Genomic DNA, 55289 nt, shown 5'->3' with positions numbered 1-55289 from the left:
GGCCTCGCGTTCGCCCTGTCGGCCGGGATCGGCCTGCTCGCCGGTCTGCTGTTCTGGCTGGCCGGACAGGCAAGTCAGCCGGTCCTGCTCGGCATCATCTTGATGTCCACATCCGCGGGGCTCCTGCTGCCGCTGCTGAAGGACGCCGGGGAGGCGGGCACCGGGTTCGGCCAGCTGATCATGACGGCATCCGCGCTCGCCGAGATCGTCCCCATCATGCTGCTTTCCCTGTTGTTTTCTGCCGCCGCGAAAACCCCAGGCGACCAGCTCGTGTCACTGGCGATCTTCCTGTCGTTGCTGATCCTGATCGGCCTTGCCGTGTCCCGGGTGCGCCGTCTGCAACGGCTCGACCGGATGCTCGACCATCTGGAGAAGCGGAGCGGCCAGCTGCGGGTGCGCGCAACGCTGACGCTGGCACTCGCCTGCGGCGTGCTGGCCTACCGATTCGGTTTCGCGTCGATTCTCGGCGCATTCGCCGCCGGCTTGCTCGTGCGGATTGTCGAGGTCTCCGGCCGAGAGCCGAACCGGGACTTCCTGAACAAGCTTGAGGGCATTGGCTTCGGCTTCCTGATCCCAGTTTTCTTCATAAGCACCGGTGTCGCCTTCCAGCTCAAGGGCCTGCTTGCTCATCCTGCCGCCCTAGCTCTTGTGCCGTTCTTCCTGCTCGCCCTGCTGGTCGTCAGGGGAGTGCCCGCGCTGCTTTACGTCCGCGCCGTGGGGCGCCGCCGCGCGGCGGCGGGAGGCCTGCTCCAGGCCACCACGCTGACGTTCGTCATCGTGGCGACGGAGATCGGGGTCGAGGACGGAAAGCTCACGCCGGCCACCGCCGCCGCCCTGGTTGCCGCTGGCCTGCTGTCCGCCGCCCTGTTCCCCGCCGCGGCGGCCCGGCTGCTCTCCCGCGGCAGGCGCGGCGGGCGTCGAGCGGAGCCCGTCCCCGTCACCGCGGCCGCCCCCGCCGGAGGGCCAGCGGCCGAGCCGGCACCCGCCGGTGAAGGCAGGGATGTCGTGCCACGGCAACGGGGATCCTCGGTGAGATCTGGCGATGCGACCGCTGGCCTGCGGCAAGACGAGGCGGGACGCAGGGAAGTGCGAGACTGAAATCGGGAGCTGCCATGTCCTTCGCTGAACCCGCAGGCGGCGCACGGCCGGCCGTCAGCGAGGAGGTGCTGGCGCGGGCCGGCTCGATCCAGCTGGCCGGCGACCTGACCGTCCCGGAGAACGCCTCCTCGATCGTGGTCTTCGCGCATGGCAGCGGCAGCAGCAGGCTCAGTTCGCGTAACAGGCACGTCGCCCGCGTGCTGAACGACGCCGGCCATGGCACCCTCCTGTTCGACCTGCTCACCCCCGAGGAGGAAGGCGACAGGGGCAACGTGTTCGACATCGGCCTGCTCGGCGGGCGCCTGGCCGACGTGACCCGGTGGCTGCGCGCCCACCCGCGTGCGGCCGGGGCCGCCATCGGCTACTTCGGTGCGAGCACCGGCGCCGGGGCTTCGCTGTGGGCAGCGGCGGAACCCGGCGCCGGCATCGCCGCCGTGGTGTCCAGGGGCGGCCGCCCGGACCTTGCCGGGGCCAGGCTTGCCGCGGTGACCGCGCCCACCCTGCTCATCGTCGGCGGCGACGACGCGGTGGTGCTGGACCTGAACAGGCACGCACGGGCCGCGCTGCGCTGCGAGAGCGACCTGGCGGTAGTGCCGGGCGCCACGCACCTGTTCGAGGAGCTTGGCACCCTCGACGCCGCCGCCCGGCTGGCCAGGGACTGGTTCACCAGGCATCTCGGCTAGGCCGGCGCGCCGCGACCGAGCATTTACTCAACAGATGCTCAATCCGCGCTCAACATCGTGATAGGAGGATCTCTAGCATCGGCGCGCGCCACTGGATGCCGGCAGTCCGCCCGGCATCCCCGAGGAGACGGCGGTGCCTGACGACCACGCTCAAGGGGGAGTTACCTATGCCTACACGCATTGCCGGGCTGCGCGGCCGGCTGCCCAAGAAGCCGCCGGCTGAGCGGTTCAACATCCAGTACCTGTCCTCGTACCTGACCACGCCGCTGCCCGCGCCGGTTTACCCGGTCGACGTCACCTCCGGAATCACCGACTGGCAGATGCTCGGCAACGGCCCCGACCCCACGTGCACCTCGCACCCGAACGGGGTGGGGGACTGCACGTTCGCCGGATGCCAGCACTACCGGATGGCGAAGGCGGCCGCGGAGAAGGAGACCGAGACCTGGGAGTCGTCGAACGACCTGGTCAAGGAGTACCTCAAGTACGACCACGGTAAGGACGAGGGTGCGAACATCGCCGACTTGCTCCTGTACTGGTACCAGGCAGGCAAGATCCTCGCGTTCGCCCCGGTCGACCACACCAACGCCGCCGAGGTGGACTCGGCGATGGCCGCATTCACCGGCGCCTACGTCGGCGTGAACCTGACCGACGACGCCGACCAGCTCTTCGGCCAGGGGCAGCCGTGGACCGTCGCGAACGGCCAGCAGCCCGACCCGAACGAGGGGCACTGCATCGTCAAGGTGAAGGCCGACGGCAGCCAGCTCGACGGCTGGGTGACCTGGGGCGCCGTCCAGGAGTCCACCCTGGACTGGACGAAGGCCTGCCTGGACGAGGCCTGGGTGATCATCACCCAGGAGGACGCCGCGGCGGCCAACGTGGACATCGCGGCGCTGCGCGCCGATATCGACGCGCTGCACGGCCAGGGCGGCGGCCCAGCTAGCTGACAAACCGACGGCTGACAAGTCGCGGCCGCAACGCGGGGAACCACCATCCGTTCAGCAGATCAACATCGAGATCCCGAACGGGTGGTGGTTTCACCATCCACCCCCGCAATCTCCGCCCGTCACCGGCCGTTGGGCGCCTCTTCGAAGATGAGCACCGTCTGGGTCGCGCGCACCTCGGGGATCTCCTGCAGCCGGGTCAGCACCACGTCGCGCAGCTCCACCGCGTCCCTGGCGCGGGCGCGCACCAGGATGTCGTGCTCGCCGGAGACCAGCGCGACATGGTCCACCTCGGGCATGCTCAGCAGCTGGGCGCGCACTGACTTCCACGACCGCTGGGTGATGTCCAGGTAGACGTAGGCGGACAGCGCGTACCCGTAGCGCACCGGGTCGATGATCGCGGCGTACCCGGTGATGACGCCCTCGCGCTCTAGCCGGGCCACCCGGGCGTAGGCGCTCGCCCGCGAGATGTGGATCTGGTCGGCGAGCGCGCGCATGGACATCCGGCCGTCGGCGCGCAGCGCCTCGACAATCTGCCGGTCGGTCTCATCTATGGCTGCCATATGTCCAGCGGGGGGATTCGCGGGGACGTCGTTGGTAGGCATATGGTAAGAATAACCGCACAAAGCAGAAAACTTGTCTCATATTGGCCGTTGCACCTGGAAAATCTGCTCCCTAAGTGGGCATTCTCTGGAAGAGAAGCACACGAGAGGGAGTGGTGTCATGGCGACGCTCACGAGGCCAGCCAGGACGGCCAGGACAGGCAGGACCGGCAAGGCAGGCGCGAGCAAGGCGGGCAAGGCGGCGGGCAGCAGCTTGCTGCCGAGCGCCGCGCCGCTCCAGCTCATCGACGCCGACGGCCAGCCGGGGCGCGATCCGGGCGGCCTGACGCTGCCCGATCCCGCGGTGCTGCGCGAACTGCATCGCCGCATGGTGCTCGGCCGTCGCTTCGACACGCAGGCCACCGCGCTGACCAAGCAGGGCAGGCTCGCGGTGTACCCGTCTTCCCGCGGCCAGGACGCCTGCCAGGTGGGATCCGCGCTCGCGCTGCGCGACCAGGACTGGCTGTTCCCCACCTACCGCGACTCGGTGGCCGTGCTCACCCGCGGTGTCCCCGCCGACCAGACGCTGTCCCTGTTGCGCGGTGACTGGCACTGCGGCTACGACCCCTACGAATACCGGGTGGGACCGCAGTGCACCCCGCTGGCCACCAACACGCTGCACGCGGTGGGGCTCGGGTACGCGGCGAAGCTCCAGAACAAGGATCAGGTCGCGCTCGTGCTGCTCGGCGACGGCGCGACGAGCGAGGGCGACACCCACGAGGCGCTCAACTTCGCCGCGGTGTGGCAGGCGCCGGTTGTCTTCCTCGTGCAGAACAACGGCTACGCGATCAGCGTCCCGCTCGCCAAGCAGACCGCCGCGCCGACGCTCGCCGCGAAGGGCATCGGTTACGGCGTCCCCTCGCTGCTTATTGACGGCAACGACGCGGCCGCCGTGTACGCGGCGGTCAGCGAGGGCGTCGAGCGGGCCGCGAGCGGCGGCGGCCCGACCCTGATCGAGGCGATCACCTACCGGATCGAGGCGCACACCAACGCCGACGACGCGACCAGGTACCGGGCGAGCGACGAGGTGCAGGGCTGGCTCGCCCGCGACCCGATCGCCAGGCTCGACGCCTACCTCAGGGCACAGGGCCTGCTCGACGACGCGGCCGCGGAACTGCTCACGGCCGAGGCGGAGCGCCTCGCCAAGCACGTTCGCGACCGCCTGAACGCCGATGTCCCCGTTGACCCGGCCGAGCTATTCGAGCACGTGTACGCCCAGCCCACGGCCGCGCTCGAGCGGCAGCGGGCGGCTCTGCTCGCCGAGATCGCGGAGTACGCCGCGGCGGGGGAACCGGGACGGTGACCAAAGCGATGCCAGCCACCGCAAGCAGGGCAACCGCCAGCAAGACCCCGCCCGGCCAGGCCGCGAAAGGCCAGCCTGCGAAGGGCCAGGCCGGGGAGGGCCACGGCTCCGCAAGCCACGCTGCCGCCAGGCCGGCTCCCGTCACGATGGCGGCCGCACTCAACCAGGCGCTCGCCGACAGCCTGACGGCCGACGAGCGGGTGGTCGTCTTCGGCGAGGACGTCGGCACGCTCGGCGGCGTCTTCCGCATCACCGACGGCCTTGCCAAGCGCTTCGGCGACAACCGGGTGTTCGACACGCCGCTCGCCGAGTCGGGCATCGTCGGCACTGCCATCGGCATGGCGATGAACGGCCTGGTCCCGGTCGTCGAGATGCAGTTCGACGCGTTCGCCTACCCCGCGTTCGAGCAGGTCACCAGCCACCTCGCCAAGCTGCGCAACCGGACGAGAGGCCGCGTCTCGCTGCCGGTGGTCATCCGCGTGCCGTTCGGCGGCGGCATTGGCGGCGTGGAGCATCACAGCGACTCCTCCGAGGCGTATTACACGCACACCCCCGGGCTGCGCGTGGTGTCGCCTGGCACGCCGGAAGACGCCTACCGCCTGCTGCGGCAGGCGATCGGCTGCCCCGATCCCGTCGTCTTCCTCGAGCCCAAGCGCCGCTACTGGTCAAAGGAAACGGCGGTGCTGACGACCGACGGCCCGCCGATCGACAAGGCGGTGATCCGCCGGCCGGGCCGCGACGTCACCCTCATCGCCTACGGCGGGATGGTGGCGACCGCCATGGAGGCCGCCGAGGCCGCCGTCGACGAGGACTGGGATGTCGAGGTCGTCGACCTGCGCTCGCTGTCGCCGTTCGACGACCAGACGCTGACCGAGTCGGTGCGCCGCACCGGCCGCGCCGTCGTGGTGCACGAGGCAGCAGGCTTCGCCGGCTTCGGCGCGGAGATCGCCGCCCGGCTGACCGAACAGTGCTTCCACCACCTGGAAGCCCCCATCCTGCGCGTCACCGGCCTGGACATCCCGTATCCGCCGCCGCACCTGGAGCGGTACCACCTGCCGAACACCGACCGCATACTCGACGCGATCGCCCGCCTGCAATGGGAGGACGATGACGATGCCTGACTTCCTGCTGCCCGACCTAGGCGAGGGCCTGGACGACGCCGAAGTCATCGCCTGGCGCATCGCCGTCGGCGACCACGTGACCATCGACCAGGTGATCGCGGAAGTGGAGACCGCCAAGGCGGTGGTCGAGGTCCCCGTCCCGTACACGGGCATCATCACGAAGCTGCACGCGGAGCCGGGCGAGACCCTCTCGGTCGGTCAGCCGCTTGTCACCGTCACCACCGCCGCCGACGAGCCGGCCGGCTTCCGCGAGCCCGGTGTCGTCACTCCCGCGCGAATCCCGGCCACGGTCAGCGCAAACGCGGGCGAGAGCGGCGGCGAGGCCGGCGGCGAAGAGACAAGCGGCAGCGTGCTGATCGGCTACGGCACCACCGCCGCCCCGCCGAGAAGGCGCCGCGGCACCAGGCGCCCCGCCACCGCCAGCTCACCGGCCATGACCGCGCCGGTAGCCGGCGCCCCCCAGGCCCGGGCGGCGGCGGCAGCCTCACCAGCCTTGCCGGCTCCGTCGGCCCTGCAGGCTCCGTCCGTCCCGCCGGCCACGCCCCAGGGCCCCGCGCGGCCGGGCCGTGTCGCGGTGATCTCGCCGCTGGTCCGCAAGATCGCCAAGGACGCCGGCCTGGACCTGGCGAGCATCCAGCCGACCGGCCCCGAGGGCCTGGTCAGCCGCAGGGATGTGCGCCTCGCCATCGCCGGGCGCACCGCACCGATGGAGACAGCACCGCCGGAGACAGCGGAGCCAGCCACGGTGCAGCCGGCGGCCGCCGGCCTGCCCGCTCCCGGCGAGCGCCGCATTCCGCTGCGCGGCGCGCGCCGCGCCGCGGCCGACAAGTTCGCCCGCTCCCGCCGGGAGATCCCCGAGGCCACCGTCTGGGTCGACGTCGACGCCACGGAGCTTGTCGAGACGCGGCGCATGCTGAACGCGCGCGACCCGCAGCGGCCGGTCAGCCTGCTCGCGCTGCTCGCCCGCTTCTCGATCGCCGGGCTGCGCAAGTACCCGGAACTGAACGCCCGGGTCGAGCCGGAAGAGATCGTGATCTCGGACCGGGTCAACCTCGGCTTCGCCGCGCAGACCGAGCACGGCCTCGTCGTGCCGGTCGTCCCCGACGCGCACTTGCTGTCCACCAGGGACCTGTCCGCGCGGCTCGCCGAGCGCACGGCGGCCGCCCGCGAGCGCCGCCTCGCCCCGGCGGACATGGCGGGCGGCACGTTCACGGTGAACAACTACGGCGTGTTCGGCGTCGACGGGTCCGCCGCGATCATCAATCACCCAGAGGTCGCGATCCTCGGCGTGGGCCGGGTCATCGACCGCCCCTGGGTCACCGACGGCCAGCTCGCGGTCCGCAAGGTCACCGAGCTCACGCTGTCGTTCGACCACCGCGCCTGCGACGGCGGCACGGCCGGCGGCTTCCTCCGCTTTGTCGCCGACTGCATCGAGTCGCCCGCCACCGCCCTCGGCGACATGTAACAGGAACGCCTCGGCTAACCCGCACTCTGCTTAACCGGCGACCATTTTTCTCCACTCTGCTTAACCGGCGACCACTTTCCCGCCCGGTTTGCGGCAAATGTCGCACCGGCGGCTAAGCAATGTCCCAAATGTCCCGTCACCGGCTAAGCAAAGAACAGCCGATCCGGCCCGTCGACGAGGATGGTGCGCCGGTCCGCGGCGTCCGGCGCCCAGTCGGCGAGCAGGTTGAGGATCTGGCCGGTGTCCCGCTGCCCGTCGGGCAGGTGCGGCCAGTCAGAGCCCCAGATCAGACGGTCCGGCCGGGCGGCGACGAGCGCGCGCCCCAGTGGCGCGACCGCGCTGAGCGGCCGGTACTTCGCGACCCGGTAGGCGCCGGACAGCTTGATCCAGCTGTTGCCCTGCCGCAGCAGCGCGAGCAGCCGTTCCTCGAACTCCGGGTCGTCCTCGGTCATGTAGCCCATGTGGTCGATGACGAAGGTGTCTTCGAGGTCGGCGAGGAACGGCAGCAGGTCGCGCACGACCGCGCCTGGCGTGTAGAACTGCAGGTGCCAGCCGCGCGGCGTGGCGCGCGCGGCCATCCGGCGGATATAGCCGATGATCTCCTCGACCGGCCAGGACGCGCGGGCGAACAGGTCGAGCCGGATCGCGCGGACGCCGATCGCGTCGAACTCATCGAGCTCCGCGTCGCTGGTGTCCTCCGCGATGCGGACCACGCCCGCGCAGCACGCGCCGAGCCGCCTGAGCGTGTGCACGAGCAGGCTGTTGTCGGTGCCGTAGAACGTCGGCTGCACGAGCACCATCCGTTCGATGCCGAGCGTCTCGGTCATCGCGAGGTACTGGTCGATCGTCCCGTCGGGAAACGTGTACAGCGGGTCAGGCACGTGCGGGTAGCCCGGCTCGAACACGTGGAAGTGGCTGTCGCACGCGCCCGCCGGCAATGACGAAGGCCGGGCGCGTGTTGCTCCCGGCCGGCCGCATCGGGGTGCACTGCAGGATGTCTGTCACGCGAGGAACCTTTCCGCGCGGGCGGCCGCGCCGGCGTAGAGCATGTCGGTGTCTGTCCCGGTCAGCCGCAGCGGGCACACGCCGGCCGCGTCAAGCTCGCGCAGCAGCGCCGGGTCGCCGATGCCGCCCGCCATGAGCAGCTTCCCGTGCCGCCGGCACGCGTCGCCAAGTGCGGCGACCGCGGCGCTGACCCGCGGGTCGTCGTAGCGTCCCGGCACGCCGAGCTCAGCGGTGAAGTCGTTCGCGCCGAACGCCAGCATGTCCACGCCATCCACCGCCGCGATCTCGTCCGCGCTTGCCACGCCGGCCGGGGTCTCGATGAGAATCTGCACGATGGTCGCGTCGTCGAGGGCCGGGTTCAGTTCCGCGGCCGGCACCGGCCGCATGCCGAACCGCGGCACTCCTGCGAGCTGCGATCGCTGGCCGCGGGGCGCGAACCGGCAGGCCCGCGTGACCGTCGCCGCCTCGGCGCCGGTCTCCACCCGGGGCGCGATGATGCCGACGGCGCCCCCGTCGAGCAGCCTGCCGATCGCGCCGTACTCGCGTTCCGGCACCCGGACGAACGGCGTCAGCCCGATATCGCTCGCCGTCTGGCACAGGCTTGCCGCGACGTCCAGCGGCATCGTGGAGTGCTCAAGGTCGACCATGACCGCGTGGTGCCCGCTGGCGCGGGCGACGCGGACGACGTCGGCGGTCCGGCCGCTGCGGATCGCGAGCATCAGCGTGGTCTCGCCGTCGCGCAGCCGTCGCAGGAACGCGTTCAACGGCCGGCTCCCGCGTGCGCCGCGTCGCCGAAGAACAGGTCCATCAGCCGCGGGTGGCAGGCGATGTCGCTTGCCGTCCCGTGCAGCGCGACCGTTCCCGCCGTCAGCACGGTCGCGTGGCTGGCCAGCGAGAGACCGAACCGGACGTTCTGCTCGACCATGAGGATCGTGGTGCCCGCGGCGTGCATCGCGCGGACGCTGTCGCCGATGACGGCCAGGCTGGCCGGGTCGAGCCCGAGTGTCGGCTCGTCGAGCAGCACGACCTTGGGCTCGAGCATGAGCGCGCGGGCGAACTCGACCATCCGCCGCTGCCCGCCGGACAGCGTGCCGGCGAGCGCGCCGGCCCGCGAGGCGAGGATCGGGAATGTCTGCGCGAGTTCCTCGTAGCGGGCATCAAGGTGCCCGCGCCGCTTCCTGATCACGTAGCCGCCCATCAGCACGTTCTGCCGCACGGTCAGCCGGGTGAACAGCCCGTTCCGCTGCGGGACCTGGGCGATGCCCGCCCGCAGGATCGCCTCGGGTTCGCGCCCGGTCAGGTCGGTTCCGTCGATGGTCACCGAGCCCGCGCGTGGCCGCAGCACGCCGCTCACCGCCTTGAGCACCGTGGACTTGCCCGCACCGTTCGGACCCACGATGCAGGTGATGCCGCCGCGGGGGACGCTCAGGTCCACACCGCGCAGGATGTCGAGGCCGCCGTAGCCGGCGACCAGTCCGTTGATCTCGATCATGACGCCTCCGCCTTGCTAGCCCCCGCCTGCTGCGACACCGCCTGGTGGGCCAGCGCCACCTGGTCGCCCAGGTACGCGTCGACCACCGCCGGATCCGCGCTGACCTCGGCCACCGTGCCGCTGGCGATGATCGCCCCGTTTGCCATCACGTGCACCCGGTCCGCCAGGCTGGCGAGGAACGCGACGTCGTGCTCGACGAGCAGCACTCCGACGCCGTCCGCGCGCAGCCGCCTGATGATCGCGGCGAGCCGCTGCGCCAGCGCGGGACTGATCCCCGCGGCCGGCTCGTCGAGCAGCACGAGCACCGGGTCGAGCCACAGCACCTGGGCCAGTTCGATCAGCTTGCGCTGCCCGTAGCTCAGCGTCCCCGGGCTGACGTCCGCGTAGCCCGCCAGTCCAAGCCCGGCAAGCACCGCCATTGCCCGGTCGCGCTCCGCGGCGGTCACCCGCGGCAGCGCGAGCCGTGGCGGCGAAAGCCGTCGCTCGGCGATGACCACGTTCTCCAGCACCGTCAGGCTGGGAAACAGCCGGGGGAGCTGGTAGGTCCTGGCGAGCCCGGCGTGCGACCTGGCCGGCCGGCTCGCTCGCTCCGCGCGGCGTCCGGCCAGGGTCAGCCGGCCGGACGACGGCCAGACAGTGCCGTCGATCAGGTTGAACAGCGTCGTCTTGCCGGAACCGTTCGGCCCGAGCAGTCCGGTGACGCTCGCCGGTGCGATGTCCAGGTCCACCCCGTAGACCGCCCGAAGCCCGCCGAACGACCTGGACAGGCCGCGCATCGCGAGCACCGGAACGCCACCGTCGCGGACGCCCGCCTCGGCGGCCGAGCCCTGGCCATAACCGGCGCGACCCGCTGCCCGGGGCCGGAGCGCGCTCCGGTCGCTGTCTTCGCCGGCCGGCCCCGCCCCGTCGGCCTGCCCCGCCCCGGCGGTGCCGCCGGTTGCGGCCGCAGGTGCCGCCAACCGTTCGGGATGGTCGTGTTTGCGGTCTTTCCAGTCGGCCAGGGTGGGCAGGATGCCGCGCGGCAGGAACAGCACCACGCCGCCGAGCAGGCCGCCGAACAGCAGCAGCCGGATCGCGCCGGCGTCGGCGCCGCCCAGGCTGGTGCTGGTGAAGTTGGCGAGCGGCTCGATGATGAACGCGCCGAGCACCGGGCCCCAGAGGGTGCCGCGGCCGCCGAGCAGCGCGGCGAGCACGATCAGCATGCTTGTCACGATGTCGAAGACCGCGCTGACGTTGAGGAACGTGACGTAGTAGGCGTAGAGGCCGCCCGCGATGCCGAGGAACGTCCCGCCGAGCACGAACGCGACGGCCTTGTAGGCGCCGGTCGCGATGCCGAGGCCGGCCGCCTTTTCCTCGTCGTCCTGGATCGCGAACAGGCCGAGGCCGAGCTTGCTCCGCCTGACCCAGGCGGATGCCGCGACGGCCAGCACAAGCAGGCCGAGCAGCGGGTAGTAGAACGGCCAGTTCTGGTAGCTCAGCGACCAGGCCGGGATCGGCAGCGCGAGGCCCTGGCTGCCGCCGGTGAGGCCGGACCAGATGGTCGCCACGATGCCGAGCAGTTCGAGCGCGGCGAACGTGACGATGATGAAGTACATGCCGCGGGTCCTGCGGGTCACCAGGGACAGCACCGCGGCCGCGACCGCCGCGACCAGGCCGCCGGCCAGGCAGCCGAGGAACGGCGAGACGTTCTGCTTCGCGGCGAGGATGCCGGTGGCGTACGCGCCGAGGCCGACGAACGCGCTGTTGCCGAGCGAGATGTAGCCGGCGTAGCCGCCCATGATGTTCCAGCCGGTCGCGCCGATCGCCAGCAGGAACGTCATGATCAGCATCGCCTGGTAGTACAGATCGTCGGAGACCAGCGGGAACACCGCGAGCGCGATCAAGGCGACGGCGATGAGCGCACGGCGGATTCTTGCCTGGGTCAAGCCCTTGCCGTTCATGCCGGGGCGTCCTGCCTGGCCGCCAGCGTGAACAGGCCCTGCGGCCGGATGAGAAGGACGAGCAGGATCAGGATCGTCGGCACCGCTTCGGCCCAGCGGACCGAGATGTAGGTCGAGGTGAGGGCCTCGGCGAGGCCGAGCAACAGCCCGGCGGCGAACGCGCCGGTGACGCTGCCGAGCCCGCCGAGTATCACCACGCTGAGCGTCACGCCGATCCACGTGTCCTGCGAGTCGGGGGTGAACTGGTACAGGAAGCTTAGCGCCGCGCCGCCGAAGGCGGTGGTCGCGGTCGCGATGGCGAAGATCCAGGTGCCGATCCGCACGGGCTCGACGCCGACCAGGCGCGCGCCCTCCGGGTTCTCCGCGGCGGCGGTGATCGCGTGGCCGAGCCAGGTGCGCTTCAGTCCCGCCTGCAGCAGTGCTGTGACGCCGATCGCGAGCAGGCAGGCGTACAGCTGCGCCCTGGGGATCTCCACCCCGCCGATGCGGAACGCCTGGTTGAAGTAGGCCGGGGTGGTGGCGACCGGGTTCGGTCCCCAGGCCAGCGCGATGATGGCCTCGGCGACCAGGGCGACCGCGAAGGTCACCACGATGGTCAGGCCGTGGTCGGTACGCTGCACCCGCTGCACGATGAGCCGGTAGACGGCGACGCCGAGCGCGCCGAGCGGCAGCGTCACGATGAGCCCGCCGAGCAGCGGATCGATGCCCAGGTGCGCCCACAGCGAGTAGCAGAGGTAGGCGGACAGGATGAGGAACGCGCCCTGGGCCAGGTTCACGATCTTCATCACGCCGAACGTGAGGGTCAGCCCCGTGGCCATCAGCGCGTAGACGCCGCCGGTCAGCACGCCGAAGATCAGCGCCTGGATCAGTTCGGTCATCCGTTGCCCCAGGCGGGCTTCGTAAGCAGCACGGTCTTGGTGGTGGCGGCCGACGAGGGCGCGACGATCTGCAGCGTGCCCTGCTGCCACTGGGAAAGCAGCAGGCTGCCCTCCGGGTCGCCGGCCTTGTCCCACTTGAGCGGGCCGACGATGGTGCTGACCGTGTGCGAGTGCAGCCACGTGGCGAGCGCCTTCTGGTCGAGGCTGCCGACGGCCTTGACGGCGGCCGCGAGGACCTGGCCCGCGGTGTAGGAGTTGGCGGCGTCCTCGGTGGGCGGCGCGCCGAACTTCTTGGTGTACGCCGAGACGAAGGCCGCGTTGCCCGGGTAGGCGGCGGTCGGGCTCCACGACTGGGCGGTGAAGACGCCGTTGGCGTTGTCCGCGCCGCCGATGGCGCTCGGGTAGGCCTCGTCGGTGGGTGCGTTGGTCTGGAAGAGGATCTTCGGGTTGTAGGCGAGCTTCTGCAGCGACCTGACGAACTGCGCGCCGTCGTCGGCGACCGCGCCCTGGATGATCATCTGCGGCTGCGCGTGCGCGATGGCCGAGGTGATGGAGTCGAAGTTCGACGTGTTCGGGTCGTACACCTGGTAGTAGACGGTCTTCACGCCGAGCGCCTGCAGCCTGCTGCGGAACACCGCGACCGCCGGGCTGGCGCTCGGGTCGTCCTGGGTGACGTAGGCGGCGGTGGCCGGGCGCTGGCTTGCGGGCAGGCCGGCGATCCAGGCGACGAACCGGTCGGGCAGGCTGGTCGTGGTGCCTGGCTGCGCGAAGAACAGGTCGGTGAAGCCGCGGGTGAACAGCGTGGCGGCGCCGCCCGACGGCTCCACGTAGAGCATGCCCTGCCGCGCCGCGATCGCCGAGGCGGGCGCGTTGAGCAGGCTGGAGAACGTGCCGAGCAGCAGGTTGACGTGGTCCTGGCTGATCAGCCTGGTGTAGTCGGCCGCGGTCTGGTTGGGGTCGAAGCCGTCGTCGAGCATGTCGAGCCTGAGCTGACGGCCGAGCAGGCCGCCGTCCGCGTTGACCTGGTCTGCCCACAGCTCGTAGCCCTGATAGCCGGACTTGGATACGTCGGCGACCGGACCGGTCATCGGCAGCGACATGCCGATCGTGATCGGGCCCTGCGCTGCCGAGACTGAGGACCCTGACGAGCCGCAGGCGGTGAGCGCCGCGAGGGCGAGGGCGGTGCCGGCCGCGATCGCGGTGCCGGCGGCAAGCCTGGGAAGGGTGCGCTGACGTCGTTGTCTGTTCATAATTAACTGCCTTCTGGGGTGAGATGCGGATAGGGCTCGCCGTCGAGGCCGGGAACGGTGACGCGGAACGGGTTGTTGCCGTGCCTGACAAGCTCGCTGCTCACGTAATCGGTGACAGCGCCAGACAGGAGCTGCCTTGGGTCCTCCATCACCACGCGCAGCCGCGTGACGAGGGCGAACCAGTCATCGGGGCCCTTCAGGGCCGGCTTGACCGCGACGCTGGCGGTGCCGGGGCCGATCACCGGCCGCTCGGCGGACGGGGCGGCGAAGCGCGGGTAGCCACGGAACATGCCGTCGGCCAGTTCGGACGTGGCGCGCAGACCCGCCCACAGCCGGCGGTAGTAGTCCTCCATGGCCGCGGCCACGGCTCGGTCGCCACCTTTTTCCGCGCCGCCTGCCGGGTGGTACGGCGGGAAGACGGAGGCGTGCGGCGCGATGAACAGCCGCTCGGGCGCGAGCCGGCCGCGAGAAACGGCGCGGACGACCCCGGCGATGCTGTGCGACTCCTCGGTGACGCCGGAGGTGGGCCGCCCCGCCTGGCCCGCGAAGATCACCATCGCTCTCGTCCAGTCGATGCCCGCGGCGTCCAGCCAGGTGATGAGCCGGTGCGCGATGTCCATGCCGGTCAGGTAGAACGTGGCGATCATGACCCGGTTGAACGGGACGGGCAGGCTGCCGCCGGCCGCCGGTCCCTCGAGGAAGTCCCGGCGCACCGCCGCCATGGTGAGATAGGCCGGGTCGTCGAGGGCTCGTTCGAGGAACCGTTCGGCCAGGCGGCAAGAGTAATCGACCATGGCGGCGACGCGCTCCTCCCGTCCGGCGAACGCGCGGACCGCGATCTGATCGCGCCACAGTTGTGCCGAGCTGGCGGCACGGGCGGCCTTGGCCGCCTTGTGCAGGCGGGTGGCGTCAGCGCGCCAGCCGTTGTTGCCGTCTTCCAGCTCGCGCAGCCTGGCAAGCGTGGCGAGCGCCGGGCCGAAATGGGAGATGGCCGCGAGTTCCTTGAACCCCCGGCTGGCGAACCGGTAGGGCTCGATGACCGGAGTGGCGCCGCCGCCCGGGTAGAGGGCGATGTCGGTGCCGGTGACGACGAGCAGCGGGTCACGCGCCGCGTCACTCGCCGCGGCCCGCGCCAGGTGCGCGCCGATGCTGTCCGGGCTCGCGGTGTAGGTGGTGAACAGCTCGACGAGTTCGGGGCTCTCGAAGGGTGCCTGTGACATCAGCGGGCTCCGGCGGAAAGCTCGTAGCGCACGGTTTCGGCGGAAAAGCGCAGCTCCGGCGTGAGCGAGTTGGTGACGACGAGCTCAACGGTGTCCGGCTCGCTGCCGCCAAGCACCGCGACGTCGGTGCCGCCGCAGGTCGGGAACGTGGCGACCTCATGCAGCTTGCCGCCGTCCCACTCGTAGACCTGCGAGTCCAGTTCCGGCTGCGGATCGGCCGGCGTGCCGAGGATGAAGTTGATCCGCACCAGCAGCGTCCGCCCGCCGCAGCGGACCACCGCAAGTTCCCGCGCGCCGAGCCCGTCGAGCACCTGGGCCTCGGCGAACCGTGCGCCGTCCCAGCGCAGCAACCGCGTCGGCGCGGCGATGCAGGCGGCCGCGAGGTAGCTCTCGCCGTTGTCGGCAAAGCTGGCGAACGCCCGGCCGGACTGCTCGGCAAGCACCTGATAGGGCTGGAGCAGCGCGCCGTCCCAGCGGTACAGCACGCTCGGCCCGGCATGCTCGGCGTGCGCGACGAAGAACTCACCGCCGGCCTCGAAGGCGTGCCAGTTGTAGGCCCAGCGCGACGGGATGTGCTGGAACTCGGCGAACGTCGAGCCGTCCCACTCGTACACGACTGAGTCCCGGTTTTCGTCCTGCTGGTGCCCGGCTTGGCCTCCGGCGTGCCCTCCGGCTTGGCCTCCGGCGTGGCCGGGCGGGAGGGCGACGCCCTGGGCGAGCCCGAGGAAGTGCCGGCCGCCGATCCGCCAGTGCCGCCACTGCTTGGCCGCGTACGTCGGCACCTCCTGGAACGGCACGAAGCGGTCGTATCGCCACTCGAAGATCGTGGAGGTCGTGGCGAACTCATAGGGGCCCGCGCCGGTCCTGATGCTGGCGACCGCGAGGAACGAACGGCTCCCGATGGTGAAGAACTCGGCGTCCTCGCCGCCAGGCGCGGGCAGCGTGGCCGACGGGTCGAAGCGGCCGCCGCTGCGGTGCAGCAGGAGCAGTTCGGTGTCGCTGTCGCCGCCGTTCATCCCCGGGGGTCCGTCAGGTACGTCCTTGGCGAGCTGCGGGATGGCGAGCAGGTCGCGGCCTCCCACCCGGACGGGCTCGACGGCTCGAGCGCCCGAGGCGGGAATCCGCTGGACCTCGGTGAGGGTCACTGGCATGGCATCACTACAGCAACGGCCGATCGGCCAGACAAGTAATCTGGAGTTACTATCGGCGACATGCTCCGTTAATGGATGTGACGTTTCGCATGCTGGATGTCCGGAAGCTGATCATGCTCCAGGCGGTGATGGCCGAGGGATCCATCGCCGCCGCGGCCCGCCGCCTGCAGTACACGAGGTCGGCCGTGTCGCAGCAGTTGTCCGCGCTCGAGGCCGAGGCGGGCACCGCGCTCATCGACCGGACGAACAACCACATCACGCTCACCCCGGCGGGCCGCGCCCTGGTGGAGCACGCCGAGCGCATCCTGGTTGAGCTGCGCTCGGCGGAGGCGGTGCTGGCCGGCGCCGGCACCCAGATCTCCGGGCTGCTGCGGGTGGGCATCCCGTTCCGCGAGGGCCCGCACATCATGAGCCGCGGGCTCACCGAGGTGCGCAGGCGGTTTCCCGACATGGAGATCAGGCTCGCCGCGATCAGCGACGACGAGGGCGCCGACGCGGTCCACCGCGACCAGCTGGACCTGGTCATCGTGTCGCGCTTCGGCAATGCGCGCGAGCCCGCCAGGGCGGGGCTGCGCGAGTGGGTGCTCGGACATGACCCGCTCCGGCTCTGCGTCCCGCCGGATCATCCGCTTGCGGGTGCTCAGTCCTGCGACATGGCGCGGCTGGCAGGCGAGCCCTGGGTCATGTGCCCGCGCACCGCGCTCGGCCGCCTGGTGCGAAGCATGTGCATCACCGCGGGCTTCCAGCCGAGGGTCGCCGCGACCGTGCACGACGTCGGCACCGCCATCAGCCTGGTCGGTATCGGCTGGGGCATCACGGTCGCACCCGAGCTCACCCCGGCGGCGACGCCGGCGCCCGTCGTCCGGCTGCCGATCGAGGGTGTGGACACCAACCGGTATTCGGTGCTGATCGTCCGCGACGGCGAGCACCTGTCACCGCGGATGGCGGCGACCATCTCCGCTGTCCGTTCGGTCAGCGCCGAGCTGCGCGCAAGCGCCACGGGCGCCGCAGGCGATTGAGGCCCGCAACGAGAAATTCGTCCTGGAATTGCGCGCAGCCCAAGCAAGACGCGTCCGTTCCGGAAATAACGGCGCGCTTCAAGAACCAAAAACTCGGTTGTGAATTGTCAGGCCGGCTGGCTAGCCTGGGTGGCCGCTGGCGCCCCTGACCATGGCGGCCGCGGCGGACTCCATGGTCCAGTTACGGCCCGCGAAGACCGACCTTCAAGGCGTTTCGCCCCCAGGGCAGGGTTTGAGCTTGGGCGGGAGCCTGCAAGTCGCTGGTGTACCCGCTCTCATGCCACGAAACACGCGGAATTCACCATCCGTTTAGTGTGAACGTGAAGCCGTCATAATCAGAATTTCCGCGATCATCGGCCGATCACCGGCGGCGCGAGGAAACGCGAAGCGCCCTTCTCACGCCTCGCCGAAGTCCGGGTCGCGCTTCTCGAACCGGGCTGTCACGGCCTCCACCTGGTTCGGGCTGCCGATCAGCGCACGGATCTCCACCTGTTCCGCCGCGAACCCGGACGCCAGGTCGGTCCGCCCGGCCAGGTCGAGCAGCCGCTTGGCCGCACGGATCGCGTGCGGGCTGCGCCCGGCGATCTCCCTCGCCATCGCGAGGGCGGCAGCGAGCGGATCGGGGTCGGTACGGGTCGCGAGCCCGATCCGCACCGCTTCCTCGCCGCTGACGATCCGCGCGGTGTAGGTCAGCTCCTTCGCGACGTCGCGCCCGACAAGCTCGGGCAGCAGCTGGGTGCCGGTCATGTCGGGGATGAGTCCCCAGTTCACCTCGAACACCGATAGCCGTGCGTCGGGCGTGACGATCCTGATGTCGGCGCCGAGCGAGATCTGCAGGCCGCCGCCCAGCGCGTTGCCGCGCACCGCCGCGATGACCGGGACGGGAATCTCGGCCCACACGTAGGCGGCCCGCTGGCCGGCCGCCCTGGCCGGGCCGGCTGAGGGCGGAAGCTCGGCGGTGGCGGAGACCCGCTCGCCTGACTGCATCGCCTGGAACGAGCCGAAGTCGAGTCCGGCGCAGAAGTCGGGTCCCTCGCCGGACAGTACGACTGCCCGCAGTCCCTGCTGGGTCTTCAGCCGCTCCCCGGTAGCGACCAGCGCCGCGAACATCGCGGGGTCGATCGCGTTCCGCTTCTCCGGCCGGTTCAGCCGGACATCGGCCACCCCGCCGTCAAGCCTGACGGTCACCCGCTCCGCGGCATCCGCCGTCGTATCGCTCATCGGCCCTGTCCTCCGTCCGGCGCACCCTGGTACCGAATCCCGGTACCGCGAGCGGCGGCTAGCCAACGACGAGCCGCCGCTTGCCGACGCTACCGGACGGTAAGCCAGTCAGGACCACGGCCCCTCAGCTCAGCGACCGATCAGACCCGCGGCCCGGCGCCGCCGCCCGCCGCTCGCCCGCCGGCCAGCGGGCGGCGCCAGGGTCCGCAGCCGCAGCTGGACCTGCGCGCCGCCGAGCGCGGAGGTGCCGATCTTCAGGCCGCCGCCGGTGGACTCGGCGACGCGGCGGGCGATGTCCAGCCCGAGTCCGGTGGAGCCCGCCCCGCTGCTGCCGCGCCGCAGCGCCGCGTCCGCGTCGGCGATTCCCGGCCCCGCGTCCGCGATGAGCACGAGCACGGCGCCTTCGCCGCGGTGCACCGTGACAGCGAATCCCGTGCCCTCGGGCGTGTGCTTGAAGATGTTTCCGATCAGCGAGTCTGTCGCGGCCGCGAGATCAGACCTGGGCAGAGGAACGGTTGCGGTTTCCTCCGTCCCGCTAAGCAGACACGGCCGTGCCTGGTCCTCGGCGAGCGCGGACCAGAAGCCGAAGCGCTCCGCGATCACCTCGGCGGCGTCGCAACGGGACGGCTCGTCGGGCGCCGGCCGCCTCGCGGCCCTGATGACCAGGTCGACCTCCCGCTCAAGCCGGTCGATGGCGAGCCGGGTGTCGTCGGCGGCGCGGCCGGGCCCGAGGGCGGCCGCGTTCATCCGCAACGCGGTCAGCGGGGTACGCAGCCGGTGCGGCAGGTCGGCAGCCATCGCCCGCTCCGCGGCGATCAGCCTGCTCAGCCGCTCGGCCATGGCGTTGAACGCGTGCCCGGCGGCGGCGAGTTCGGCGGGACCGCGTCCCGTGCTCCGCGCGTTCAGGTCGCCGTCGCCGAGCGCGACGGCGGCCAGCGCGAGCTCGCGGGCGGGCCGCGTGACGCGGGTGGCCAGGCGGTCGGCGACGACGACGGAGACACCGATGAGGACCACCGCGATGGCGGTCATGACAGCCCAGGACGCGGCCACGCCACGGGACACTTCGGCGGCGGGCACGTACACCTCGGTGACCGCCATCCTGCCGCCGTCAAGCGCCACCGGCTGCAGCACGGCGTAACCGCCGGGAACCGGCGTGATGAAGGACCGCGCCGCCGCGGCGGCCGTCCGCAAGTCTGACGTGGTCGCCCGCCGCGGCCCCCCGACTAGCGTCCCCTTCCCGGCCGGCGACGTGCCGGTGAGGTACACCGCGAGCTGCCCGGCCGCGCCCGCCGGGGTGCTCGCGATGGCGCGGTCCAGGGTCGTCCGGTCGGTGCTGACCGCGAGCACCGGCTCGATCGCCGCCCCGGCCAGCTGGGCTGAGGTGAACGCCCGGTCCCGTGCCACGTCTTTGACGATGATCGCGAGCGGGATGAGGAACGCGATCGCGACCATCGACGTGACCGCCGCCGACACCAGGGCAAGCGTCGTCCTGACCGACGCCCGCCCGGGACTAGCGGCGCTCCTCATCGAGGTTCGTCGAGCATCACGCCGACGCCGCGCACCGTGTGCAGGTAGCGCGGCTGGGCGGCGGTCTCGCCGAGCTTGCGCCGCAGCCAGGAGACGTGCACGTCGATCGTCTGGTCGTCGCCGTAGGCCTGCTGCCACACCTCGGTGAGCAGCTCCCTGCGGGAGACCACCGCGCCGGGCCGGGCGGCGAGATAGGCGAGCAGGTCGAACTCGCGCCTGCTCAGCTCAAGCAGGCGTCCGTCGAGCAGCGCCTCCCGCCTGGACAGGTCGATGCGCAGGCCGGCCACGGCGATGCAGGGCGCGGACACGGTCGCCTGTCCGGCCCGGCGCAGCAACGCGGTGACCCTGGCCGCCAGATGCTCGCCGGAGAAGGGCTTGACCACGTAGTCGTCGGCGCCGTCGTTGAGCAGCCGGATGATGTCCGACTCGTCGTCGCGGGCGGTCGCGACGATGACGGGTGCCGCGCTGATCGCGCGAATCATCTTCAGCGCCTGACCGCCGTCCAGGTCGGGCAGCCCGAGATCGAGCACGATCACGTCGGGCGCATCGTGGCTGACCTCCCTGATTCCGTCGAGCGCCGTTCCCGCGGTGCGCACCGCATGCGACCGTTTCGTGAGTTCGGCTGCCATCGCCGAGCGGACGTATGGGTCATCCTCGACAATTAGCACTCGGGCCATGTTCCGAACCGTACGGATTCGTCGGGTCGAGTGCTGCATTATTGCCGACATGGTGCGGATCATGGCGGCCTTCGCGGCCTGGGCGGCGGGAACCGCCGTCGCGGTGTCCGTCACCTGGTTCGGCGCGAACGTGGTGATCAGGAACGCGGGGGTGGGACCCGGCATGCCCGTGATCAACGCGGCAGTCCTGCCGACGCCCGCCGTTCCGTCCGCACCGCCGGGCCCGCCGCCGGTGACCGTCCGCGCAGCTGCCTCGGCGGCGACATCACCGGCGGTGACTGCCCAGGCCCGGACCGGCCGCGCGACCGCGACCGCGCCCGCAAGCCCGGCGTCCCCGTCCCGCTCCCCGTCCCCGTCCGCCTCCGCGTCCCCGTCCGCCTCTCAGACGCCGGCCGGAGGCGTGCGTGCCTACACGCTGGCCGGCGGTCGCGTCACGCTCGCGGTGACACCGACCTCGGTGCAACTGGTGACGGCGGTGCCAGGCGACGGCTACGCGGTGCAGACCTGGTCCGGCACGGGCTGGCTGCGCGTCGACTTCAGCTCGGGCCCGCTGGTGTCGTCGCTGATCGCCAGCTGGTACGAGCACACGCCGACGATCACCGTCGAGAACTGACCGCCTGTGACCGCGCACATTTCCGCTAAGCCCAGACAGCTGGGGCCAGCCCGGCCGCGGCTCGGCCGGGCGCCCGGCTCGCGGCTTGCCGCGGTGGCTGTACTGGTTGCCGCCGGCGGTTTCTGCGCACTCGTTCAGGGTCCCCAGTGGCGTTCGTCCGCCGCGCTCGCCACGGTCAACCTCGCGGTGTCCCTGCTCTTCGTCTTCACCGGCCTGATGCTCCGCAAGGAGCACGGCCAGCAGGGCACGGCGTGGGCGCTGATGCTCGCCGGCTTGTTCCGCTCGGTGGACTTCATCGACGCCTGGCACGGGCCGTGGTCGCCGTACACGCTGGTATTCGGCGGCGTGGACCGCATTTTCGGCGCCTGGGCGCTGCTGCGGTACCCGAATCCCGCGCTGTCCCCGCTGCACCGGCGGTACCTCGTCGCGTTCGCCGGGTGGATGCTCGCCGGCCGCACGCTGCTCGCGGTGACCTCGACGGCGCGGTGGGACGGCGCGCCGACCGCCTCCTGGTGGCCCACGCTGTTCCCCGACGAGCAGCTTTCCGAGGTGCTCAACTACGTGGCGCACGGCGGTGAGGCGGTCGGCGGGATCACGCTGCTCGCACTGCTGATGATCCGGCTGAAGAGAACACGGGGCCTTGACCGCATCGTCATTACCCCGATCATTGTGGCCGGCATCGCCGCGGTGGTCGCCGGAATGGCGTCCGCCGCCATGATGATGCTGAGCCTGTCCGGCACACCCAACGGCGCGTACCTGACGGAAGGCGTGGTGGACTTCGCGATTCCCGTCGCGTTCCTGATCGCCGTGCTGCAGCGGATGCTGCTCGTCAGGAACGTGACGGAGCTAACCGCCCAGATCGCGGCGGGCGGCGACCTCGGCGCGGTGCGCCGCGCGCTGCGCAGCATCCTGCACGACCCCACCCTGGACGTACTCGACGCGTCCGAGCCGAGCCTGCTGGCGCTGGACAGCGGTCCGCCGGGACGGCTTGTCTCCTACATCCGCGCCGGCCACGGCGCGCCCATCGCGGTCGTCGTCGCGGACCCGGTCCTGGTCAGGTACCGCGAGCTGTTCGACGCGGCCACCGCGGCGAGCGGACTCGCGCTGCACAACGCGCAGCTGCAGGCGAGGGCGGCGCAGGCGCAGCTCGAGCAGGTCAAGGCATCCCGCGCCCGGATCGTCGAGGCCGAGCTCGCGGAGCGGCGGCGCCTGGAACGCGACCTGCACGACGGCGTGCAGCAGCATCTGCTCGCCATCACCGCGTCGCTGACCGCCGCGATGGCCAACACCGTCGACGAGGAGGCGAGCGCCGCCTTCCGCGAGGCCAGGGAGGGCCTGCGGGCGGTGCTCGCCGAGCTGCGCGACCTGGCGCACGGCATTCATCCCGCTGTGCTGTCCCAGAGCGGTCTCGGCGCCGCGCTCGAGGGCATAGCGGAGCGCCTGCCGCTTCCGGTAAGTGTGGACGTGCCGCCGGGCAGGCTCGACGCCGCCGTGGAGGCGACCCTGTACTTCATCGCCTGCGAGGCGCTCGCCAACGTGGTGAAGCATGCGGGCGCGGACAGCGTGCATGTCACCGTGCGGGCCGGGCAGTCCAGGCTGGTGATGGAGATCGAGGACGACGGCATCGGCGGCGTCGCGGCCGGCGCCTGTCACGAGGAGAGCAGTCACGGCCTGGCCAACATCGCCGACCGGGTCGGCGCGCTCGACGGCGACGTCGTCATCGACAGCCCGCCCGGCCAGGGAACCCGCCTGGCGGTGATGATCCCGTGCGCATAGCGATCGCCGAAGACTCCGGGCTGTTCCGCAGCAGCCTGGTCCTGCTGCTGCGCTCCATGGGCGCCGAGGTGACCGCGAGCGTCGCCTCCGGCGAAGAACTGCTCGCGGCCATCGGGGCCGGCCTGCCGGATGCGGTCATCCTCGACATCCGCATGCCGCCGTCGTTTACCGACGAGGGCATCCGCGCCGCGCATGAGATACGCGCCAGGCATCCAGACACCGGCATCCTGCTGCTGTCGACCTACGCGGAGACCAGCTACGCGAGCCAGCTGCTCGAGACGGTGCCGTCCGGGGTCGGATACCTGCTGAAGGACAACGTGACCGACGCCGACGCGCTCATGGAGAGCCTCGCGCGAGTGGCCGCGGGCGAGACCGTCGTCGACCCGGCCATCGTGCGCCAGCTGCTGGGCAGAAACCGAAAACCGAGCGCGCTTGACGCGCTGAACGAACGCGAACTAGCGGTGCTCAGCCGCATGGCCGAGGGACGGTCCAACCTCGGCATAGCCAAGGAGCTCTACCTGAGCGCGCGCACCGTCGAGACGCACGTCACCAGCGTCTTCACCAAACTCGGCCTAACCCCGAGCGACACGGAGAACAACCGTGTCCGCGCGGTCCTCACGTTCCTCCGCACGGCCGGCTCACCGCGGTAAGAGTTCCGCCGGGCGGAGGCGAAGCCACGATCCCGTTTTGTCCCCCCTCGTGTCCTCAGCCTCCGCCGCAGCAGGCCACCAGTCTGACACCCCGGGGCCAGGCTCCTCATCGTGGAAACCACGCCCAAGATCGCGGGTTTCCCCTCTTGACTCCCTTTTCCGCATCTGGCCCACGATGATGCCCAATCCCGGATTTCTTGGGCTAGCCGGACGAGAGCCGGCCGGCCGCCTGGATGGCGAGCCAGACGTTGGCCGGGGTCAGCGGCATGTCCGCGTGCGTCACGCCGAACGGCGCGAGCGCGTCCACCACCGAGTTGACCACCGCGGGCGGCGAACCGACGGTGGCCGACTCGCCGATGCCCTTGGCGCCGACGGGATGATGCGGCGACGGCGTGACGGTCGCGCCGAGTTCGGGTGAGGGGCACTCGAGCGACGTGGGCAGCAGGTAGTCCATGAAGGAACCGCTCAGGCAGTTGCCGATCTCGTCGAACGAGATGGCCTGCATCAGCGCGATGCCGATGCCGTCGGCGAGGCCGCGGTGCACCTGCCCCTCGACGATCATCGGGTTGATCCGGACGCCGCAGTCGTCGACCGCGATGAAGCGGCGGACCTTGACCTCGCCGGTGCCCGGGTCCACGTCGGTGACGCAGATGTAGGCGCCGAAGGGGAACGTCAGGTTCGGCGGGTTGTAGACGGCGGACGCGTCCAGGTGGCCCTCGATCCCCGTCGGCAGCTCGATCGTCGAGTGCGCCGCCATCGCGATCTCGGCGATGCCGAGCGCCTGGTCCGGGTCGCCGCGCACCCGCCATTTCCCGTCCAGCCATTCCAGGTCATCGGGGGAAGCCTCGAACATGGCCGCCGCCACGAGGCGGGCTCGCTCGCGGACCTTCCGCGCGGCGACGACCGCCGCGGCGCCGGACACCGGCGTGGACCGCGATCCGTAGGTGCCGAGGCCGAACGGGGTGCGGTCGGTGTCGCCGTGCACCACGTCCACGTCGTCTGGCGACAGGCCGAGTTCCTCCGCCACCAGCTGCGCGAACGTGGTCTCGTGCCCCTGGCCCTGTGTTTGCACGGAGACGGCGAGCACCGCCTTGCCGGTGGGGTGCACCCGCAGGTCGGCGCCGTCGGACATGGCCAGGCCCATGATGTCCATGTGCGAGCGCGGTCCCGCGCCCACGCCCTCGGTGAAGAAGCTGAGCCCGATGCCCATGTACTCACCGCGGGCCCGCCGCTCCGCCTGCTCCCTGCGTAGCTCGTCGTAGCCCGCCATGTCCAGGGCCAGCCGGAGCGCGCGCGGGTAGTCGCCGGAGTCGTACTGCCAGCCGGTCGGGCCCGTGTAGGGGAATTGCTCGGGGCGCAGCAGGTTGCGCATCCGCAGCTCCGCCGGGTCCATCCCGAGCCGGCGCGCGAGCATGTCGGTGAGCCGCTCGACCAGGTACACCGCCTCGGTGATGCGGAACGAGCAGGAGTAGGCCACCCCGCCCGGCGCCTTGTTGGTGAACACGCCGGTGACCTCGCAGTACGCCGCTCGCGTCCGGTAGGAGCCGGTGAAGATGTGAAAGAAGCCCGCGGGGAACTTCGACGGCTGCGCGGCGGCGTTGAATGCGCCGTGGTCGGCGAGCACCCGGGCGCGCAGCCCGAGGATCTCGCCATCGGCGGTCGCGGCGATCTCGCCGTGCATGTGGTAGTCACGCGCGAACGCGGTGGACATCAGGCTCTCCGACCGGTCTTCAACCCACTTCACCGGCCGCCCGGTGGCCTGCGACGCGGCGACCGCGCACAGGTAGCCGGGGTAGATGGGAACCTTCGCGCCGAAGCCGCCGCCCAGGTCGGGCGACACGATGCGGATCTTGTGCTCGGGAATCCCGGTCAGCGCCGCGTACATCACCCGGTGGGCGTGCGGCGCCTGGCTTGTTGACCAGAGGGTCAGCCTGCCGTTCACCGCGTCGTAGTCGGCAATCGCGCCGCAGGTCTCGAGCGGCGCCGGGTGCGAGCGCGGGTAGATCATGTCGCAGCCGACCACCACGTCCGCCGCGGCGAACGCCGCGTCGGTGGCCGGCTTGTCGCCGGCCGTCCAGTCGAAGACGCGGTTGCCGTCGGGCAGGTCCTCGCGGATTACCGGCGCACCGGGGTCGAGCGCGGTCAGCGGGTCGATCAGCGGCGGCAGCGGCTCGTAGTCGACCACGATCAGCTCAAGGGCGTCCCGTGCCGCGTACCGGTCCGTCGCCACCACGAACGCGACCTCCTGGCCCTGGAAGCGCACCTTGTCGGTGGCGAGCACCGCCTGGACGTCGCCGAAGACCGTCGGCATCCAGGCCATGCCGCGTTCTGCCAGGTCCTCGCCGGTGAGCACGGCCACCACGCTCGGGTGGGCGAGGGCGGCGTTGGCGTCGACAGCGACGATCCTGGCATGCGCGAGCGGGCTGCGCAGGATCGCGCCGTGCAGCATGCCGGGCAGCTTGATGTCGTCGACGTACGTCCCCTGGCCCCTGATGAACCGCGCGTCCTCCTTGCGGGGCACCGGCCCGTAAGCGTGGCTCATGGTCACCAGCCTCGCCGGAAGCCTTGGCGGCCTGGAGGATGGACCGGACGATGTTCTCGTACCCGGTGCAGCGGCAGACCTGGCCGGATATCGCCTCCCTGACGTCCGCCTCGGTCGGTTCCGGGTTGTTGTCGAGCAGCCAGCGGGCGGTCATCATCATGCCCGGTGTGCAGAAGCCGCACTGCAGTCCGTGACACGCCGCGAAAGCCTCCTGGACCGGGTCGAGCCGCCGGGCGGTCGCCAGGCCCTCCACGGTGGTGATCCGGCGCCCGTCGGCCATCACGGCGAGCACCGTGCAGGACTTGACCGGCGTCTCGTCAAGCCAGACCACGCAGGCGCCGCAGTTGGAGGTGTCGCAGCCCCAGTGCGAGCCGGTCAGCCCGAGATCGTCGCGGAGGAAGTGGATGAGCAGCAGGCGCGGCTCGACCTCTCGCGTGTGGTCGGCCGCGTTGACGGTGACAGTGATCTTCACGACGCCGGCTCCATAGAGCCAAGCCCAAGAGCACGCCGCACGGCGAGCCGCAGCACCCGAACGGTCAGCTCGCCGACTAGGTGCCGCTTGTACTCGACGGGACCGCGCTGATCGGCGACGGGGTTGCAGTGCGCCGCGGCGATCTCGCCCGCCCGGGCAAACGCCTCCTCGCCGGCCGGCTGGCCGCGGAGGAACTCCTCCGCCTCGGCCGCGACGAAGTGCGCCGCACCGACCGCCGTGAGCCCGATGCCGACGTCGGCGATCCGCCCGTCCGCCAGCCAGATCGCCGCCCCGGCCGCGCCGATCGGCCAGTCGCCCGCCCTGCGGCACACCTTCAGGTACGCGCTGCCGGTGTCCCGCCTGACCGGCAGCCTGATCTCGGTCAGCATCTCGGCGGGTCCGACCACCGTCTCATAGGGGCCGGTGTGGAAGGCCCTGGCCGGCACCTCCCTGCTGCCCCCGGGACCGTGGATGATCATGGAGCCCTTCAGCGCGGCGAACGCGGCGGACAGGTCTTCCGACGGGTCGGCCTGGCACAGCGACCCGCCGATGGTGCCCCACTGCCTGACGACCGGGTCGGCGATCACCCGCTCCGCGTCGTGCAAGATCGTGAAGTGCTGGCCGGCTAGCTCGGAAGACAGCAGGTCAGCGTGCCTGGCGAGCGCGCCGATCCGCAGTTCGTGCCCTGACCGGGAGATGTAGCGCAGGCCGGCGATGCCGTTGATGTCGATGAGCACCTCGGGCTGCGCGAGCCGCAGCTTCATCATCGGGATCAGGCTGTGCCCGCCGGCCAGGATCCGTCCGGCTGGCGCGTACCTGGCCAGCAGGCTAAGCGCCTGCCCGACGCTCGTCGCCTTCTCGTATTCGACCTGCGCGGGAACCTGCACTCCCACCTCCACGGCCGCAAGGGCCTCATCTGTTCTATTCGAGCCCCCAATTGATGCCGTACGTTCTGACTGTAGGGAGATGCTATGGATCTCTCTACGGCGATGCTGCCCACGCTGGAGTGTGCGATGACCCTGACGCAGCTGAACGCGTTCGTCCTGGTGGCCAGGCTCGGGTCGGTCCGGGCCGCCGCCAGCGCGCTCGGCGTCAGCGAGTCGGCGGTCTCGCAGGCGCTCACCGCCCTCCGCCAGGACCTCGGCGACCAGCTGATCACCCGCAGCCAGGCGGGCATGACGCTGACGCCTGGCGGCACCCGGCTGCTCGGTACCGCGTCCCAGATCGTGGTGCTCGGCGCCGAGGCGCACGCCGCGGTCCGGGCCGCGCAGGGCGCGCCCGAGCAGCTGCGCATCGTCGCCACCTCGACCTTCGCCGAGTTCGTGGCCGCGCCGCTGCTCGAGGCGTTCCGCCGCCGGTTCGCCGGGGCGGTAGAGATCACCACCGGGGTAGCCGCGGCGGGCGAGCTGCCGGTGCTCATCGCCAACCGGCTCGCGGACGTCGCGATCGGGCCGGGCGCGGTGAGCGACCACGAGCTGCCGATCGTCAGCGAGCCGATCTTCAAGTTCCGGCTCGTCGTGGTCGGGTCCGGAACTGGCGGGGCGGGCGGGGGAAGCACAGCGCGGCCGCGCGGTTTGGCCAGGCAGTGGCGCTGGCTGGTTGACCCCTCCGGCACCGACCCGGACAGCGAGGCGGCCAGGCTGCTGCGCCGTCTCGGCGTCGCCGACAGCAATATCGGCGTCTTCCAGAGCCAGACTGCCGCCTGGGCGGCCGCCGCCGACGGCTCGGGTGTCGCCCCGGCGATCGAGCACCTGGTGTCGCACCAGATCAGACGGGGCGAGCTGTCCCTCATCGACCTGCCGGGCGTCCCGGTGGAGGAGCGCTGGTACGTGACGCTGCTCGAGCGGGAGCGGCGCAGCACTGCCGCGAGCGCGCTGCGCAGGTTCCTCGGCACGCCCGAGGCGATGCAGCTGATGCGCTCGCCCGCGGCCGGCGTGCCGCCGTCGCGCTTCAAGCCCCCCGTCTACGTGACGATCTGGAGCTGAGATCTCCCGTTTGCCCGACATGTCCGCCTGATGCCTCGACGCGGAACCCCAATTAAGGATCAGCTTATTTGGCCGTTGCGGCCGTGTTAAGAGCGCGCCACGATACCCCTACCTTTCGTGACCACTGGTCCTGACGACGGGAGATCGTGGCGTGCCTATCGAGTCCGACGGACACAGCAAGGACAATCCGCGCCTTTACGAGCTGATCGAGAACGCGCCGAAGACCGGGAAGAGTCCGACGGTGTGGGCGTGGCCGCAGCTCATCGACTACCTCAAGATCGCGGGACAGCCCGTCTCCGGGCCGTGGCCGCCGCATCAGGAGCCGCGTCCCGACCCTGATTACGAATCAGGCCCGCAGGCTGTGCCCGACCCTAATCCCGGGAGGAATTGAATGTTCCCATCGCGGTTCCGCTACGAGGCGCCGCACTCCCTTGACGAGGCGATCGCCCTGCTACGCGACGGCGGCGACGACGTGAAGGTGCTGGCAGGCGGGCAGAGCCTGGTGCCGATGATGAAGCTGCGCTTCGCCTCGCCGGAGATGCTCGTCGACATCAACAACCTGCCGGGACTGGCCTACCACCGGGCGGAGTCCGACGGCACGCTGCGCATCGGCGCGCTGTGCAGGCACTCCGACCTGGAGTTCTCCGGCCTGCTCAAGGGCACGCAGCCGACGATGGCCGCGGCCGCGCCGCTGGTCGCCGACCCGCTGGTGCGCAACCGCGGCACGCTCGTCGGCTCGCTGTGCCACGCCGACCCGCAGGGCGACTGGGCTTCGGTGATGCTCGCGCTCGGCGGCTCGGTGATAGCGCAGGGTCCGAACGGCAGGCGCTCCATCCCGCTGGCGGACTTCGTCACCGGCCCGTTCCAGAACACCCTCGCGCACGACGAGATCGCCGTCGAGGCGGTCGTGCCCAAAGCCCAGGGGGAACGAAAGGGCGGCTACCTCAAGCTGGAGCGCCGCGTCGGCGACTTCGCGACCGTCGGCACCGCGGTGGCCATCGAGACCTCGGGTGACCGGGTGGTCCGCGCGGGCATCGCGCTCACCGGCGTCGGCGGGTCCACCATTGGGGCCACCGAGGCGGCCGCCGTGCTTACCGGCAAGCCGCTCACCGCCGAGACCATCGCCGAGGCCGCGGAACTGGCGGCGCGGGCGGCGCAGCCGAGGACCGACCACCGCGGCAGTGCGGAGTACAAGCGCCAGATGGTGCGGGTCTTCGTCAAGCGCATACTCGGCGGAACCCTGACAGCGACCGCGGAGAGGGCGGCCTGACCATGACCATGGTGTATGACGACCTCGGCGACGAGGCAGCGGAAGAGGTCCCGGTCCGCAAGATCAAGTTCACCATCAACGGCAAGAAGAAGATCGCGGAGATCGAGCCCCGGCTGCTGCTCGCCGACCTGATCCGGCGCGGCGTCGGGCTGACCGGCACCCACCGGGGCTGCGACACGACCAACTGCGGCGCCTGCACGGTGCTCGTCGACGGCGCCGCGATCAAGTCGTGCACCATGCTCGCGGTGCAGGTGGACGGCCGCGAGGTGACGACCGTGGAGGGCATGGCGACGGCCAGCGAGCTGCACCCGCTCCAGGAGGGGTTCAAGCAGGAGCATGGCCTGCAGTGCGGGTTCTGCACGCCGGGCATGATGCTGGCTGCCAAGGCCCTGCTCGAGCGCAACCCCGACCCGACGGAGGACGAGGTGCGCTGGGCGCTTTCCGGCAACCTGTGCCGCTGCACCGGCTACCAGAACATCGTGAAGTCGGTCCTCTGGGCGGCCGAGAAGCTCAGGGTGGAGGGGTAACGCGTGACAACGCAGGCACTCGACGAGATCAAGATCGGCGGGCTCGGCTCTAGCCGCAAGCGCGTCGAGGACGACCGCTTCATCAGGGGCAAGGGCAACTACACCGACGACGTGGTCCTTCCCGGCATGCTGCACATGGAGATCCTGCGCAGCCCGCTGCCGCACGCCCGCATCAAGTCGATCGATACCAGCAAGGCCTGGGCGGTACCCGGCGTCCACCTGGTGCTGACCGGCGAGATGATGGCGACGCGCAACCTCGCCTGGATGCCCACGCTTTCCTACGACACCCAGGCGGTGCTCGCCACCGACAAGGTGCGCTTCCAGGGCCAGGAGGTGGCCTGCGTCATCGCGGACGACCCGTACATCGCCAAGGACGCGTGCGAGCTTATCGAGGTCGACTACGAGGCGCTGCCGCCCATCGTGAACCCGTGGCAGGGGCTCGAGCCGGACGCGCCGGTGATCCGCGACGACAAGGTTGGCCAGGACGGCAACGTCATCTACAACTGGGAGGTCGGCGACAAGGCGGGCACCGACCGGGCCTTCGAGCAGGCGGACCTGGTCTCCAAGCTCGAGCTGCACTACCCGCGCAGCCACCCGTCGCCGATAGAGTGCTGCGGCTCGGTCGCGGATTTCAACCGGGCCACCCAGAAGCTCACCGTCTACATGACCACCCAGGCGCCGCACATCATCCGCGCCGCGGTCGCCATGGTGGCCGAGCTGCCCGAGCAGATGATCCGGATCATCTCGCCGGACATCGGCGGCGGCTTCGGTAACAAGGTGCCTGTCTACCCGGGCTACGTCTGCTCGATCCTGGCCTCGATCCTGCTCGAGCGCCCGGTGAAGTGGATCGAGGACAAGACGGGCAACCTCATCTCCACCGGTTTCGCGCGCGACATCTACCTCAAGGGCGAGATGGCGCTGCGCAAGGACGGCAAGATCCTCGGCGTCCGGATGCACACCGACGCCGACCACGGCGCGTTCTTCTCCGACGCGCAGCCGAGCAAGTTCAAGATCGGCCTGATGCACTCCGCGTTCGCCGCCTACGACATCCCGGCCGCGCACCTGACGGCGCGCGGCGTGTACACCAACAAGGCGCCGGGCGGCGTGGCTTACCGGTGCTCGTTCCGCGTCACCGAGGCCATGTTCTTCCAGGAGCGCATGGTGCAGGCGGCCGCCGCCGACCTGGGCATTGACCAGGCCGAGTTCCGCCGGATGAACTTCGTCAGGGACGACGACTTCCCGCACCGCACGCCGTTCGGCTTCCTGACCGACTCCGGCCAGTACGCCAAGTGCCTGGACGTCGGCCTGAAGGCGATCGACTACGAGAACTTCCGCAAGGAGCAGGCCGAGGCGAGAAAACAGGGGCGCCTCCTCGGCCTTGGCATCTCGACGATGACTGAGCCGCTCGGCGCGGGCAATAGCCGGGAGTACGACATCCTCGGCATCAAGATGTTCGACTCCGCCGAGCTCAAGATCCACATGACCGGCAAGGCGATCCTGCGCACCGGCGCGAAGAGCCAGGGCCAGGGACACGAGACTACGTGGGCGCAGATCGTCGCGCACGAGCTCGGCATCCCCGCCGATGACATCACGGTGGAGGAGGGCGACACCGACACCGCGCCGTTCGGCATGGGTACCTACGCGTCGCGGTCCACGCCGGTCGCCGGCGCCGCCGTCGCCATGGTCAGCCGCAAGATCCGCGCCAAGGCCCGCAAGCTCGCGGCGCACCTGCTCGAGGTGTCCGAGGAGGACGTCGAGTGGGAGCTCGGCCGGTTCTACGTGCGCAGCGCGCCGCAGCGCGGCGTGTCCATCCAGGAATGCGCGATGGCGGCCTACAGCAACATGCCCGACGGCATGGAGCCCGGCCTCGAGAACACCGCGTACTACGACCCGCCGAACCTGACCTGGCCGTTCGCCGTGTACATCGTCACCGTTGAGGTCGATCGGGAGACCGGCGTCTGGGACGTGCTGCGGATGGTCGCGGTCGACGACTGCGGTGTCCGCATCAACCCGATGATCGTCGAGGGCCAGATCATGGGCGGGCTCACCGAGGCGTACGCGATGGCAAGCATGCAGTTCATCACCTTCGACGCCGACGGCAACTGCGTCGGCTCGAACTACATGGACTACCTGCTGCCGAGCGCCTGGGAGACCCCCGGCTACGAGCTGCACAGCGAGGTCGTGACCCCGTGCCCGCACCACCCGATCGGCGCCAAGGGCATCGGCGAGTGCGCGGCGGTCGGCGGCCCGGCCGCGTTTGTCAACGCTGTCATGGACGCGCTGGAGGAGACGGGCGTACGGAACATCGACATGCCGGTGTTGCCGGACCGGGTCTGGGAAGCGATCACCTATCGCCGGGATGTGTCCGGCGCACCGCCCATCCGCCAGGACTAGGACATTTCCGGGAGGAAGCGATGAACGGTCTGGGCGTGCTCGAGCGAATGAACGAGCTGGCCCGCAGCGGTCAGGCGTTCGCGCTCGCCACGGTGGTCTGGCGGCAGGGACCCTCGTCAAGCAAGCAAGGGTCACGTGCCATCATCACCGCCGACGGCGAGCTCGACGGCTGGATCGGCGGCGCCTGCGCGGAGCCGACGGTGATCCGCGAGGCGCAGCAAGTCATCGCCGACGGCCAGGCACGGCTGCTGCTGCTCGGCAGCCCGGACCAGTTCGGCACGGCCGTCCCCGAGGGGATGACCGTGGTGCCGATCTCCTGCCAGAGCGAGGGCGCGCTGGAGATCTACATCGAGCCGGTGCTCCCGGTGCCCCACCTGGTGATCGTCGGCACCTCGCCGATGACGCACACGCTCGCCAAACTGGCAAAAGCCCTGGACTGGCTGACCGACCTGATCAGCCCGGCGGACTTCGCCACGGACAGTGCTGGCAAACAATGGGCGAACGAGCGCTCGATGGTCATCGTCGCCACCCAGGGGCATGGCGACGAGGCCATGATCGAGCGCGCGGTCGCCGCCCGCCCGGCCTACCTGGGCCTCGTCGCGTCCCGCAAGCGCGGCGAGGTTGTGCTCGGCTACCTTGCCGAGCGGGGAGTGCCCAAGGACCAGCTCGATCGGGTGCACGCGCCGGCCGGCCTCGACCTGGGCAGGACCACCCACGAGGAGATGGCCGTCGCGATCCTCGCCGAGCTCGTCAAGCTCCGCGCGGCGGGCGCGCTCACCGAGCGGCCAAAACCGCCCAGGAAACCGAAAGCCCAGCTCAGGCTGGCCGAGGCCGTCGACCCGGTGTGCGGCATGACCGTGATGCCGAACGCGTCAGCCATCAAGGCCGACCACGACGGGATCACCTATTACTTCTGCTGCGCCGGCTGCCGCCAGGCGTTCAGCGAGAACCCAGATGCCTACGTTAAGGCGGTGCTGCGTTGATAATCACCAGCGACTTCGAGGTCGCGCAACCGGTCGACAAGGTGTGGCGGTTCTTCGATGACATCCCGCAGGTGGCCTCCTGCCTGCCAGGCGCGGAGCTGACGAAGGACCTCGGCGACGACAAGTACGAGGGCAAGGTCGCCATCCGGATGGGCCCGGTCCGGCTGCAGTTCAACGGCACCGCCGACATCACCGAGCGCGACGAGGCAGCCAAGCGCATCATGGTGCACGCGGTCGGCGCCGACGAGCGGGGCCGCGGCCAGGCCGCGATGGTGGTGGGCGCCACCCTGTCGCCGAAGGGCCGCGGCACCAAGGTCGCCGTCACTCAGGACCTGCAGCTGTCCGGCGCGGCAGCCCAGTACGGCCGGGGGATGATCTCCGACGTCTCGGCGATCCTGATGCGCGACTTCTCCGCATCCATGCAGGACAGGATCGAGCGCCTGGACCGCGGCGAGTCCGCCGAACAGATCGCGGCCGCCGGCGGCCAGCGGTCCGCCCAGGGCTTCACGATCGCGATGCGCGCCGCGCGGATGGCGCTGGCCCGTGTGTTCCGCCGGTTCTTCCTGCCCTACCAGCCAGCGGCAAGCTGAAAGGAGATCCAGTCATGGTCCTGTGGTGGATCGGCAACGTGATCCTGCTCGTCGTGGTGCTGCCCGTGGTGATCTACCTGCTCAACCGGGTGCTGGCGGCCCTGGAGCGGATCCGCGCGGCGAGCTCCGACATCCTGGCCGGCGGCGTCGGCCTGATCGGCGAGCTCCAGGGCGTGCCCGACGGCCTGGCGGTCACGGACAGAACCATCGAAGAAGTCAAGGTCGGCGCGGTCCGCTACGCGGGCTCCGTCGCGAAACTGCTCGGCTAGCGACCGAAGCGAAGGGAGCGCCACACCATGCCAGCAGCAGCCTGGATGACGATCGCGGTCGCCGGCCTGATCATCGTGTTCACCGCGGTCGGCCTGATCAGGATCGTCCTTCATCTGCAAGCGATCCGGGGCACGCTCCGGACCCTGACCGGGGGAGTGCAGGCCATCGACCAGCTCACGTCCACCGTGCCTGAGCGCCTGACCTCGGTGAACGCCAACCTCAAGCCTGTCCGTGACTTCTGCGAAGGCATTTAGCCCATGACTACCGACTGGACCATCGGCTACGTGATCGGCGGCGTGATCCTGCTCGCCGTCGTCGTCCTCGTCGCGGCGATCCTCATCCTCGCCAAGCAGATCGGCGACGAGGCACCGAAGATCAACGCAGGCCTTGAGGGCGCGGTACGGAACACCGCTCCGCTCGGCGCGCTGACCACCACCATCGAGCACGCAACCATCATCATCGCCGGGCTGACGCGCGGCCGCCACCGGCTGGGAGGCTAACGGTGAACGGCACCGAACACGCCCTGTGGGTATCCGTCATCATCGTCGGCTTCGTCGTGGTCATCGCCGTCGCGGCGCTGCTCAGCCTGCTCATCTACCTCATCAAGCGCATCGACAAGCGGGTGGACACCATCGGCGCGACGCTCACCGCGGCGAAGGCCAACACCGCCAACACCGTGCTGATCCCGCAGGTCGCCACCGGCGTGGACGCGGTCCTCGCGGAGGGGCTCGAGCACCACCTGTTCCTCGGCCGGGTTCTCGGAAAGGTCAAGTCATGACCGCGCTCGTCATCCTGACGGTGATCGTCATCGTCGCCCTGATCGCCGGCCTGGCCGTCTACCTGTTCTGGGCGGGCACGCTGCTCGCGCGGATCGCCACGAAACTCGAGGGCGCCGCGGGGATCGTGCACGGCATCAAGTCGGACGCCGAGCTGATCATGCCTGGCGTCGACCACATCAACCGCACCGGCGGCATCGTGGCCGGCGCCCTGCCCCTGCTGTACGGCATGGCCGAGGGCATCGTCACCGGCGTCACGCCTCGCGAGCCGCTGCCCGAGGTCCCCGAGCCGGCCCGCCCCGCCTCGGGTACCCGCCGCTCCCGGTTGCTGTCCGCGGTCGGCTACGGGTCGAAGCACGACTAAAGACAAGAGAATCCCTAACGGGTTCGGCTTACTCGAGGGGGGTCAGCCGAACCCGTTCGGGATGATGCCGTTAGTTCCGGTCAGGGACGGGCGACGTTACCCGCGAGTGTCCAGCCGACAAGCGCGTTGGCGTGCCCGTGGCCCAGGCCGTGCTCGGACTTGAGGTATCCCACGATCGCCATGTGCTTATCAAGGCCGCAGCGCGCGATTACCTGCTGCCAGTCGGCGATCGAGCGCCCGTACTTCTTCTCGATTGACGGGAAATATGACGGCGGCCCCTGCTTCGGCCACGGCGGCGACATCTCGGTCATGCGGCGTACTCCTCTCGCACCCGGCAATGATTAAGACGAACCGGAGCGTCCTTTTTCATCGCCCGACGGGCCGGCCAGGCTGGTGTTTCTGGCCGTTACTGCTGCCCCTCATCGAAATACGGGACGACGCTCATCACCCCGGACTGGCCCTTCGGGACCGGGATGGCGATGGTCTCTTTCCCCGTCCCGGGGTTGAACCAGGCAAGCGTGGACGGAAACGGTGACAAGCAGCCCCCTGAGCTGACCTGCAGCAGCAGCTTGCTGGCGGTGGCGGCGACAATGTAAGGGTCGCTCGCACCGGGTATCTTGAGCACCTTGACCTTGCCGCCTGGCTCGAGCCTGACAACGACGTGGTTCCCGCAGGAAGCGCCCAGGGCTTCGGCGTAACTGCCACTGGTGAGCTTGACGAGGTTGTAGTCGGACTGGTCGGGGCCGGTGCTAGGGCGCTCCGGGGTGAGCGCTACGGGCTTTGCGCCGCTGACCGGGAGCAGCCACGTGTTCTGAGAGTCGGAGCCACCGTATGTGGCACAGGTGGCGAGGATCGTGGTCTTGTTCCACCAGCGCAGTGGTGCGCACAAAAAGTGCGGCGCGAGCAGGCGAACCTTCGCCCCGGTGCTGCTGAGCAGGTGCACGCCATCGCCGCTGGGCATCGCGATAATCTTTCCGTCGGGGGACGAGATGGGGTGAGCCTGGAACCACCCGTGCCAGAGCCTGCGCACCACCGCCCCGTTGAGGTTCACCAGCTCCAGGGTGCCATTGCCGCTGGGAAGGGCACCGTCCCAAGTCCAGGCGAGCAGCTGGCTGCCGCGTGGCCTCGTGTAACCGAGGACCTCCACCTTTTTGGCCACCAGGACCTTGGAGAATTTTCCGGTCCGCAGGTCGAGCTGGTAGGTGGGACCGAACGGGGTGCTGCTGTTCGAGATCTCCAAGAAGAGCGCGCGTCGGCCGTCGCCCGACCAGTCCATCAGCTCGCCGTCGACCAGCGGGTTCTTGGCGTTCGCCGCCGAACTGGACAGGGTGTACCGGCCGCCGAGGGGGTCTACCAGGTACAGGATGACTTTGCCCGCTGACGATTTGGCGGGGTTCGTCGAAGTGGCCTGATCTTGAGCGAGGGCCCAGCCATGGCCGACCTGCCCCCAGGGGACCGCCGACCGGGGTTCGTCCTGTCCGGGGCCAGCCATGAGCGGTGCCGCGGCGGAGACGTCGGTCGCCGCCGAAGCAGCACATCCTGTTAGGGCAGCGATCATCGCTACAGTCGCGAACCAGCCCGCGGGTCGTATGCGCACAGGCAGCCACATTAAGGCACCAAAGCGACAGGTTCAGGCAGAACCGCCGGCAGTTCACCGCGGTCGTTGATCCGGCCCGCGGCGCGTCACGGGAGCGGTATTGGGGGCGGCGGAGTATTCGCCGATCCACTCGTCTTTCCAGGCGTGGTCGTACTGCTGCTCGTTGCAGCCCGGCCGGTAGACGGCGATCAGTTCGCGGGCGATCTGCTCGCGGTGCGCGCTGGTTCCGCCCGGGACCTCGTAGGTGCAGATGTAGACCTTCCACTTCGACCCGGCCCGCTGGGTCCAGCACGCCGCCCGCGGGTGCTTGAACGGGAAGCGCTCGGCGGACAGGTCGACGGCGTGGCCGACGTAGATGACCGCGTAGTTCTCCGGCTTCTTGTCCGGGTCCGGCTTGTACATGATCGCGTACACGGCCGCGGCCTGCGGCGGCGTCCAGCCGCCGAGCAGCCGCGGTCCCTCGAACGGGTAGCCGGCCAGCGACCCGAGCCGGATCATGACAGTTCCTCTAGCTCTTCTTCCTCGCTGATCGCCTCGGCCCTGACGACCGGCGCCTCGGGTAGCCCCGCCGTACGCGCCGCCGCCTTGAAGATCGCGGTGCCCGCTTCGATGGCCTCGTCGCGGCTGGCGGCCTCGACGAGCAGCTGGGCGCCGTAGCGGTCGCTGCCGATGCCGGTGGCGATGCCGTCGCTCGCGGCCACTGCGTCGGCGAGCTCGACGATTTCCTCCCGGCCGAAGGCGCGATCGCCCTGCGCCTCGATGCCGACACTCCACCGCACGTTGTTCTCCTCATTGGCTAGTTCAGCGCCGGCAGCGTGCCTGCGAGCTCTTCGAGGCTGGCCAGGTCGTGACCGGATAGCAGCAGGTCGATGTGCGGTGCCGCCACCATCATGCCCAGCGTGCTCGGCTGGAAATCCCGGTTGTCGCCTTTGTGCGGATTGAGCCACACGATGCGGTGGCACAGCCGCGCCAGGCGCTCCATCGCTGTCGCGAGCACCTCGGGATCGCCGCGGTCGAGCCCGTCGGAGCAGATGACGACGACCCCGCCGCGGCACAGTCCGCCCCTGGCCCATTTCCGCACGAAGGTGTCGAGCGACGCCCCGATCCTGGTGCCGCCCTCCCAGTCGACGACGGTCCGCGCCGCCTGCGCGAGGGCCGCGTCAGGTCTCTGGTGCGCCAGTTCCTTGGTGATCCTGGTCAGCCGGGTGCCGAAGCAGAACACCTCGACCCGAGCGGAAGACCGCCGGGCGGTGTGCGCGAAGAGCAGCAGCTGCCGCGAGTAGTCGGCCATCGAGCCAGACACGTCGAGTATCAGGATCAGCGGCCGCGGCTTGTTCTTGCGCTCGCGCAAGTAGAGCTCGGACGGCTCGCCGAGCCTGCGCATCGACTCCCTGATGATCGCCCGGATGTCGGGGTCGGTGCCGGCCTTGGCCGTCCTGGTCCGCCTGGTGCGACGGCGCGGTGGCGTCAGCCGCATCCTTGTCATGATCCTGCGCAGCGCGGCGAGTTCCTCAGGCGTGCACTCGGTGAAGGACCGGTGCTTGACCGCGTCCACGTCGGACGCCATCCAGCCGAGCGCCTGCCGCTCCTGCTGGTCTTCCTCCGAGCCAGGTTCGGTGGCGGGCAGCACGAGCGCCGCCTCGGCCTCGAGCGCCGACCGGGGCTGGATCATGAGCATTGTCCTGGCCGGAGATTCCTCGCCGAGGAAGTACTGGCGGAACACCCGGTCGTAGACGGCGTGGTCCTCGTGCCTGGTGAGCAGCGTCGTCTTGCCCGCCCAGTACAGGTCGATCAGGTCGGTGGGGTCGAGCGGCGTCATGGCGGCGAAGTAGGTCAGCACGTCGCCGGTGCCGACGGTCAGGCCCGCGGACCGCAGCTCGTGGGTGAACCCGATGAGGACGTCCGTGAACGGGTCGTCACCTGGCTCACCCACCGGAGATGATCTCCGCGAGGTTGTCCCGCACCAGTTCCATGTCGTCACGGTCCTTGACGACCGCGCCGAGCGTGTCGCCCGCGGCGTCCTCGGTCAGCTCGGTCTCACCGAGCACGCCGAGCGTGCGGACCCAGTCGATCGTCTCGGCGACCCCTGGCGGCTTGGCCATGTCCAGCTCCCGCAGTCGCTGGACGGCCCTGACAACCTTCCCCGTGAGCTGCTCGGACGCCCCCGGCTCGCGGACCTTGACGATTTCCGCTTCGCGTTCCGCGGCCGGGTAGCCGATCCAGTGGTACAGGCAACGGCGGCGCAGCGCGTCGTGCAGTTCCCGCGTCCTGTTGGAGGTCAGGATCACGACCGGGCTAGAGTCTGCCCGGATCGTGCCGAGTTCGGGGATGCTGATCTGGAAGTCGGAGAGCACCTCGAGCAGGAACGCCTCGAACTCGTCGTCGGCCCGGTCGACCTCGTCGATCAGCAGGACCGCGTCGTCGCCCGCCCTGACCGCCTCGAGCAGCGGCCGTTCGAGCAGGAACTTCGGCCCGAACAGCATGTCAACGGACTGCTCGTTGGCGGCCTCCGCCTGTGACAGCGCCCTGACCTGGAGCATCTGCCGGGCGTAGTCCCATTCGTAGAGGGCCTGGCTGACGGTGATGCCCTCGTAGCACTGCAGCCGGATGAGCCGCCGCCCGAAGACGGCCGCGAGCACCTTTGCGATCTCCGTCTTGCCGACGCCGACCTCGCCCTCGAGCAGCAGCGGCCTGCGCAGCGAAAGCGAAAGCAGCACGCTGGTGGCAAGCCCGCGATCGGCGAGGTAGTCGCCCTCCCGCAGGCGCTGGGTTAGCTCGGCGACGGTTCCTGGATACTCCACCGGGTGGTCTCAGGTCAGCCGTCGTCAGCGGCTGTCGCCGTCGGATGTTCCGGAGTTCGCCGGCCCCATCACGAGATCGGCGAGGCTGCCAGTGCCGCTCAGCTTGCCCTCGCGTGCGAGCCTCGCCCGCCACGCCGCGGCACGGTCGGTCTCGTCTCCCGCCGCGTAGTCCTCGAAGCCGACGCCGGCATCGGTCATCCGCCTGCAGTGCGACTCGCCGCTGTCGTCGAGGCCGTCGAGACCCTGCGCCTGCCCGCGCCACACATCCCGGAGTACCTCAAGCGCCTCAGCGCGCTCAGCGCCCATGACGAACTCCCTCCTGCCTCCAGCCTAAGCGTGACTCTAACCCAGGGCTGGCGACGAGGACGACCCGAGATTAAGCCATCTCTTAATCAGGGACGCGCCGGCAACAGTCGATGGTCAGGAGACCTGTTCATAGTGGTTTCCACCGGTTAGTAAGGGATAGATAGGAATCGGCGGGAGTGTGCGGTCGCGTCCAGCGAAGCCACGGCCCGGATGGCCTAGAGTTCATGGGGACACGAGTGAGTTCTGAGCTTCGCTCGGATGCGGAGATCCTGCATGACGCCATGCGGGAGGCCGTCAGTACGTCGCCCCACTCGTTCCTCAGGACGCGTGCGGATATCGAAGCGGTGCCGCCGGATGTCTGGGTAGACGAGATACGGTCGTCCCGGTGGGCGGTGGCGCAACAACTCGACGGAAGCGTTGTCGGCGTGGCGGCAAGCAAGCGCCCCAACCCCGCGGTGGACAGCGAAGACCCGGCGACATCCCGGTACATCGAGTCCGTCTGGATCCATCCCCGCCTGCGCAGGAAACTTCTTGGCGAGCGACTGATCAAGTACCTTTTCGCCGCGGAATACTGCACCAACCAGCACATCAGGCAGTTCGTGCTCTGGGTGTACGCGACCAACGCGGCGGCCATGAGGCTTTACGAGCACATCGGGTTCGAGAGGACGCCGGAAAGGAACGTGGAAAGGGGCGTACGCGGCACACGAACCGAGATTAAGTACCGTCTTGACTTCGACCCCGAGGTGCATACGACCGTGAGTCTCGTCGCAGGAAGAGGCCGACGGCATCATCAGCTCCACCGCGGGGTGACCTACCGGGTGCTTGGCCAGTCGGGCGGCTAGCTGATCCCGATCGTCCCGAGTGCCGCCTCGACCGATGACACGCGTGGGAGATTCGCCAGCAGCTTTTCCCACCGTCCCAGGTCACGTTGCCAGGCGGCCACGTAGTCCAGGCACATCTTCGCCGTGATTGCCCAAAGCACCTGCTGCGCCGCCCCAATCGCCTTGCTCATTTCTCCGCGTAGTTCTGGCGCAAGGTCTTGCAGGTGCCTGGTGACGTCGTCGAGCACGGTGTTCCGCTGCTTAAGAAACCGTTCCCAGTACTCCTCGTCGGCGGCCTCGACGCCGAGATTGCTGTGCAGCAGCGCGTAGAGCCCCTCGGCGATGACGTCACCGAATTCCTGGCCGGCGGCACGCTGCGGGTCGGCGAACGGGTCGTAGGGCAGTTGCTCGGCCAGTGATCCCGGTGTCGCCAGGCGCTCCTCCGCGGCATCGCGGTAGAAGAACAGCCAATCCTCGTTATAGAGGTCGGGGAAGAAGTCGAACGGTACCCCGCAGTCCACCGCGAGCGCTGATCCACTGACGAACACATCCTGGTACGCGCCGACCACGCGGCGCGCGTGACACACGACGGAATTGTCGGGGTAGTTCTTCACTGACATCGCGGCTGTCCGGTAGCCGTGGCCAGCCGCGCCGAGCAGTGAGACCGTGCTGAGCACCGTCCCAGCCGACACAGCTCTAATGTCGTCGTCTAGGAAGAAGATGCGCTCCCAGCCGAGCAATCGCGCGAGCAGGAGCCCGGTGTTCCGCTTCATGCTCAGGTCACTACTGCGGATGCCGCACACGCTCTTGCCAGCACCGTGGACCCAGCGCGCGGTCTCGAAGTTGCCGAGGATCCAGTCGTCCTGTTCCTGCGGCATCTCCACAACGGCTGAATCCCGCAGCTCGTGCTTCGCAAACAGAGCACGCACGTCGTCCGCATGCGCCCGGAAGCTGCACAGGGCGATGAGCGCGGCGTCGGTTGCCGTGGCCAGCTCGATTGCCGTTTGCAGGTTTGCCGCTGGCCGGGCGGCAGGCACGATGATCGCGTCGAGGGCGGCGGCAGCCGAGGGCTTCGGCAGGCGCGTGGATTCAAGGAGTCCGGCGTGGGTGGGATATTGGAGGACTCTGTCGCCTCCCAGGTCGGTCACGCCTAGGCCTTAACCGGCCACTGGTAGAGCACCGTTCCCGCGGTATTGAAATCAGGAGTCAATGTTTCCCCCGCTATGACCTGCACCCGCATGAGGATGCCGAACTGATTGTTCGAGAAATTCCGCGCTATGTACTGCTCGTTCGATTCGCGCAGCCTGGCGTCGGTCAGCGTCCGCACGGAACCGAGTACGCCACGGCTGTGAATTCCGTTACACATGGTGAGCGTGCGATTGGAGTTTAGTGGGTTAGGCATCCTGACCAGCAGGCCCACATCCTCCATGAGCATGCCCGTCTCAGAGGACAAGACCGGCAGGTATTTCCGTGTCTCGTCATTGACCTGGGTCACGAAGATCTCGCCAGTGGGCAGGGCGGAATACTCTTCCTGCCGGACCGGCAGTTGGCTCAGGTCAATGAGCCGTCGCGTGACGTCGTTCCAGGCGATCCCCCCGATGATCACGACATGTCCGGAGAGGTCGTCGGCCTTTACCTCCGGTGCTGCCTTGAAGAACACGTCCATGGATGGGTTGTCCGCACGGACGTGACCATGCAGTTCTACCATCGCGTCAAGGTCGCCGAAACCCGCGAGATGCGTGTAGTTCGGGTTCCCTGGGTCGGCAAAGGGCGATGCTTCTCTTTTCGGCAACTGAGGGCAAACCAGCGTAACCGGCCCGTCGTCGCTGAAATGCCACGACCGCCTGGCCACGATGGGCATCTCGCCAGCAGTGCCTCCACGGGCGGCGGAATGCAGCCGCAGCAGGTCTTCAAGCAGTCCCTTGTACGCTGCCTCTTCCTCGGGGGCGAAGCTGTCGATAGGCACCAGTTCCGGCTCCGGCCCTAGGGACCGTTGGGTTGCGAAAAACTGTGCGACTGCCATCACGGCCTCGCGAGGCGGCAACTTCGGAGCGGTAGTGCTTTCCCACGACGCGACGGTCGCTGGCGACAACCCCTTGTCCTTCCCAACTGCCTTCCCAAGTGCCTTAGCGAGCGCGGCTTGGGTCAGCTTGCTGTCCGCCCAGAGGTCAGTGCGCAGGTATCGCAAGCGGAGTGCCAGTTCAAGAGCCGCAGGTGGAGCAGGGTGCACGACCGGCCACCTCCAATGGCTAAACAAACGCACCACGATAACGGTTGACGGTCTGAGAATCAGGTATTTATCCTGATTAATACAGGACTCTACTGAAGCTCTCTAAGCTCAACTGAACTTCAGTAGAGTTCAGTAAAGATAAACCAACTATATCAGCTTAGGGGTGCCCGGGCAGATGCGCAACACCATTCGTGGGAAAGCTGACGCTACCGTCAGCACACTGGGGCTGCCGCTCTGCAGAGCGCCCCCTCAAAAGGGATCATCGCCCGGCCAGGGCAGACAAAAGCCGGGCCGACGTGTAGCGACATCGGCCCGGCGGATCACGGATCAAGCACTCACACCTGATTGTTCGTGATGCATCGATGCTAGCAACCCTGCGCGAAAGCGCTAGTGGCAGCGTCGTGCGTCGTGCGTATTGGGGAGCGAACATGCTGGCTCTCGTCTCGGCCTCGCACGGCCTCAATCCCACCCTCATCGTGCTCGTCATCGCCGCGGTGGTTGTTGCTGCCTTCTGGCAGACGATCCTCAAGATCGCGATCGCCGCGCTCATCATCGGCTTCCTCTACCTATTCATCACCTGCACGGTGGATGTCGTGCACTTGCTGCACGCACTGATCCCGTAGCCGTCCCGTCGGCCAACCCGGAGGAGCCAGGGTGGCGGAGGACCGCTGCCACCCTGGCTCGAGCCTCGGACATTCCGGCGCAACCCGGCGAGTCCGTCCTTGGCGTGATTTAGCGTGGGCGTGGCGAACCGAATTCCTCCATGGGAAGGGCCTCGGACCGATGGCGACTTTCGTGCTGATTCATGGCGCCAGCGACACCAGCTGGTACTGGCACCTGACCGAGCCGGAACTGCGGGCCCTGGGGCACGACACGGTCGCGCCCGACCTGCCGTGCGACAACCGCAACGCCACCCTCGACGACTACGCCGGCGCCGTGGCCGAGGCAGCCGCCGGCCAGCCCGACCTGGTGATCGTCGGCCAGTCCTACGGCGCCTACACCGCCACCCTCGCCGCGAGCAGGCTCCCCGCGCGGCTGCTTGTGCTGTTGGCCGGCATGATCCCCGCTTCCGGCGAGAGCCCGGCCCAATGGTGGGACAACACCGGCAGCCGGGAGGCCGTCGCAGAGCAGGCCAAGCTCGACGGCGGCAAGACCGGCAACGACGACCCCTTCGTCTGCTACTACAACGGCGTACCGCGTCCGCTGGCCGAGGAGGCGCTGCGCCGGGGCGGGCGCGGGGAGTCCGCGGTGGTGTGGGACACGCCATTTCCCCTGGATGCGTGGCCGGACGTGCCCACCAGGTTCATCCTCTGCGCGGACGACCGCTGCTTCCGCGCCGCCTTCATGCGGCGGCAGGCGCGGCAGCGCCTGGGCCTGGTGGCGGACGAGATTCCCGGGTGCCATTGCGTCGCGCTCAGCCACCCGAGGGAACTAGCCGCCCTTCTCGTCAGCTACCTCCGCTGACTTTGCGGCCGGTCCGTGGTGGAATGCGCATGTCGCGGGCGCCACGCTGGACGCCGCCGGGTCAGGAGGAGGTCCGTTGACCGAACTAGCCGCTCAGCAGGACGTAGGCGCGCTGCTCGACGGTGTCTTCCGCAGTCACCAGGTCGCCGACCTGACGCTGCCGCTTGATGAGACGCTGCCGTGCACCTGGCCGGGGCACATGCCGTTCCGTGCCACCGTCTGGACATGGTTCGACGACCGGCCCGATGATGCCCAGCCGGTGCATGCGCAGCCCGGCGGCGGCGCGTACCAGACCCGCTGGATCGTGATCGACGAACACGCAGGCACGCACATGGACGCGCCGAATCATTTCGTGCCGCCGCCCGGCTCCGGGCTGCCGCATGCGGGTCCCGCCGGGAGCATTGGCATCGCGGACCTGCCGTTGCTTGCCGCCAGCGGGCCGGCGGCAGTGATCGACGTCCGCGGGCTCGACGGGCAGGCGGCGCCGGGTCACAGTCCGGTGATCACCCCGGACCACGTGACCGCCTTCGAGTCACTGCACGGAATGCTTAGGCTGGGGGACGTCGTGCTGTTCCGCACCGGGTGGGATGCCAGGTACCGGCCGTTGCCTGAGGGGCGCGCCTACGGTGCCGACGTGCTCACCGCCGGACGGGCGCCAGGCTGGCCTGCGCCGAATCCCGAGACGATCAGCCTGATCAGGGAACGTGGCATCACTTGCATCGGTACCGACGGCCTGTCCGTCGGGCCGGCCGAGGGCGGTGCGCCGGTCCACCTCGCGGCGCTGCCGCATGGCATGACATTCGTCGAGGCACTCGGCGGCCTCACCGCTGTCCCGACCCGCGGCGCCTGGTTCCTGTTCCTGCCCATCCGGCTGGCCGGCGGCACCGGCGGCCCTGGCCGTGCGCTTGCCGTGCTGCCGTAGCACCGACGATCATCATCCCGAACGGGTTCGGGTGACTGCGTCCTGGAACGTGTCACGGTACGCGCTTGGCGGCACGCCGAGGTGGCGCTTGAAGAGGGTCCGCAGGTTCGCCGTGGTGCCGAGCCCGCACAGGCGTGCCACGGTCTCCATGGGAACGTCGCAGGATTCGAGCAGCTCGCGAGCGCGGTCGATGCGCGCGTCGAGCAGCCAGCGCATCGGCGGCTGCCCGGTCTCCTCGTGGAACCGGCGGATGAGCGTGCGCCGCGACAGCGACGCGCGGCGCGCCAGATGGTCGACGGTGAGCGGCTCGTCCAGACGGCCGAGCGCCCAGGCGCGCACCTCGTCGAGCCCGCCGCCGCGCGCGGGCAGGGCCGGGCGGTCGATGTACTGTGCCTGGCCGCCGCTCCGGTGCGGCGCCGCGACCATGTTCCGCGCGCACTGGTTGGCTGCCGCGGCCCCGAGGTCGGTGCGGATGATGTGCAGGCACAGGTCGATTCCGGCCGCCACGCCCGCCGAGGTCAGCACGCTGCCCTGGTCGACGTACAGCGAGCGCGGCTCCACGGTGACGGCTGGGTATTCGCGGGCAAGCCGGGCGGCGTAGGCCCAGTGGGTCGTGGCGCGCCGCCCGTCGAGCACGCCGGCGGCGGCGAGGACGAAGGCGCCGGTGCAGATCGAGACCAGCCGCGCGCCGCGGCCGGCCGCAGCGGCCAGCGCGGTGAGCACCGGCGCCGGCGGCGATCCCGGGCGTGCCAGGCCGGGCACGACGATCGTGTCCGCGCGCTCCAGCATGTCAAGGCCGTGCTCGATCAGCAGCGCCGGGCCGCCCTCGACTGGCACCGGGCCGGGAGAGTCGGTGCACACCGTCAGCGCATACGGATCGTCGTGCCAGGTGCCGAAGGCCTGGACAGGAATTCCATAGTCGAGCGCGAGCACGCCGGGCAGGGTCAGCACGGCAACCCGGTGCGGCCGGCGAAACGCAGTCATGGCACGATCCTAGCGAACTATGGCAATGGTGCCACTGCCGGAAAGGGCGCGTCCGTGGCTACTGTCGTGCCATGGACACGACCACTTCCGTTACCGCCCTGCCAGACACGCCACTAGCGGTCAGCGCGGTCGAGTACGTGCGCGCCTGCGAGACCGAGCCGGCTGTCAACCACAGCATCCGCAGCTACCTGTTCGCCATGCTGCTCGCCGAGCACGAGGGCATGCGGCCCGTCGCGGACTTCGATCCCGGCCTGCTGTTCTACGCCTGCGTGCTGCACGACCTCGGCACCTCGCCGCTGGCCAGCGGAACCCAGCGGTTCGAGGTCGACGGCGCCGACATGGCCGCGACGTTCCTGGCCGGCAACGGAATCGGCGCCGGCGACGTGGACCTGGTGTGGGAGGCGATCGCGCTGCACAGCACGCCTGGCATCCCCGAGCGCCGCGGCCCGATCGCGTACCTCACCAGGCTCGGCGTCGCCATCGACTTCGGGTTCGGTTCCGAGTTCATCAGCGACCAGCAGGGGCGGGCGATCCATGAGCGTTACCCCCGGCTGAACATGGCCACCGCGCTGATCGACGAGATCGTCAGGCATGCCGCACGCGGCCGGCTGAACGCGCTTCCCCCGTCCATCGCCGCCGATCTCATCCGCGAGCGCAAGGAAGGGGGCCTGACCACCCTGGAGCGGCTCACGCACGCCGGACGCTGGGGCGAGTAGCGACGGTCAGTCGCCGACCTGGTGCCCGTAGCAGGCTGACCCCGACCGCTAGGACTTGACGAAGGTCACGCCGGTCATGGTGGGCACGAGGACCAGGCTGCCGTAGACCGCCGGCGTGGCGAACCGGCTGGTCACGCCGACGGAAACCTGCTCAACCGACCGGCCGTTCGCGGGGTCGAGCGCGTGCAGCACCCCGCCGAACTGGTCGAGCGACCACACCCGCCCGCCGCCGATGACCGGGGAGCCGGCGATCGAGCCGTCCGCCTGCCACAGTTCGTGCAGCTGGCCCGTCGAGTCGACGCGCACCGCCGCCACGCCGTCCGCGCAGGGCAGGTAGACCACGCTGCCGCTGACGGCCGAGCCGCCGAAGGGCATGCAGATGTCCGATGCGGACACCTGGCCGCCGATGCCGCCGAGGGTCCCCTGCCGCAGCGCGTATACCGTGCCCGACTTGCCGCCGATCACCGCCCATTTCGTGCCGACGAGGGCCACGCCCTCCGAGCCGAGGTCGTTGTCGGCCGCGTTGGCCTGGGCCCAGTCGGCCGGGGCGAACGAGCTGAGCAGCTTCCCCGACGGGTTCAGTTCGAGCACCGAGTCGGTGTGGTCGTAGGCGGCGCCGGGGAGCGTGGAGCCGTTCCCTGAGACCACGTACATGTTCCCCGCGGAGTCGAGCGCCGGGCCCGCCGGGTTCCAGATGCCGCCCTCCCGGTGCGGGGACGGGTCGTAGGCGACCGGCTTTCCGGTGCCGTCGAGCTTGACGGCGACGATGCGCCCCTTGTAGTCGCCGCAGTCGCCGTACTGGCCGCCGAAGGAGACCCAGACCCGTCCGCCGGTCATGGCGAGCGCGCCGCGCTGCTGCATGGCCACGGGGGCGGGACCAGGCAGGTCGATGTTCTTCCGCCAGCGCACCGTGCCGGTGCGCAGGTCGAGCGCGATCAGGTCGTGGCCGACCTTTCCGCCATGCTCCGCGACGAGGTAGACGTCGCCGGTCTTCGCGCTGTAGATCGGGGTGCCGGTGATGCCGAGCGGGCTGATGTTGCCGCAGGCCCGCTGGTAGGCGGGTGACGGGCTGGCGACCTTGACGTGCCAGAGCCGCGTGCCCTCGACGTTGAACGCGTAGACGGAGTCGTTCTCCGTCGCCACGACGACCACGCCGCCGGCCACGATCGGTGACGCGTAGACGGCGCCGTCGAGCTTCACCGAAGCGATGACCTTGAGCGGGCCGCTCACGTTCGGCATCGACGAGGACAGGCCGCCGTGCGAGGGGTCGCCGTGGTACATCGGCCAGTCAGACGGCGGCGCCGTCCCCGGGCCGGCCGGCGTTGCCGACTGACCAGAAGGCGACGATGCGCTGGCGGACGTAGCCGGCGTGCCATGGGCCGCCGGGCTTACTGTCCCCGAGCAGGCGGCGAGCGCCAGGCTAAGCAGCGCCAGCGACCCTCCGGCACTCAGCCTGGCGGCAGCACGGCGGTGACGCGGCCCCATGGTCCTTCTATACCATTGGTTGGGGCGCGCCTCCGGCCCTAGCTTCCCTGGCCGGCCCTAGCTTCCCTGGCTGATTGCGTACCTGGCGAGCAGCGGGACCAGTATCCGCGCGTCCGGACTGCCCCACCCGGTGACCGGGTCCCAGCCGGGGCCGGCCGCGTAACCGGTGATCGTCTTGGGCGGGAACTCCACGGCATTGTTTCCCGTGGTGATGTCGTGGAAAGCTTGGTGGTACTCGGGACCGTGCGCGATCCGGTAGATGGCCGGGTTGACGAGGCCGAGCCGGCGCCCGGCGTACTGGTCGGCGAGGGCGATGAGCGCGGCCCAGATCGGGGCGCTCGCGCTGGTGCCGCCGCCGTCGCGGACCGTGGTCTGGTTTCCGCTGCGCAGGATCATGGCCAGGTCGGCATGGCCGCTCGCGTCGGCCGACACGTCGGGCACCCCCCGGGTGGCGCCGATGGCGGAGATGCCGTCCTGGTAGGAAGGCCGCGAGAACAGGCGGCTGAACCCGCCGCCAGAGGCCTGGAACGGCGAGCCGACCGAGCCGTACGGCAGGCCCCAGGCAGCCTCGCCCTGCCAGGCGCCGGTCGCGTGGCTCGCGGTGAGGCTGGTCCCGCCGGCGCCGAGCACCAGCGGGTCGGAGGCGAGCAGGTTGACCTCCTTGACCGGGGTGAAGCTGCCGGCGCCGGCCAGCGCCGCGTAGACGTCGCACGGCTCGGCCACCGCGCCGATGTCACCCGAGGCGGCGACCACGGTCGCGCGCCGGCTCGCGGCCGCCTGCAGCGCGGCGTTCACGCTGCCGGCCTGCGCGCGGCTCACGCAGTGCTCGCCGCCGACCTGGCCGGCGGCGCTGATGGACAGCACGTCGCCTTCGGCGCTGCCGCGGCGCAGCGATGCGACGGCCGCGGCGACCGTGTTCGCGGTGTTGTCCAGTGAGTTCGTCGGAAGCAGCAGGATGACGAGGGTGGCACCCGGGGCGAGCGCGTGCACCATCTCGACGTCGAGCACCTCCTCGCCGAAGGCCAGCCAGGGGGATGGCGTGCGGACGAGGCTGGAGTCGACCCGCATCGGCGCGGCCGGCAAGCCGAACGTCGCGTCGAACGCCGCCATGTCCTGCCGCATATCGGTGACCAGGGGCGGGTTCGGCGCCGATTCGGCGAGCTCGGGAAGCACCACGGTCTCGCCGCGCCCGTCGATCCCGCGGTCGAGCAGCGGCTTGACGCCGTAGGCCACCTGGAGCTGCCGCGGGGTGTAGCAGGTGGCCACGGAGTCGCAGTCCGCGGCGGACGGGCCCGCCACCGGGCTCGCGGCGGCCGTGGGACCGGCCGAGGCGCCTGCCGTCGCCGCGCCGGTGACCCCGGCCGAGGCGCCCGCGGTCGCCCCCGCCGGCGCTCCGCCACCGCCGGACGGCGGCGCCGACGTGCAGGCGGCGACGGACAGCAGCCCGAGCGCCGTCGCCGCCGCCAGGCCGGGTACGTGACCCGCCAGCCGCCGCGGGCCGCGCGGCAGGAACCCGGTCATGCTGGCCTCCTCGGAAACCGTCGTGGCGGTACGGACCGCGGCTATTCGAAGCGGATCGCCGCGGGGGCGGTCATCCTGCGCAGCAGCGGCAGCGTCAGCGTGATGACGCCGAACGCGATCGCCAGGCCGATGCCCATGATCGTGTAGTAGTCGCGGCCGAGGAGCGGTACGCCGGTGCCGGCCGGCGTCAGCCGCATGACCGCCGTCACGGCCGTGCCGTAGGCGACGCCCGCCGCGACCACGGTGGCGGCGACAAGCGGCACCGCCGCCTCGATCAGCACGACCCGCGCCAGTACGCCCGCCTGAGTGCCGCTCACTCGCAGCAGGGTGAACGGGCGCTTCCTGTCGACGAGGCTGCCGCCGATCGAGACCGCCAGGCTGCAGCCGGCCACGATCAGCGTGAGCGCGACGGCCGCGTAGAGGATCTTCTCGAACGTGGTGAGCCGCTCGGCCCTGATCTGGAGCGTCTCGCCGAACGTCCGCGGCGGCGTCGGCAAGTTCTGTGCGTCGCCGCCGACCTGCGGTGGCGCGTGGACGGCGAGGTAGGTGCGGACCCGTTCGAGCGTCGCGGGGCTGTTCACCTTGACAAGCACCGTCTGCAGCGGCAGCGCCGCCGGGTTCCCCGTGTAGGCGGGGGAGGAGGAGTCGGCGATCGTCCGATCGCCGAACCTCGGATTGTCGTCGAAGATCGAGTCGTCCTGGACCTGCACCGCGCGAAGGCCTGGCGCGCACTGCCCGAGACCGCGTATCGCGCGCAGGTCCGCGCAGCTGACGGCGACCATCCTCGGTTCGCCTCCGCCCGTCAGGTCATACAGCGGGTAGACGCCGGCGCCGGGTATGGTCCTGAGTCCGCCGATGAGCCGCTGGCCCGCCGCCGCGGGCAGCCCGACCTGGCCCGTGAGTATGTCGCTCAGTGCCCCGGCCGACGGGGGTGACTGGAGCGCGTTCATGGCCGGCACGAACACGCCGACCATGGTGCCGAGGAAGACCGCGAGCACCAGCCCGGTGACCGCGCGGAAGGCGCCCTTCGGGTTGTCGGCGAGCCGCCTGGTGGCAAGCAGCGCCGACGATCCGCGCGCGGCCCTGCCGAAGAGCCGCGCCGACTGCGCGGTGAGCCAGGGCCCGGCGATCACGATGCCGATCATGGTGAGCAGCAGGCCAGGATAGGCGGGTGCGCCGATGCTCTCCCTGCTGGTCTTGCTCAGCCCGTAGACGAAGACGCCGACGCCGATCACCAGCGCGAGCAGCCGCCACCACCCGGGCGGCTTGGGCGTGGCCCGCCGGGTAACACCGAGCGGTGAGATCTGCACCCGGCGCAGCGATAGCAGCGCGGCGATGGCCGCCGCGACCGGCACGCCGACGAGCATCGCGCCGTAGCTGGCCGCGGTGGGCGTCAGGTCAGACTCGAAGTACTGCGTCCCGATCAGCGCTGTCCCAGCGAGCGCCGGCCGGACCAGCAGGAAGATGCCCGTGCCGAGCACCGCGCCGAGGAATGCGCCGATCACGGACTCGATGGCGGCGATGGTCCTGATGTCGCCCGGTGTCCCGCCGACCAGCCGGAGTGCGGCGAACCGCTCCTCGCGCCGGCCGGCGGCGAGCCTGGTCGCCGTGCTGATCAGCACCAGCATGGGGAACAGCACCGCGAGCACGCCGATGGCGAACGCGTACCTGAAGAACGGGGTGAACACCGCCTGCTCGGGTGCGCTGTTGACCGAGGTGACCCACGTGGTGCCTGGGATGCTGTTGACCTGCGCGGGTGTGTGCCCGATGTAGATCGCGAGATCGCCGGCGCCGTGCAGGCCAGCCTGGCCGATCGTGCCGGTCATCGTCCCGGGGAACCGCGCGCCGAGCTGACCGGCGGGCACGCTCCCGATCAGCGCGGCGAGCGCGGGAGATGCGTAGTACTCACCGGCGGGCGGCAGGTGCGTGATGCCCGGCGGCACCGGCGCGTCCGGGCCGAGGGCCGCGACGTCGAGCCGGCTGATCGTCTGGCCCTGGTAGAAGTCCACGCTGTTGTTCCACAGCTCGCCGTGCGCCGGCAGCGTGCTCGGAACGTAAGAGCCCTGCGTGCAGGACCAGCACCGCTTGTTGGCGCTGGACTGGAAGGCGTGATACTCGGCGAGCACACCGAGCAGCAGCGCGACACCGACGGCCACCGCGGCCGCGGTGATCAGCAGCCGGACCAGGGCCTCCCTGCCGCTGTGCAGGGTGAGCTGGAAGCCGAGGCGGAGCATCACACCGCACCCTTCGCGGCGGCAGCGGCCGAGGCATCGGGCACCGAGAGGTCGATGGAGGAGACGATGCCGTCGCGCACCAGGGCAACCCGGTCGGCGTACGCGGCGACCCGCGCGTCATGCGTGACCACGATCACCGTGGTGCCCTGCTCGCGGGCGAGGCCGGTCAGCAGGTCCATCACCTTCTCGCCGGTCAGCGAGTCGAGGGACCCGGTCGGCTCGTCGGCGAAGATGACGTTGGGTGCCAGGGCGAGCGCCCGGGCGACCGCGACGCGCTGCGCCTCGCCGCCGGACAGCTCGCCGGTCCGCCTGCCGCCCTTGTCGCCGATGCCGAGCTTGTCCAGCCAGGTGTCGGCGGTCTTGTAGGCCACCTTGCGCTTGGTCCTGTTCAGCAGCAGCGGCAGCGCCACGTTGTCGGCGGCGGTGAGCTCGGGCACGAGCTGACCGAACTGGAAGACGAAGCCGAACGCGGTGCGGCGCAGCCGGGTGCGCTCGGCCTCGCTCATCGCGTTGAGCGGCCGCCCGTCGAACAGCGCCTCTCCCTGGTCGGGGGTGTAGATGCCGGCCAGGCAGTGCAGCAGGGTGGACTTGCCTGAACCGCTCGGGCCCATGATCGCGACGATCTCGCCCTGGGGGACGGTCAGGCTCGCACCGCGCAGCGCGGGGGTCTGGCCGAAGGACTTCTGGATGCCGCGCGCCTCCACCAGGCTGCCGCGGCCGGTGCTGACGGATACCGCAGGGATGTTCATGGCTTCCTTACCGCCTCGGCTAGTTCCTTGAGCCGGGCTGACGTGAGGTCGATCCACCGGAGGTCCGCCTCCAGGTGGAAGAGAGCATGGTCGGCGAGCAGCGTGTCGACGAGCGGCCCGCTGCGCTTGATCTCGGTGAGCTGCTGCATGCGCCTAATGTGTGCGGCGCGCTGGGTGTCGAGGTAGGCGGAGGCGGGCTTGCCGAGCATGAGCGCCAGCGTCACCTTGGCGAACAGCACCGTTTGCAGGTGCGGTTCTGGCTCCACCGGCTCGGCCAGCCAAGCGTCCACCTCGGTCCTGCCGGTGTCGGTGATCGCGTACCGCTTGCGTTCCGGACCCTCGCCCGGCTCGGCGCCGCCCGCGACGACCTTGCCGTCCCTGGCGAGCCGCCCGAGCGTGGCGTAGACCTGGCCGAACGGCAGCTGCTTGCCGCGCCCGAAGAAGGCGTCGTAGTCGCGCTTGAGGTCGTAGCCGTGGCTCGGCTCCCGTTCAAGCAGGCCAAGCAGGGTGAGGGGAACGCTCATGCCAGCAATATACACTCGGTGTATACACTGAGCAAATATCGAGGCGGGAGCCGGAACAAGCACGGGGACTGACGGGCGGCGCGGCCCGCTGTGCCAGGATTGCCGCATGGCCGATCCTCGTGCTGGGCAGCCCGCTGCCCCTGGCGACCTGGTAAACGTCGCGAAGCTGGTCACCGCCTACTACACGGTGCACCCCGACCCTGGCGACGTCGCGCAGCGCGTGTCGTTCGGCACGTCCGGGCACCGCGGATCCGCGTTCACCGCGACGTTCAACGAGGACCACATCCTCGCCACCACGCAGGCGATCTGCGAGTACCGGGCGAGCCAGGGCATCGACGGCCCGCTCTACCTCGGCGCCGACACGCACGCGCTGGCCGAGCCCGCTCAGGTCAGCGCCCTCGAGGTGCTCGCCGCCAACGGCGTGCGGGTGCTGACCGACTCGCGGGCCGGCTACACGCCCACCCCCGCCATCTCACGGGCGATCCTGGTGTACAACGCGGACAGCTCCGGGCCCAGGGCCGACGGGATCGTGGTCACGCCCTCGCACAACCCGCCGGCCGACGGCGGCTTCAAGTACAACCCGCCGGACGGCGGCCCGGCGGGCACCGACGTCACGAAGGTGATCCAGGACCGGGCGAACGAACTGCTCGCCGACGGGCTGCGCGGCGTGCGCCGGGTGCCCTACGCCAAGGCCGTCGCCGCGGAAACCAGCGGCACCTTCGACTTCCTCGGCAGCTACGTCGCCGCCCTGGACGGCGTGGTCGACATGGCCGCCATCCGCGGCGCGGGAATCCGCATCGGCGCCGACCCGCTCGGCGGCGCGAGCGTCGCGTACTGGGGCGAGATCGGCGCCCACTACGGCCTCGACCTCACGGTGGTCAACCCCGAGGTGGACCCGACCTTCCGGTTCATGACCCTGGACTGGGACGGCAAGATCCGGATGGACTGCTCGTCGCCTTACGCGATGGCCAGCCTGATCCGCCGCCAGCACAACTTCACGATCGCGACGGGCAACGACACCGACTCCGACCGGCACGGGATCGTCACGCCGGACGCGGGGCTGCTCAACCCCAACCACTACCTCGTGGTCGCCATCGACTACCTGTACCGGCACCGGAGCGGCTGGCCGG

At 70.1% G+C, this 55289-nt stretch carries 57 protein-coding genes and 1 pseudogene (2 of these 58 only partly in view); 28 read left to right on the top strand and 30 right to left on the bottom strand.

All coding sequences use genetic code 11. From position 1 onward, the window contains the following. The 3 genes from EAS64_RS05940 to EAS64_RS05930 form a co-directional block, all read left to right on the top strand. Positions 1-1098: the 3' portion of a cation:proton antiporter gene (locus EAS64_RS05940; protein WP_145851637.1), read on the top strand. 270 nt of this gene lie to the left of the window's left edge; the window shows 1098 of its 1368 coding nt (coding positions 271-1368); the start codon falls outside the window, past its left edge; it ends in the stop codon at positions 1096-1098. 14 nt (positions 1099-1112) lie between these two features. Continuing rightward, positions 1113-1781 (top strand): dienelactone hydrolase family protein, encoded by a 669-nt coding sequence (locus tag EAS64_RS05935; RefSeq protein ID WP_246115536.1) that lies wholly within the window; start codon positions 1113-1115, stop codon positions 1779-1781. A 167-nt stretch (positions 1782-1948) separates the two neighbouring features. Next, entirely contained in the window at positions 1949-2725 is a 777-nt protein-coding gene (locus EAS64_RS05930) for a hypothetical protein (RefSeq protein ID WP_145851636.1), read from the top strand. Positions 2726-2844: 119 nt separating this feature from the next. Here the strand turns inward: EAS64_RS05930 and EAS64_RS05925 are convergent, their stop codons facing one another. Beyond that, a complete protein-coding gene (locus EAS64_RS05925) occupies positions 2845-3285 on the bottom strand; it encodes an Lrp/AsnC family transcriptional regulator (RefSeq protein WP_145851635.1) in 441 nt (146 codons plus the stop codon). A gap of 160 nt (positions 3286-3445) precedes the next feature. Here EAS64_RS05925 and pdhA point away from each other — a divergent pair, with 160 nt between their 5' ends. The 3 genes from pdhA to EAS64_RS05910 all read left to right on the top strand — a co-directional run bounded on the left by pdhA (position 3446) and on the right by EAS64_RS05910 (position 7213). Further along, the gene (gene pdhA / locus EAS64_RS05920) at positions 3446-4627 is read left to right on the top strand and encodes a pyruvate dehydrogenase (acetyl-transferring) E1 component subunit alpha (RefSeq protein ID WP_145851634.1); all 1182 of its coding nucleotides are present in this window, start codon (positions 3446-3448) and stop codon (positions 4625-4627) included. A 146-nt stretch (positions 4628-4773) separates the two neighbouring features. Beyond that, positions 4774-5748: an alpha-ketoacid dehydrogenase subunit beta gene (locus EAS64_RS05915; protein ID WP_145852373.1), complete on the top strand. Its 975-nt coding sequence runs from the start codon at positions 4774-4776 to the stop codon at positions 5746-5748. Then, a complete protein-coding gene (locus EAS64_RS05910; RefSeq protein WP_222849026.1) occupies positions 5735-7213 on the top strand; it encodes a dihydrolipoamide acetyltransferase family protein in 1479 nt (492 codons plus the stop codon). The genes EAS64_RS05915 and EAS64_RS05910 overlap by 14 nt, the downstream gene beginning before the upstream one ends. A 143-nt stretch (positions 7214-7356) precedes the next feature. Here the strand turns inward: EAS64_RS05910 and EAS64_RS05905 are convergent, their stop codons facing one another. From EAS64_RS05905 to EAS64_RS05870, 8 genes are all read right to left on the bottom strand, one after another. Next, positions 7357-8151, bottom strand: a complete 795-nt coding sequence (locus EAS64_RS05905) for an amidohydrolase family protein (RefSeq protein ID WP_222849025.1) — start codon at positions 8149-8151, stop codon at positions 7357-7359. Positions 8152-8214: 63 nt separating this feature from the next. Further along, positions 8215-8982, bottom strand: a complete 768-nt coding sequence (locus EAS64_RS05900) for an HpcH/HpaI aldolase family protein (RefSeq protein WP_145851633.1) — start codon at positions 8980-8982, stop codon at positions 8215-8217. Beyond that, a complete protein-coding gene (locus EAS64_RS05895) occupies positions 8979-9710 on the bottom strand; it encodes an ABC transporter ATP-binding protein (protein WP_145851632.1) in 732 nt (243 codons plus the stop codon). Before EAS64_RS05895 ends, EAS64_RS05900 begins: the two co-directional genes overlap by 4 nt. Next, complete coding sequence (locus EAS64_RS05890) at positions 9707-11650, bottom strand: branched-chain amino acid ABC transporter ATP-binding protein/permease (RefSeq protein ID WP_145851631.1); 1944 nt, start codon at positions 11648-11650, stop codon at positions 9707-9709. The genes EAS64_RS05895 and EAS64_RS05890 overlap by 4 nt, the downstream gene beginning before the upstream one ends. Beyond that, a complete protein-coding gene (locus EAS64_RS05885) occupies positions 11647-12528 on the bottom strand; it encodes a branched-chain amino acid ABC transporter permease (RefSeq protein ID WP_145851630.1) in 882 nt (293 codons plus the stop codon). The genes EAS64_RS05890 and EAS64_RS05885 overlap by 4 nt, the downstream gene beginning before the upstream one ends. Beyond that, positions 12525-13778 (bottom strand): amino acid ABC transporter substrate-binding protein, encoded by a 1254-nt coding sequence (locus EAS64_RS05880; RefSeq protein WP_145851629.1) that lies wholly within the window; start codon positions 13776-13778, stop codon positions 12525-12527. The genes EAS64_RS05885 and EAS64_RS05880 overlap by 4 nt, the downstream gene beginning before the upstream one ends. A gap of 2 nt (positions 13779-13780) precedes the next feature. Next, the gene (locus EAS64_RS05875; RefSeq protein WP_145851628.1) at positions 13781-14998 is read right to left on the bottom strand and encodes a DUF5624 domain-containing protein; all 1218 of its coding nucleotides are present in this window, start codon (positions 14996-14998) and stop codon (positions 13781-13783) included. Next, entirely contained in the window at positions 14998-16149 is a 1152-nt protein-coding gene (locus EAS64_RS05870) for a hypothetical protein (protein ID WP_145851627.1), read from the bottom strand. Before EAS64_RS05870 ends, EAS64_RS05875 begins: the two co-directional genes overlap by 1 nt. Positions 16150-16220: 71 nt before the next feature. On the opposite strand from EAS64_RS05870, the gene EAS64_RS05865 reads away from it, so the two are divergent. Further along, positions 16221-17168, top strand: coding sequence for a LysR family transcriptional regulator (locus tag EAS64_RS05865; RefSeq protein WP_145851626.1), 948 nt, complete (start codon positions 16221-16223; stop codon positions 17166-17168). A gap of 396 nt (positions 17169-17564) precedes the next feature. Here EAS64_RS05865 and EAS64_RS05860 read toward each other — a convergent pair whose 3' ends face one another. From EAS64_RS05860 to EAS64_RS05850, 3 genes are all read right to left on the bottom strand, one after another. Next, positions 17565-18389, bottom strand: a complete 825-nt coding sequence (locus tag EAS64_RS05860; protein WP_145851625.1) for a crotonase/enoyl-CoA hydratase family protein — start codon at positions 18387-18389, stop codon at positions 17565-17567. Between the two features lie 129 nt (positions 18390-18518). Continuing rightward, positions 18519-19916, bottom strand: a complete 1398-nt coding sequence (locus EAS64_RS05855) for a HAMP domain-containing sensor histidine kinase (RefSeq protein ID WP_145851624.1) — start codon at positions 19914-19916, stop codon at positions 18519-18521. Continuing rightward, positions 19913-20593 carry a response regulator transcription factor gene (locus EAS64_RS05850; RefSeq protein ID WP_145852372.1) on the bottom strand — a complete coding sequence of 227 codons (681 nt, stop codon included), beginning with the start codon at positions 20591-20593 and terminating at the stop codon, positions 19913-19915. The genes EAS64_RS05855 and EAS64_RS05850 overlap by 4 nt, the downstream gene beginning before the upstream one ends. Positions 20594-20642: 49 nt before the next feature. Here EAS64_RS05850 and EAS64_RS43365 point away from each other — a divergent pair, with 49 nt between their 5' ends. From EAS64_RS43365 to EAS64_RS05835, 3 genes are all read left to right on the top strand, one after another. Next, positions 20643-21206, top strand: a complete 564-nt coding sequence (locus EAS64_RS43365) for a hypothetical protein (RefSeq protein WP_187365709.1) — start codon at positions 20643-20645, stop codon at positions 21204-21206. Between the two features lie 93 nt (positions 21207-21299). Then, a complete protein-coding gene (locus EAS64_RS05840) occupies positions 21300-22982 on the top strand; it encodes a sensor histidine kinase (RefSeq protein ID WP_145851623.1) in 1683 nt (560 codons plus the stop codon). Next, positions 22973-23632 (top strand): response regulator transcription factor, encoded by a 660-nt coding sequence (locus EAS64_RS05835; protein WP_145851622.1) that lies wholly within the window; start codon positions 22973-22975, stop codon positions 23630-23632. The genes EAS64_RS05840 and EAS64_RS05835 overlap by 10 nt, the downstream gene beginning before the upstream one ends. A gap of 202 nt (positions 23633-23834) precedes the next feature. Here the strand turns inward: EAS64_RS05835 and EAS64_RS05830 are convergent, their stop codons facing one another. The 3 genes and pseudogenes from EAS64_RS05830 to EAS64_RS05820 form a co-directional block, all read right to left on the bottom strand. Next, positions 23835-26174, bottom strand: a complete 2340-nt coding sequence (locus EAS64_RS05830) for an aerobic carbon-monoxide dehydrogenase large subunit (RefSeq protein ID WP_145851621.1) — start codon at positions 26172-26174, stop codon at positions 23835-23837. A 97-nt stretch (positions 26175-26271) separates the two neighbouring features. Further along, positions 26272-26454: pseudogene (locus tag EAS64_RS47080) on the bottom strand ((2Fe-2S)-binding protein); the annotation flags it as partial. A gap of 188 nt (positions 26455-26642) precedes the next feature. Beyond that, entirely contained in the window at positions 26643-27533 is an 891-nt protein-coding gene (locus tag EAS64_RS05820) for an FAD binding domain-containing protein (RefSeq protein ID WP_145851620.1), read from the bottom strand. Between the two features lie 84 nt (positions 27534-27617). On the opposite strand from EAS64_RS05820, the gene EAS64_RS05815 reads away from it, so the two are divergent. The 12 genes from EAS64_RS05815 to EAS64_RS05760 all read left to right on the top strand — a co-directional run bounded on the left by EAS64_RS05815 (position 27618) and on the right by EAS64_RS05760 (position 35805). Beyond that, the gene (locus EAS64_RS05815; protein WP_246115535.1) at positions 27618-28631 is read left to right on the top strand and encodes a LysR family transcriptional regulator; all 1014 of its coding nucleotides are present in this window, start codon (positions 27618-27620) and stop codon (positions 28629-28631) included. Positions 28632-28782: 151 nt separating this feature from the next. Next, the gene (locus EAS64_RS05810; protein ID WP_145851619.1) at positions 28783-29022 is read left to right on the top strand and encodes a hypothetical protein; all 240 of its coding nucleotides are present in this window, start codon (positions 28783-28785) and stop codon (positions 29020-29022) included. Beyond that, a complete protein-coding gene (locus EAS64_RS05805; protein WP_145851618.1) occupies positions 29023-29901 on the top strand; it encodes an FAD binding domain-containing protein in 879 nt (292 codons plus the stop codon). 2 nt (positions 29902-29903) lie between these two features. Then, entirely contained in the window at positions 29904-30428 is a 525-nt protein-coding gene (locus EAS64_RS05800; protein WP_145851617.1) for a (2Fe-2S)-binding protein, read from the top strand. A 3-nt stretch (positions 30429-30431) separates the two neighbouring features. Then, a complete protein-coding gene (locus EAS64_RS05795; RefSeq protein ID WP_145851616.1) occupies positions 30432-32822 on the top strand; it encodes an aerobic carbon-monoxide dehydrogenase large subunit in 2391 nt (796 codons plus the stop codon). A 20-nt stretch (positions 32823-32842) separates the two neighbouring features. After that, positions 32843-33805, top strand: coding sequence for an XdhC family protein (locus tag EAS64_RS05790; RefSeq protein WP_145851615.1), 963 nt, complete (start codon positions 32843-32845; stop codon positions 33803-33805). Then, positions 33802-34395 carry an SRPBCC family protein gene (locus EAS64_RS05785; RefSeq protein WP_145851614.1) on the top strand — a complete coding sequence of 198 codons (594 nt, stop codon included), beginning with the start codon at positions 33802-33804 and terminating at the stop codon, positions 34393-34395. Before EAS64_RS05790 ends, EAS64_RS05785 begins: the two co-directional genes overlap by 4 nt. A gap of 14 nt (positions 34396-34409) precedes the next feature. Further along, entirely contained in the window at positions 34410-34664 is a 255-nt protein-coding gene (locus EAS64_RS05780; protein WP_145851613.1) for a hypothetical protein, read from the top strand. 27 nt (positions 34665-34691) lie between these two features. Then, positions 34692-34919 carry a hypothetical protein gene (locus tag EAS64_RS05775; protein WP_145851612.1) on the top strand — a complete coding sequence of 76 codons (228 nt, stop codon included), beginning with the start codon at positions 34692-34694 and terminating at the stop codon, positions 34917-34919. Between the two features lie 3 nt (positions 34920-34922). After that, a complete protein-coding gene (locus tag EAS64_RS05770; RefSeq protein ID WP_145851611.1) occupies positions 34923-35165 on the top strand; it encodes a hypothetical protein in 243 nt (80 codons plus the stop codon). A 2-nt stretch (positions 35166-35167) separates the two neighbouring features. After that, positions 35168-35443 (top strand): hypothetical protein, encoded by a 276-nt coding sequence (locus EAS64_RS05765; protein ID WP_145851610.1) that lies wholly within the window; start codon positions 35168-35170, stop codon positions 35441-35443. Continuing rightward, entirely contained in the window at positions 35440-35805 is a 366-nt protein-coding gene (locus EAS64_RS05760) for a hypothetical protein (protein ID WP_145851609.1), read from the top strand. The genes EAS64_RS05765 and EAS64_RS05760 overlap by 4 nt, the downstream gene beginning before the upstream one ends. Positions 35806-35885: 80 nt before the next feature. Here EAS64_RS05760 and EAS64_RS05755 read toward each other — a convergent pair whose 3' ends face one another. The 7 genes from EAS64_RS05755 to EAS64_RS05725 all read right to left on the bottom strand — a co-directional run bounded on the left by EAS64_RS05755 (position 35886) and on the right by EAS64_RS05725 (position 40509). Continuing rightward, the gene (locus tag EAS64_RS05755; RefSeq protein ID WP_145851608.1) at positions 35886-36116 is read right to left on the bottom strand and encodes a DUF4287 domain-containing protein; all 231 of its coding nucleotides are present in this window, start codon (positions 36114-36116) and stop codon (positions 35886-35888) included. A 95-nt stretch (positions 36117-36211) separates the two neighbouring features. Next, positions 36212-37363 (bottom strand): hypothetical protein, encoded by a 1152-nt coding sequence (locus EAS64_RS05750; RefSeq protein WP_187365708.1) that lies wholly within the window; start codon positions 37361-37363, stop codon positions 36212-36214. Between the two features lie 93 nt (positions 37364-37456). Continuing rightward, positions 37457-37900 carry a GIY-YIG nuclease family protein gene (locus tag EAS64_RS05745; protein ID WP_145851606.1) on the bottom strand — a complete coding sequence of 148 codons (444 nt, stop codon included), beginning with the start codon at positions 37898-37900 and terminating at the stop codon, positions 37457-37459. Next, the gene (locus EAS64_RS05740) at positions 37897-38181 is read right to left on the bottom strand and encodes a hypothetical protein (RefSeq protein WP_145851605.1); all 285 of its coding nucleotides are present in this window, start codon (positions 38179-38181) and stop codon (positions 37897-37899) included. The genes EAS64_RS05745 and EAS64_RS05740 overlap by 4 nt, the downstream gene beginning before the upstream one ends. 17 nt (positions 38182-38198) lie before the next feature. Then, positions 38199-39335 carry a vWA domain-containing protein gene (locus EAS64_RS05735; RefSeq protein ID WP_145851604.1) on the bottom strand — a complete coding sequence of 379 codons (1137 nt, stop codon included), beginning with the start codon at positions 39333-39335 and terminating at the stop codon, positions 38199-38201. Continuing rightward, positions 39328-40203, bottom strand: a complete 876-nt coding sequence (locus EAS64_RS05730; RefSeq protein ID WP_145851603.1) for an AAA family ATPase — start codon at positions 40201-40203, stop codon at positions 39328-39330. The genes EAS64_RS05735 and EAS64_RS05730 overlap by 8 nt, the downstream gene beginning before the upstream one ends. Before the next feature lie 24 nt (positions 40204-40227). Beyond that, a complete protein-coding gene (locus tag EAS64_RS05725) occupies positions 40228-40509 on the bottom strand; it encodes a hypothetical protein (RefSeq protein ID WP_145851602.1) in 282 nt (93 codons plus the stop codon). A gap of 236 nt (positions 40510-40745) precedes the next feature. Between EAS64_RS05725 and EAS64_RS05720 the strand changes: the two genes are divergently transcribed. Further along, positions 40746-41351, top strand: a complete 606-nt coding sequence (locus tag EAS64_RS05720; RefSeq protein WP_187365707.1) for a GNAT family N-acetyltransferase — start codon at positions 40746-40748, stop codon at positions 41349-41351. On the opposite strand, the gene EAS64_RS05715 is transcribed toward EAS64_RS05720, so the two are convergent. Both EAS64_RS05715 and EAS64_RS05710 read right to left on the bottom strand, forming a co-directional pair. Beyond that, positions 41348-42478 (bottom strand): hypothetical protein, encoded by a 1131-nt coding sequence (locus EAS64_RS05715; RefSeq protein ID WP_145851600.1) that lies wholly within the window; start codon positions 42476-42478, stop codon positions 41348-41350. The genes EAS64_RS05720 and EAS64_RS05715 overlap by 4 nt on opposite strands. 2 nt (positions 42479-42480) lie before the next feature. Beyond that, positions 42481-43296 (bottom strand): XRE family transcriptional regulator, encoded by an 816-nt coding sequence (locus EAS64_RS05710; protein ID WP_145851599.1) that lies wholly within the window; start codon positions 43294-43296, stop codon positions 42481-42483. A 692-nt stretch (positions 43297-43988) separates the two neighbouring features. Between EAS64_RS05710 and EAS64_RS05705 the strand changes: the two genes are divergently transcribed. The 3 genes from EAS64_RS05705 (at position 43989) to EAS64_RS05695 (ending at position 45946) form a co-directional block, all read left to right on the top strand. Then, positions 43989-44183 (top strand): hypothetical protein, encoded by a 195-nt coding sequence (locus tag EAS64_RS05705; RefSeq protein WP_145851598.1) that lies wholly within the window; start codon positions 43989-43991, stop codon positions 44181-44183. Positions 44184-44343: 160 nt separating this feature from the next. Then, positions 44344-45024, top strand: a complete 681-nt coding sequence (locus tag EAS64_RS05700; RefSeq protein WP_145851597.1) for an alpha/beta fold hydrolase — start codon at positions 44344-44346, stop codon at positions 45022-45024. A gap of 76 nt (positions 45025-45100) precedes the next feature. Next, the gene (locus EAS64_RS05695; RefSeq protein ID WP_222849024.1) at positions 45101-45946 is read left to right on the top strand and encodes a cyclase family protein; all 846 of its coding nucleotides are present in this window, start codon (positions 45101-45103) and stop codon (positions 45944-45946) included. A 12-nt stretch (positions 45947-45958) separates the two neighbouring features. On the opposite strand, the gene EAS64_RS05690 is transcribed toward EAS64_RS05695, so the two are convergent. Continuing rightward, complete coding sequence (locus tag EAS64_RS05690; RefSeq protein ID WP_145851596.1) at positions 45959-46930, bottom strand: GlxA family transcriptional regulator; 972 nt, start codon at positions 46928-46930, stop codon at positions 45959-45961. A 71-nt stretch (positions 46931-47001) separates the two neighbouring features. Here EAS64_RS05690 and EAS64_RS05685 point away from each other — a divergent pair, with 71 nt between their 5' ends. Continuing rightward, positions 47002-47646 (top strand): HD domain-containing protein, encoded by a 645-nt coding sequence (locus tag EAS64_RS05685; protein WP_145851595.1) that lies wholly within the window; start codon positions 47002-47004, stop codon positions 47644-47646. Positions 47647-47694: 48 nt separating this feature from the next. Here EAS64_RS05685 and EAS64_RS05680 read toward each other — a convergent pair whose 3' ends face one another. Genes EAS64_RS05680 through EAS64_RS05660 form a run of 5 tightly spaced genes read right to left on the bottom strand, consistent with a single transcriptional unit; the run spans position 47695 to position 54159 of the window. Beyond that, positions 47695-49131: an outer membrane protein assembly factor BamB family protein gene (locus tag EAS64_RS05680; protein WP_145851594.1), complete on the bottom strand. Its 1437-nt coding sequence runs from the start codon at positions 49129-49131 to the stop codon at positions 47695-47697. A gap of 57 nt (positions 49132-49188) precedes the next feature. Next, positions 49189-50652: a S53 family peptidase gene (locus EAS64_RS05675; protein ID WP_145851593.1), complete on the bottom strand. Its 1464-nt coding sequence runs from the start codon at positions 50650-50652 to the stop codon at positions 49189-49191. A gap of 41 nt (positions 50653-50693) precedes the next feature. Further along, on the bottom strand, positions 50694-52886 hold the full coding sequence (locus EAS64_RS05670) for an FtsX-like permease family protein (protein ID WP_145851592.1): 2193 nt from the start codon (positions 52884-52886) through the stop codon (positions 50694-50696). After that, on the bottom strand, positions 52886-53635 hold the full coding sequence (locus tag EAS64_RS05665) for an ABC transporter ATP-binding protein (protein ID WP_145851591.1): 750 nt from the start codon (positions 53633-53635) through the stop codon (positions 52886-52888). The genes EAS64_RS05670 and EAS64_RS05665 overlap by 1 nt, the downstream gene beginning before the upstream one ends. Next, the gene (locus EAS64_RS05660) at positions 53632-54159 is read right to left on the bottom strand and encodes a PadR family transcriptional regulator (RefSeq protein WP_145851590.1); all 528 of its coding nucleotides are present in this window, start codon (positions 54157-54159) and stop codon (positions 53632-53634) included. The genes EAS64_RS05665 and EAS64_RS05660 overlap by 4 nt, the downstream gene beginning before the upstream one ends. A 106-nt stretch (positions 54160-54265) precedes the next feature. Here EAS64_RS05660 and pgm point away from each other — a divergent pair, with 106 nt between their 5' ends. After that, a protein-coding gene (gene pgm / locus EAS64_RS05655) for a phosphoglucomutase (alpha-D-glucose-1,6-bisphosphate-dependent) (RefSeq protein ID WP_145851589.1) crosses the window boundary here: on the top strand, positions 54266-55289 show its 5' portion. The gene runs 617 nt beyond the window's last position; 1024 of the gene's 1641 nt are visible here — the first part of the coding sequence; the start codon lies at positions 54266-54268; the stop codon falls past the right edge of the window.

It is taken from the genome of Trebonia kvetii, assembly GCF_007827045.1.
Lineage (GTDB): Bacteria > Actinomycetota > Actinomycetes > Streptosporangiales > Streptosporangiaceae > Trebonia > Trebonia kvetii.
Note: the sequence above shows the minus strand (reverse complement) of the source record. Positions and strands in the feature narration are given on the sequence as shown.

Excerpts from the sequence above, each read along its gene's own strand:
- EAS64_RS05935 (WP_246115536.1), top strand. The coding sequence starts at position 1,113 with ATGTCCTTCGCTGAACCCGCAGGCGGCGCACGGCCGGCCGTCAGCGAG.
- EAS64_RS05930 (WP_145851636.1), top strand. The coding sequence starts at position 1,949 with ATGCCTACACGCATTGCCGGGCTGCGCGGCCGGCTGCCCAAGAAGCCG.
- EAS64_RS05925 (WP_145851635.1), bottom strand. The coding sequence starts at position 3,285 with ATGGCAGCCATAGATGAGACCGACCGGCAGATTGTCGAGGCGCTGCGC.
- pdhA (WP_145851634.1), top strand. The coding sequence starts at position 3,446 with ATGGCGACGCTCACGAGGCCAGCCAGGACGGCCAGGACAGGCAGGACC.
- EAS64_RS05915 (WP_145852373.1), top strand. The coding sequence starts at position 4,774 with ATGGCGGCCGCACTCAACCAGGCGCTCGCCGACAGCCTGACGGCCGAC.
- EAS64_RS05910 (WP_222849026.1), top strand. The coding sequence starts at position 5,735 with ATGACGATGCCTGACTTCCTGCTGCCCGACCTAGGCGAGGGCCTGGAC.
- EAS64_RS05895 (WP_145851632.1), bottom strand. The coding sequence starts at position 9,710 with ATGATCGAGATCAACGGACTGGTCGCCGGCTACGGCGGCCTCGACATC.
- EAS64_RS05890 (WP_145851631.1), bottom strand. The coding sequence starts at position 11,650 with ATGAACGGCAAGGGCTTGACCCAGGCAAGAATCCGCCGTGCGCTCATC.
- EAS64_RS05885 (WP_145851630.1), bottom strand. The coding sequence starts at position 12,528 with ATGACCGAACTGATCCAGGCGCTGATCTTCGGCGTGCTGACCGGCGGC.
- EAS64_RS05880 (WP_145851629.1), bottom strand. The coding sequence starts at position 13,778 with ATGAACAGACAACGACGTCAGCGCACCCTTCCCAGGCTTGCCGCCGGC.
- EAS64_RS05875 (WP_145851628.1), bottom strand. The coding sequence starts at position 14,998 with ATGTCACAGGCACCCTTCGAGAGCCCCGAACTCGTCGAGCTGTTCACC.
- EAS64_RS05870 (WP_145851627.1), bottom strand. The coding sequence starts at position 16,149 with ATGCCAGTGACCCTCACCGAGGTCCAGCGGATTCCCGCCTCGGGCGCT.
- EAS64_RS05865 (WP_145851626.1), top strand. The coding sequence starts at position 16,221 with ATGGATGTGACGTTTCGCATGCTGGATGTCCGGAAGCTGATCATGCTC.
- EAS64_RS05860 (WP_145851625.1), bottom strand. The coding sequence starts at position 18,389 with ATGAGCGATACGACGGCGGATGCCGCGGAGCGGGTGACCGTCAGGCTT.
- EAS64_RS05855 (WP_145851624.1), bottom strand. The coding sequence starts at position 19,916 with ATGAGGAGCGCCGCTAGTCCCGGGCGGGCGTCGGTCAGGACGACGCTT.
- EAS64_RS05850 (WP_145852372.1), bottom strand. The coding sequence starts at position 20,593 with ATGGCCCGAGTGCTAATTGTCGAGGATGACCCATACGTCCGCTCGGCG.
- EAS64_RS43365 (WP_187365709.1), top strand. The coding sequence starts at position 20,643 with ATGGTGCGGATCATGGCGGCCTTCGCGGCCTGGGCGGCGGGAACCGCC.
- EAS64_RS05830 (WP_145851621.1), bottom strand. The coding sequence starts at position 26,174 with ATGAGCCACGCTTACGGGCCGGTGCCCCGCAAGGAGGACGCGCGGTTC.
- EAS64_RS05815 (WP_246115535.1), top strand. The coding sequence starts at position 27,618 with ATGGATCTCTCTACGGCGATGCTGCCCACGCTGGAGTGTGCGATGACC.
- EAS64_RS05805 (WP_145851618.1), top strand. The coding sequence starts at position 29,023 with ATGTTCCCATCGCGGTTCCGCTACGAGGCGCCGCACTCCCTTGACGAG.
- EAS64_RS05800 (WP_145851617.1), top strand. The coding sequence starts at position 29,904 with ATGACCATGGTGTATGACGACCTCGGCGACGAGGCAGCGGAAGAGGTC.
- EAS64_RS05790 (WP_145851615.1), top strand. The coding sequence starts at position 32,843 with ATGAACGGTCTGGGCGTGCTCGAGCGAATGAACGAGCTGGCCCGCAGC.
- EAS64_RS05780 (WP_145851613.1), top strand. The coding sequence starts at position 34,410 with ATGGTCCTGTGGTGGATCGGCAACGTGATCCTGCTCGTCGTGGTGCTG.
- EAS64_RS05775 (WP_145851612.1), top strand. The coding sequence starts at position 34,692 with ATGCCAGCAGCAGCCTGGATGACGATCGCGGTCGCCGGCCTGATCATC.
- EAS64_RS05770 (WP_145851611.1), top strand. The coding sequence starts at position 34,923 with ATGACTACCGACTGGACCATCGGCTACGTGATCGGCGGCGTGATCCTG.
- EAS64_RS05760 (WP_145851609.1), top strand. The coding sequence starts at position 35,440 with ATGACCGCGCTCGTCATCCTGACGGTGATCGTCATCGTCGCCCTGATC.
- EAS64_RS05755 (WP_145851608.1), bottom strand. The coding sequence starts at position 36,116 with ATGACCGAGATGTCGCCGCCGTGGCCGAAGCAGGGGCCGCCGTCATAT.
- EAS64_RS05750 (WP_187365708.1), bottom strand. The coding sequence starts at position 37,363 with ATGATCGCTGCCCTAACAGGATGTGCTGCTTCGGCGGCGACCGACGTC.
- EAS64_RS05745 (WP_145851606.1), bottom strand. The coding sequence starts at position 37,900 with ATGATCCGGCTCGGGTCGCTGGCCGGCTACCCGTTCGAGGGACCGCGG.
- EAS64_RS05725 (WP_145851602.1), bottom strand. The coding sequence starts at position 40,509 with ATGGGCGCTGAGCGCGCTGAGGCGCTTGAGGTACTCCGGGATGTGTGG.
- EAS64_RS05705 (WP_145851598.1), top strand. The coding sequence starts at position 43,989 with ATGCTGGCTCTCGTCTCGGCCTCGCACGGCCTCAATCCCACCCTCATC.
- EAS64_RS05700 (WP_145851597.1), top strand. The coding sequence starts at position 44,344 with ATGGCGACTTTCGTGCTGATTCATGGCGCCAGCGACACCAGCTGGTAC.
- EAS64_RS05690 (WP_145851596.1), bottom strand. The coding sequence starts at position 46,930 with ATGACTGCGTTTCGCCGGCCGCACCGGGTTGCCGTGCTGACCCTGCCC.
- EAS64_RS05685 (WP_145851595.1), top strand. The coding sequence starts at position 47,002 with ATGGACACGACCACTTCCGTTACCGCCCTGCCAGACACGCCACTAGCG.
- EAS64_RS05680 (WP_145851594.1), bottom strand. The coding sequence starts at position 49,131 with ATGGGGCCGCGTCACCGCCGTGCTGCCGCCAGGCTGAGTGCCGGAGGG.
- EAS64_RS05675 (WP_145851593.1), bottom strand. The coding sequence starts at position 50,652 with ATGACCGGGTTCCTGCCGCGCGGCCCGCGGCGGCTGGCGGGTCACGTA.
- EAS64_RS05670 (WP_145851592.1), bottom strand. The coding sequence starts at position 52,886 with ATGCTCCGCCTCGGCTTCCAGCTCACCCTGCACAGCGGCAGGGAGGCC.
- EAS64_RS05665 (WP_145851591.1), bottom strand. The coding sequence starts at position 53,635 with ATGAACATCCCTGCGGTATCCGTCAGCACCGGCCGCGGCAGCCTGGTG.
- EAS64_RS05660 (WP_145851590.1), bottom strand. The coding sequence starts at position 54,159 with ATGAGCGTTCCCCTCACCCTGCTTGGCCTGCTTGAACGGGAGCCGAGC.